The sequence below is a fragment of the Sphingomonas tagetis genome (assembly GCF_024211275.1).
GTDB lineage: Bacteria > Pseudomonadota > Alphaproteobacteria > Sphingomonadales > Sphingomonadaceae > Sphingomonas > Sphingomonas tagetis.
In genome coordinates this window covers 171,059-228,729 of record NZ_JAMLDX010000003.1, presented here as the reverse complement: position 1 = coordinate 228,729, position 57,671 = coordinate 171,059, and the positions used below count along the sequence as shown (strand labels likewise).

Sequence of the window (57,671 nt, the reverse complement as noted above, 5' to 3'; positions counted from 1 at the left end):
CCACGCGCTTCGGCCGCTCGCGCATTCCGGCGTTCGACGACTGGTTCCTGCGCCGTCAGAAGCAGGCGCGACGGATAGAGGTGGTCGCGCCGACCTTCCTCTCGCTGCCGGGGCTGCTGATCGGCACGCACCGTGTGGCGACGATGCACCGCAAGCTGGCGGAGCGCGTGCTCGAACGCTTTCCGCTGGCGGCGCAGGAAGTGCCGTTCGACATCCCGCCGATCCGCGAAGGCATCCAGTGGCACCTCACCAGCCGCAACGATTTCGCGATTCAGTGGATGATCGGCCAGCTGCGCACCGTGGCGCTGGAATTGTTCGGCAAGGGTCCGGGCGAGTCGCAGGATCACGGCCGGATCGGGGTCGAGTTCCAGGCGGATACGTTCAACCGGCGCGGTTGATCACATCTCCCGCGCGTCGAAGCGGCAGCGTGCGGCGACCACATCGGCACTGTGGTCCTCGATCCAGCCGAGCACCCCGCGGATCTCGCCGACCAGCCCCTGACCGTTTGACGTCAGGCGATAGCTGACTCGCGGCGGCGTGTCGGTCGTGGTGTCACGATGCACCAGCCCATCGCGTTCAAGCGACCGCAATTTGAGCGTCAGCACACGTTGCGAAATCGCGCCCTCGTGCGAGATCTCGCCCAGCACCCGCCGCAGCGCGGCGTGCCGCCAGGTCCCGGTGTCGAGCACCAGCAGGATGAGCGTCGACCAGCGGTCGCCGACATAGGCCGAGAGCGAACGCACCGGGCCGTCGCGCGACTTGCCATGCACCGCCATGTGGCGGGTCAGCGCGGCGATCGCGGCATGGGCCGACGCATCGATGTCGTCCGGTTCGTTCAGTCCGCCCCTCCTGCCGTGAGGGCACAAAAAAGTGCCGTCTTCCGTCCATCGTCACGACGAGCTTAGGCTGCCCCGCGACAAGGTAAAGACGGGAGAGCGGCAGGATGGGCGATGCGATCCGCCTCGACGGCAAGGTGGCGATCGTGACCGGCGGCGCGGGCGGGATCGGTTTCGCCACAGCGCAACTGATGTCGGCGCGCGGCGCGCAGGTGGTGATCGCCGATATCGCCGCCGACCGCGCCTGCGAACTCGCGTTGGAACTGCCCGGCGCGGTCGGCCTCGCACTCGATCTGGCGGACGAAGCCTCGGTCGAGGCGATGATCGCACAGACCGTCAGGACGTTCGGCCGGCTCGACATCCTGTGCAACAACGCCGCGCTGCTCGGACCCGAGATCGCGCAGGCCGACCGCGACGTCGAGACGATGGACACCGCGCTGTGGGACCGCACCTATGCCGTCAATGTGCGCGGGACGATGGTCGCCAGCCGCGCGGCGCTACCGCACCTGCGCGCGACGCGGGGCAATATCGTCAATACGGTGAGCAACCTCGCCTTGCAGGGCCATTTGATCCAGGCCGCGTACAGCTCGTCCAAGGCGGCGATCATCCAGCTGACCCGCGCTATCGCCGCCAGCCATGGCAAGGCCGGCGTGCGATGCAACGCGGTCGCGCCGGGCATGACGATGACGCCCGCCCTGCAGGCCGCCTTCCCGCCCCAGCTGCGCGCAGCGGTCGAGGCCGAGACGCTGCGGGACCGGCTCGGCGAACCCGACGACATCGCCGAGGCCATCGCCTTTCTCGCCAGCGACGCCGCGCGCAACATCACCGGTCAGCTGCTGGTGTGTGACGGCGGTTGCGCCAGCCACGTGCCGGGCATCGACCAGTTTCGCCAGTTCTTCGGAGAGCATGTATGAGCCGCTATGACGTCGTCGTGATGGGCGCGGGCCATAACGGCCTGACCGCCGCCGCCTATCTGGCCAAGGCGGGCAAGAAGGTGCTGGTGCTCGAACGGAAGCCGCATTTCGGCGGCGGCGTGTCGACGCGCGAATTGATCCAGCCCGGCTTTTGGCATGACGAGCACAGCAATGTGCACATCATGATCCAGGGCAATCCGATGCTGCGCAATGACGAGCTGGGCCTGCTCGGCAAGTTCGGCCTCGACTACATCTATCCCGAGCTGCCGCATGCCAGCGTGTGGGAGGACGGCACCAGGGTGCTGAGCTGGAAGGATCTCGACCGCACCTGCGAGGGTATCGCGCAATTCTCGGAAAAGGACGCCGAGGCCTATCGCAAGTTCGCCGGCGCGAGCATGGCGGCGATTCCGATGTTCATGTCGGGACTCTATGCTCCGCCCTTCCCCATGGGCGCGTTCGTCGCGATGATGGATCAGTCGAGCGAGGGGCGCTTCCTGCTCGACGTCATGCAGCGCAGCGCACTCGACGTGGTCAACCAGTATTTCGAGAGCGACCTGCTCAAGATCCACATCGTGCGGATGGTGACCGAGAATCTTCAGCTGCCGGAGGAATTGGGCACCGGCATGGGCGCGTTCCTGATGCCGGGGATCATCCACACCTATGGCTGTTCGATGCCGCGCGGCGGATCGGGTGAGCTGTCCAAGTCGCTGGTGCGCGCGATCGAGCATTGGGGCGGCGAAGTACGCTGCAATGCCGAGGTGCGCCGCGTGATCGTCTCGTCGGGCAAGGCGGTCGGGCTGGAGCTGACCGATGGCGAGCAGTTCATGGCGAAGGACGGGGTGATCGGCGCGATCCATCCGCATGTGCTGCGCAAGTTCGTCGCCGAAACGCCGGAACCGGTGCTCGAGCGTGCCGAACGCGTCACGCCATCGACCTTCTCGATCAATCTCACGCATCTGACGCTCAGGGAGCAGCTCAAGCTCAAGGCGGGCAACGAAACCAATGCGATGATGACCGAGCTGATGGACTTCTACACCGTGCGCGACATGCTGCTGGAATATGACAAGCTGCAACGCGGCGAGGTCAGCGAGCGGCTGATCGCGGGCGGCGACAACACGATCTTCGATCCCAGCCGCGCCCCGGCCGGGGCCGGCGTCTTCTATGGCGTCAACTTCGCGCCCTATGACCTACACGACGGCGGCAGTGCCGCGTGGGACGAGAAGAAGGAAGAATATTCGGACAAGGCGCTCGCCCAGTACCGCAAATTCTATTCCAACCTGACCGACGACAACATCACCGGGCGGCTGGTCCGCTCGCCGGTCGATCATGAACGCGACAGCCCGGCGAGCTTCGTCAAGGGCGACATTCATGGCTGCGCGCCGTTCTTCTACCAGACGGTGGGGCATCGCCCGACGCCCGACCTGGGGTCGCTGCGCGTGCCGGAGATCGAGGGGCTGTATCTGGTCGGCCCATTCATGCACCCGGGCGGCGGCGTGTTCGGCGCGGGCCGCGCGACCGCGATCCAGATGATGGACGATCTGGATATCGATTACGACAAGGTCTGCGGAGGGTCGGTCTGATGGCAAAGACAAAGACGGGCGCGACCGTCATCGACGCGCAGAACAACGAACTGATGACGATCCGCCGGATCGAACGCGACGGCAGCGATCTGGTCATTCGCGGCAAGATCTTCGGCGCGATGCCGATGGTCGCCAAGCTCACCCCGGCTCAGGCGCGCCAAGCGTTGAAGCTGCTCGACGCGCGGACGATCTGGTTCCTGCTGACGATGCTGTTCCGCAAATAGAGTCCGGCAACTATCGCCGTTGCCGATAGGCGCGGACCCATCGAATATGTTTTTGCCGGCGCGGTGCGCACGGCATTTTCGGCCCCGAACAGGATATCGGGGACTTTGCATGAGCATCATCGGCGTCGAATCGGCCGTTTTCGGGGTCGGCGATCTGGCCGAACACCAGCGCTTCTGGACCGATTTCGGCCTGACGCTGGAAAGCGCGGATGATCGCGAAGCGGTGTTCCGCCTGCCATCGGGCAGTCGCGTGATCCTGTATCGGCATGGCGACGCGCGCCTGCCCTCGCCCGACCCCTTCCCCGGCGACGGCCTCAAGGAAACCATTTGGGGTGTCGCCGATCAGGCCGCGCTCGACCGCTATGCCGCGAGCCTCGCGACCGAGGTCGCCGTGGCGCGCGACGCCGACGGCACGGTGCGCTGCGTCTGTCCTGACGGCCAGCCGATCGCATTGCGGCTGTGGACCAAACGGCCGTTCGTCAGCGCCGCCAGCCCGGTCAACACGCCGACCCACCATCCGCGCTTCAACCAGCACCGCATCTGGCGGCATAAGGCGATCCCCAAGACGATCAACCATGTCGTCTTCTTCAGCCGCGATTATATCGGCAGCTTCGAATTCTATGATCGGCATCTCGGCTTTCGCTACACCGATCACAGCAAGGGCACGGGGCTGTTCGCGCGCGCCGATGGCACCAACGAGCACCATTCGATCTTCTGGGTGAATTGCGACCTGCCGATTGCGCCGGATCACTTCAAGTTCATGCACATCGCCTTTGGCTGCGACGATATCGACGAGGTGATGCTCGGCGCCAATCGGATGGAAGAAAAGGGCTGGGTGAACAGCAGCATGAACAGCTCGGGCGGCATCTCGCGCCACCGCGCGACCAGCGCGATCTATTATTATTGCGACATTCCGGGCCATGCCGGCGAGGCCGAATATCACGCCGACACCGACTATCTCGACGACAATTGGGTCCCGCGCGCATGGGATTTCCGCTTCGGCAGTCTGCTCTGGTCGAACAACGCGCCAAAGATCTTCCGCGGCAACGACATCCCTTGGGACATGGCGTTCGACCTCGACCGCAAGAGCTTCGACGCCTACCGCAAGGACAAGCCCGGCAAGCGGCCGATCGGCGGCAAGCTCGCCGAACTCACGCAGGACGACGAGCACGCGATCTGACGCCGCGTGCGGGAAGGTCAGCGACGCCGGCAGTGCGGGTTGTTGGCGGCGACCGAGGCGAAGACGACCGAGCGTGCCGGCACGGCAATCTCGTCCACGAAGCGCGCTGCGCCCAGACCGGTGATCGACCCGTCAGGCGATAGCGCGGGCGGCACGCCATTGACGCTGACCTGACCGGTATCGAGATTCGCTGCCGTCATGATCCAGCGCTCCCCCGCCGCACCGGCGCGGAACACCTGCTCGCTCTCACCGGCATTGATTAGCAAGAGCCCCACCCCGCCATTCATCGCCGGGGCGCAATGCGCGAACGAGCGTAGCTTGCCCTGAACGCCGGCGGGCGATGCCAGCACCACCGGACCCATGATGCGCCGCCACAGCACCGCGCCCCAGTAATTCGGGCGCGGCTCGAGCGTCGCGGGATCGGCCAGCCCATATTCAGAAGCCGCGAGCGTATTGTGGATGACCACCTTGACCCCGCGCTGCGCCAGCGCGCCGAGCTGGTTCAGATAGCGGAACGTGTCGCGAAACCCCGCCGCCCATGGGCTTCCGCCGCACGCGGCCTGCGCGGTCTCGGTCAGCCAGAGCGGCTTGCCCGGCGCCAGCCGGTCGCGCAGCACGGTCATCGCATCGGCCTCGATCAGCGTGCGGTCGAGCCATTCCGGTGTCAGGGCGGCGTCGCGCGACGACAGGCCGTTGCCGCCCCCACAGCGGGGCGAAACGGCCCCGTAGAAATGCCACGAGACCGCGTCGAGCCGCGGACCGGTCGCCGCCAGCAGCAATTCCGATTTCATCGCCCCGCCGGGCGCCATCAACTTTGCCGCGATGCCGGGATCGACCGTCTCCTCGCCCAGATTTCCGGGGCCGAGCAGCAGCATGTCCGGCGCGCGCTTGTTCGCCCATTTCGCAAAGACGGCGAAATCGCGTGCATAGGCGGCGCTGCCATAATCACGCGGCAAGCCGCCGGGGACCACCAGCGACGGCTCGTTGATGAACTCGGCCGCATGCAGCCGGCCACCGACTGCTTGGGTCAGCCGCAACAGGCGGTCGGCCTGCGTTGATGTCCACTGGCCGTTGCGGTCGCGCGCTCCGGCGCTGGCGGTGAAACTGGTGACGATCGGCGCATCGGCTGCCTTGGCGAAATCGATCACGCCGCGCCATTGGCTGCCCGTCAGCACTTGTCCGAAGCCCGGCGGCGGCGTGGCGACGACCTCGCCTTCGAGCGCGACATAGGTGGAGTTCGCCCAGGTGCCGCTGACGCGCAGATAGGCAGGCGCGAGATGCGAGGCGAGCGCGCGCAGCCGCGGCGAGGCCAGATCGACGGGCGGAAGATAGCGGTGCGTCTCGCCGGCCGGTCCGCCATAGGGCGCCCAGAAACGGCCACCGGTGACCTGCACCATCTCTATATTGTAGGACTGATAACGGCGATCGACTTCCGCGATTTTAGTCAAGCCGGACAGCACCGAAGGCTGGCGCAATTGCCCGGATCCCCCCGGAGTCGTAGCGCAGGCCGCCAGCACGAGACTCGCGCAACCCGTCAGCATCAGCCGGGACCGCACCGTCATGACGAGGCCGTCATAGCTTCGCGCTCCCCGCGCTCCATTTGACCGCCAGCTCCACGCCCGAACCCACCGGGAGCAGCACCTGCTGCATGTCGCCCTTGGCGCGAACCGCCTCGCGATAGGCGCGGACGTCAGGCCGCGCCTGAGGCGGGAAGATCATGTTGTCGGCGGCGACGATCGCCTCTTCGGACAGCCTGGGATAGAAAGCCTCGAAGCACGGCAGATACAGCTCCTTCCAGATGTCGAGCAGTACCACGTCGAACGGCCCGTCGTCGGCCGCGATCATCGCGACCGCGTCGCCCAGCCGGAAATCGACATGATCCGACAGGCCCGCCGCCGCGATCTGGCGCCGCGACTCGGCCTGTTTGTAGTCGGCATTCTCCATCGTGATGACGGTCCCGCCGACCGCGCGCGCGGCGTCGGCCAGGAACAGCGTCGAATAGCCATAGCTGGTGCCGAGCTCGAGGATGCGCCGCGGCTTGCGCGCGAGGATCAGCGCGTGGAGCAACTGCCCCACTTCGGTGCCGACCGGCAACAGCAGCTCGTCGCGGATGTCGACCCCCGACACGCCGCCGGTGCGGACGCGCTCGGCCTCGGCCGCGTTGCGCACCTCATAGGCGAGATGCACCGCCTGCACCTTCGGGTCATCGAACATCATGCCGCAGGCTCCTCCACGAACTCGATCAGATTGCCCGCGCAATCGCGAATGAAGCAGCCCGCGCCATAGGCCTGGCGCACCACGAAGGCGATGTCCGCATCCTTGGCACGCATCTCGTCGAGAAAGGCGTCGAGATCGGCGATACGGAACGCGACATGCTTGTTGCCGTGGGTCCTGATATCGCTGGGCGGATGGCGCCGTTCGTCGGGCAAGGGCGCCGCATCCTCCACCTCGAACAGCTCGAAGCGCAGCTGCCCCTTGCGTACCATCGCGGTCTTGCTGCGCGCTTCGGTGATATAGAAGCTGCGTTCGAGCTCGAAACCGAGCACGCGCCCATACCAGTCGATCGCATCGTCAAGGCTGGGGACCGAGACGCCGCCATGGTGGAAGGTGAAGTCGGCCATTCGCCTATTCCTCGAAGATCGCGACCGCGCGCGTCCAGCCGGCGCTGGCGCCCTCGATCTTGTGCGGGAAACAGCTGATCATGAAGCCAGTCGCCGGGATCGCCTCGAGATTGTGCATCTTCTCGATGTGGCAGTAGCCGATATCGACGCCGGCGCGGTGCCCTTCCCAGATCAGCTTGGGATCGTTGGTCGCCTTGACCTTTTCGGCGGTGTAGCTGAACGGCGCGTCCCAGCTCCACGCGTCGGTGCCGGTCACGCGAACGCCGCGTTCGAGCAGGTACATCGTCGCCTCGTAACCGACCCCCGCGCCGCGGCTGACATAGGCGGGGTCGCGGTTGGCGAGCGCCATCCCGGCCGCGGTGTTGACGACGACGATGTCGAGCGGCTGGAGTTCATGGCCGATGCGCTCGAGTTCCGCCTCGACCTCGGCCGCGCTCACGACATGCCCATCGGGACGATCACGAAAGTCGAGCTTGACGCCGGGGTTGAAGAACCATTCGAGCGGCATCTGGTCGATCGTCTGCGCCGGACGCGAACCGCCTTCGAGCGCGGCATCCTGAGTCGGATGATAGTGCCACGGCGCATCGACATGCGTGCCGCTGTGCGTCGTCAGCTTGACCCATTCGGCGGCGCAGAACGGATCGCCGCCATGCATGCCGTCGATGTCGCAGCCGGGGAAGAAATCGACCAGTTCCTGGCGCGTGTCGGCGTGCGTTTCGTAGGTGATATGCGGTTTCAGGAACGGCGGGTCGCTGACCACGTCGTTCGAAAGAGTCATCGAAAGATCGACGTAACGGCGCGGCATGCAGCTTTCCCCGGTTCGCACGCAGGGCCAGATCGGCCAGCGCGCCGAAGCATTACCACCGCAAGCACCCCCGGGTCATATTCATGTGCGCGAACCCGATCATCCGCTGGAATGAATTTCTCCCCGCCCGCGGCGCGCCCTAGCAGTTGCGCTTCCCGACATTCTCGAACTGGACTGCCGCATGCCTCGCGAACCCAAAGTCATCGTTACCGGCCATGATGAAACCGGCAAGGCGATCATCATCTCGGATGCCGCCCCACGTACCTATCCCAACCCGAAGTTCCTGACGACGTTCTACGAGATCTGGAACGAGAAGCAGGTGCCCGTCACGGTGTCGCGGCACATGCAGGACAATGAGGATTTCCTGAACCATCCGCCGCCGCGCGGCGGCGTGCGCATCCGCATGCACGATTTCGACCCCGCCGGGGACAAGGCCAGCAAGCTGAGCTACGAAGAGATCGTCGAGCACTTCAAGTCGGTCGGCTCGGAAGACGCGGTGCCGTCGCGGGACAACTGGAAGCACGCCTTCATGCACCGCACCGAATCGATCGACTTCGGCATCATGATCGAAGGCGAACTCGTGCTGATCATGGAAGAAGGCGAGCGCGTGCTGGGTCCCGGGGATGTGGTCGTGCAGGTCGGCACCAACCACGGCTGGGAAAACCGTAGCGAAACCAATGCGCGCATCTGCTTCGTGCTGCTGGACGGTGACTATGACCCCGAACTGCGCAGCCTGCTGGGCACACCGCCCAAGCCGCCGGTCGGATGACCGAACGTTTCAGCTGGGCCGCTAGTCGGCGGTCCAGCCGCCATCGACGACCAGGCTGGTGCCCGTCATCAGCGCTGACGCATCGGAAGCGAGAAAGACGACCGCGCCCATCAGGTCCTCGACCCGGCCAAGCCGGCCGAGCTTGATCCTGGCGAGCACGTTGTCGCGGAACGCGGGATCCTCGAAGAACGGTCTGGTCATCGGCGTCTCGATGAAGGTCGGCGCGATCGTGTTCGAGCGGACGCCATGCGCGGCGAGATCGAGCGCGAAGGCCTTGTTCATCCCCTCCAGCGCCCATTTCGATGCGCAATAGAGGCTGCGGTTCGGGCCGCCGACATGGCCCATCTGTGATCCCATGTGGATCAGGCTGCCCCCGCTTCCCGCGACAATGAGCCGCCGCGCGCACGCCTGCGCCACGAAGAAGGCGGATTTGACGTTGAGGTCCATGACCGCATCGTAATCCGCTTCGCTGGCGTCCCACATCGGCTTGGGCCGGTTGGTCCCGGCATTGTTGACGAGGATGTCGAACGGGTCGCGCTCGGCGAAAAACGCGGCGACCGCGTTCAGATCGGATACGTCGAGCACGGCCGCGCGAGCGGTGTCGCCGATCGCCTGCGCCGCCGCTTCGATTTCGTCGGCCGAGCGCGCCACCAGCGTCACCTCTGCGCCGGCCTCGGCCAGCGCTGCGGCAGCGGCGAGGCCGATCCCCCGCCCCGCCCCGGTGACGAGCGCGCGCTTGCCGTCGAGCCGGAACGAAGGCGTGCGTGGCAGCGCCTCGGCCATTACGCCGCCGTGGCCGCCGTCGGCTCCGCCTGACCGGCATAGGGCACGTTGCGCCCGCCGAAGCGCCGCACGCGGATATTGGCCTGCTCGCCATGTCCGGCAAAGCCTTCGAGCGCGCACAGCCGGCTGCAATATTCGCCGATCAGCGCGCTCGCCTCGTCGGTCAGCACGCGCTGATACGTGCAGGTCTTGAGGAACTTGCCGACCCACAGCCCACCGGTATAGCGCGCCGCCTTCCTGGTCGGCAGCGTGTGGTTGGTGCCGATCACCTTGTCGCCGAAGCTGACATTGGTCCGCTGCCCCAGGAACAGCGCGCCGTAATTGGTCATGTTCTCAAGGAAATAATCGGGGTCGGCGGTCATCACCTGGACATGTTCGCTGGCGATGTCGTCGGCGATCGCGACCATTTCGTCATAGCTGTCGGCGACGATCACCTCGCCATAGCTTTCCCACGCCTTGCGCGCGTGGTCGGCGGTGGGCAGGATTTCCAGCAGCCGTTCGATCTCACGCATCGTCTCGCGCGCGAATTTCTCGCTGTTGGTCAGCAGCACGCCGGGGCTGTCGGGGCCGTGCTCGACTTGGCCGAGGATATCGGTCGCCGCCATTTCCGGATCGCAGCCTTGTTCGTCGGCGATGATCAGCGTTTCGGTGGGGCCGGCGAACAGGTCGATGCCGACGCGGCCATAGAGCTGGCGCTTGGCCTCCGCGACATAGGCGTTGCCGGGGCCGACCAGGATATCGACCGGATCGATGCTCTGCGTGCCGATCGCCATCGCACCGACCGCCTGGATGCCGCCGAGCGCATAGATCGCGTCGGCGCCGGCCATCGCCTGCGCCGCGACGATCGCCCGCGCGACCTTGCCCTGGAAAGGCGGCGCGCAAGTGATCACGCGCGGGACGCCCGCGACCTTCGCCGTGATGACCGACATATGCGCGCTCGCGAGCAGCGGATATTTGCCCCCGGGCACATAGCAGCCCGCCGAATTGAGCGGGATGTTCCTGTGACCCAGCACCACGCCGGGCAGCGTCTCGACCTCGACATCCGTCATGCTGTCGCGCTGGATCTGCGCGAAGTTGCGCACCTGCGCCTGCGCGAATTCGATGTCCTTGCGCTCCTGCGCCGACAGGCTGTCGACGCAGGCGTCGATCTCCGCCTGGCTCAGCCGATAGTCGTCGCGGTCCCAGCCGTCGAACCTGATCGACATCTCGCGCACCGCGGCATCGCCGCGCGCCTCGATATCCGCGAGCGACGCTTCGACGATGTCGCGCACCTTGCGGTCCGCATCCGCCTTCGCCTCGGCAGTCGCGCCGCGCTTGAGCCACACCGCCATCGTTGATTCCCTCCAGTGCATCATATGTTGCGGCGGCCCTGCCACCCGGTGCCGGGCGGGGACCATCGCAATTCATCAATGCCAAGCTATCGATCCAAATCCGTTGCCGGTGATCGCGCGCGAGAACAGAAGGCGGGCAATTGATAACGGAGGGATAGATGCGCCTTGCCACGCTGAAGACCGGCGCGCCCGACGGCCGGCTGATCGTCGTGTCGCCTGACGCCACGCATTATGCCGAGGCACCGGTTCCGACCTTGCAGGCGGCGCTGGAGCGCTGGACCGACGTGGCGGACACCCTCGCCGCCACATCCGAATTTCCGCACCCGCTGGACGTGCGGGCGCTGGCCGCTCCGCTCCCCCGCGCCTGGCAGTGGCTCGATGGCTCGGTCTATCCGAGCCACGGCGCGCTGATGGACAAGGCGCTGGGGATCGAACCGTTCAAGCCCGACTGGCCGCCAATGTATCAGGGCGTATCCGACACTTTCTACGCGCCGCATGCCGACGTGCCGATGGCCGACCCGGAGCTCGGCATCGATTTCGAGGGCGAGTTCGGCATCATCACCGATGCGGTGCCGATGGGCACCGGCATCGCCGACGCGCGCAAGCACATAAAGCTGATCGTGCAGATCAACGACTGGTCGCTGCGCAAGCTCGCCGGCCCGGAAATGAAGAGCGGCTTTGGCTGGATTCAAGCGAAACCGCCGTGCGGCATGGCGCCGTTCGCGGTGACGCCGGACGAGCTGGGCGAACAGTGGCAGGATTGCCAGGTCGCAGCGCATCTGCGCGTCCACTGGAATGGCGCGCAGTTCGGCAATGCCTGGGGCGCTGCGATGGCCTATGGCTTCGACGCGCTGGTCGCGCACGCCGCGCGCACCCGCAATCTGGTCGCCGGCACGGTGATCGGGTCGGGTACCGTGTCGAACGAGAATTACCGCGAGGTCGGTTCCTCGTGCATCGCCGAGCGACGCGGGATCGAGGTGGTCGATACCGGCGCGGCGAAGACCGGCTTCATGCAATATGGCGACACCGTGCGGATGGAGGCGCATCTGGCCGACGGGCGAACGCCGTTCGGCGCGCTCGAGCAGACGGTGGTGAAGCCATGAGCGCAAGCCTGCCCCCGATCCAGCGCGTGGTTACCGGCCATGATGCGGACGGCCGTGCCGTGTTCAAGTCGGAGGATGTGCGCGAGCCGCAGCCCGTTCCGACCGGCGACGCCAACTTCCTGCTGCTGTGGACGACGCCGACCGTTCCCGCCGACAATAATGACGAGACCGACGGCCGCGACCGCGACGTCGGCACCACGCTTATGGGCGGCAGCGCCTTCCGTATCGTTGATATGCTGCCGGGCGGCGAGAGCCCGATGCATCGCACCAACTCGATCGACTATGGCATCGTGCTCGAAGGCGAGATCGAGCTGGAGCTGGAGGACGGCCGCAAGAAGACCGTCGGCAGGCATGGCGTGATCGTTCAGCGCGGCACCAACCACCGCTGGCGCAACACCACCGATCAGATCTGCCGCATCGCCTTCATCCTGATCGAGGCGCCGGCCTATCTCCACGACGGCCAGCCGCTTGACGAGTACAAGCCCGAGCAGATGGACGATCGCTACGACGGCGCGCGTATTCCGTGACCTCTCCCTTCTCGCTCGCGGGAAAGGTGGCGCTGGTCACCGGATCGACGCGCGGCATCGGGCTGGCGATCGCCAAGGCGTTCGTCGCCGCGGGCGCGCGGGTGGTGATCTCCAGCGAGGATAGCCGCGATACCGCGCGGGTGGCGGCTGAACTCGGCCAGCCGGGCATCGCCTGTGACGTGACCGACGACGTGGCGCTGGCGGCGCTGGTCGATAACGCGCTGGCAGCGCTGGGCGGACTCGACATCCTCGTGTGCAACGCCGGGGTCACCGGCCGGGCGGGGCCGTTTGCCAGCATTAACATGGCCGATTTCGACCGGGTGATGGGCCTCAACCTGCGCAGCCAAGTGGTGCTGGCGAACCTCGCGCTGCCGCACATCGCCGCGCGCGGTGGTGGCGCGGCGATCCTGATGGCGAGCATTTCGGCGCTGCGCGGCAATGGCGCGATCAACGCCTATGCGCTGTCGAAGGCGGGCGTCGCGCAGCTGGCGCGCAATCTCGCGGTCGAATGGGGACCGCGAAACGTGCGGGTCAATGCGATCGCGCCCGGCTTCATCGCCACCGAATTGTCGCGGACGCTGCTCGAGGATGAAGCGTTCATGGCGCACCGCATGGCGATGACGCCGCTGCGCCGCCCCGGCACGCCCGAGGAGATCGCCGGCGCCGCGCAGTTCCTCGCCTCGGACGCCGGCGCGTTCGTCACCGGTCAGACGCTGGTGGTGGACGGCGGGACCGTGATCACCGACGGCAGCTAGCCGCTCACCACGCCGTCGCCCCCGCATCGACCGCGATGTCCGCCCCGGTGACATAGCGCGCCTCGTCGCTCGCCAGCCAGGTCGCGCACCACGCGATGTCCGCCGGCTCCCCCAATCGGTCGAGCATGTTCTTGGCGCGCACCTGCACTTCGAGCGCGGGATCGCTCGCCAGATGCCGTTCCGTTGCCGCAGTGCGGATGAAGCCGGGCGAGATGGTGTTGGCGCGGATGCCGTGCGGCGCGCCCTCCATCGCCAGCTGACGCGTCATCGCGAGCACGCCGCCCTTGCCCGCGCAATGCGCCAATGCGGGCGAGCCGGGCAGCGCATGCGCGGCGTTGGCGCTCGCGAAGTTGATCACACTCGCCGCCCCGCTCGCCTTGAGATAGGGCCAGGCGGCGCGGGTGGCGAGGAACACGATATCGAGTTCTCCGGCCAGCGTCTCGCGCCACTGTGCGTAGTTCATCGCCCCGATCCAGGCGAAATGCGCGAACGCGGCGGCGTTGACCAGAATATCGACGCGGCCATATTCGCGTCCGAGCCAGGCAAAGTGCACACGCACTTCCTCTTCCTCGAGCAGGTCGCACACGACGTCGGCGTCTTCGCGGTCGATACCGATCACCGTGGCGCCTTCAGCCGCGAACATCTCGGCGCAACCGCGGCCAATGCCGTTCGCGGCGCCGGTGACGATCGCGACCTTGCCGGCCAGCCGGTCAGCCATGCGCTGGCACCGCGCCGTCGGCGAGATGCTCGCCGCGCTGGAATTTCCCAAGCAGCGCAACTGCGACGCCGAGCAGTGCGCCCACCGCCAGCGCCGCGAACGCCGGAAGCAGACCGCCAAACTGCTTGCCCAGCAGCGTCACCGCGATCGGCGAGATGAACTGGCCGATCGAGAAGGCGCCGGTCCACATCCCCGCCCCGCGGCTGCGGATCGCGAACGGCAGCAGGCTCATCGCCCACACCAGCAAGGTCGGCAACAGCATGCCCGCGCCAAGCTGGTTGATGAAGCAGCCGATCAGGAATTGCGTGGGCGCGGCCGCGGTGCCCATCACGGTGAAGCCGACCGCGAGCATGGCGAACTCGACCAGCAACAACCGCCTGACCGGCCAGCGGCTGATCCGCGAATAGACCCAGGTCCCGAGCGGCACGCCGATGCTCGCGATCGAAGTCCAGAAGCCGGTCCGCGCGGGATCGCTCCAGCCAAGCTCGGTCAGGCCGAGCGGGGCCTGGATCTGCACCGTGTAGAAGAACACCGAGCCATAGATGGTGATCGCGACGATCGTCAGCATGCGCGCCCAGGGAAAACCGTCCCAGCGCGCGTTGCGCGGCAGCCCGTCGGGCTCGGCGCTGGCCTGCGCAACCTTGGGCTCCCAAGTGAAGGCCAGCACCAGCGCAAGCATCAGCAGCGCCGAGCCATAGACCCAGAAGGGCGTGCGCCAGCCGAACTGGCCGAGCTGCCCGCCCAGATTGAAGAACAGCAGCGCCGACAGCGACGCGAAGGCAGTCTGCGCGGCGAGCCATTTGTCGCGGGCGCTTCCCCGGAAATAATCGCCGATCATGGTCGTCGACAGCACCATGATGAGCGCTTCGGCGATCCCCACGCCGATCCGGCTGATCAGAATCGCGGTCAGATCGCTCAGCAACACCGGCAACATGCCGACCACGGCATAGCCCACGAACGACCACAGCAGCAGCTTGCGCCGCCCGAAATAGTCCCCCAGCATCCCCGCCACCGGCGACAGCAGCGCCACGCACAGCGCCGGCACGGTCAGGATCATCGGCACCAGATAGTCATGCCCGGCGACCCCGCGAAACTCGTCCAGCAGCAACGGCAGGATCGGTGCGAGCAGGACGATCGCCATCGTCGACAGCGTGATCGGCAGCAGCAGCGAGATGCCCGTCATGAACCCCGGGTCGTGGCGTGCGCTCATCCTGTCCTCTCCCGTCCGCTTCCGGCGGCGCTTGCTGGACGATCCTATGGATCACGGGCGCGCGGGACGAATGAATGAAGTCGATAGGTCCCGATCAATTCAGTCGCATTTCGGCTGGCGCCGGCACCGGCTAGGCCGCCAGCAGAAAAAGAGGAATTCAATGAGCCGTGTCACCGATGTCCGCTATGTCGGCTATGCCGTCCCCGATCTGGAGGCGGAGCGCAGCTTCTATCGCGACGTGTGGAAGCTGCGCGAGGTCAAAGAAGCGGACGGGCTCGTCTATTTCGCGACCGAAGGGCATGACGAGCTGTTCGTCGTCCGGCTGCGGCAGGGCGAACCGCGCCGCATCGACGTCGTCGGTCTCGCTGCGGCCAGCCGTGCCGATGTCGATGCGCTTCACGATCGAGTCCTCGCATCCGGCTGCGAGATAGTCTTCGCCCCGCGCGAGCTCGACCAGTTCGGCGGCGGCTATGGCTTTCGCTTCTTCAACCCGGACGGCATGCCGATGGAAATCTCGTCGGACGTCGAGCGCGGCCCGATGCGGGCGCTGGAACCGCGCGAAGCGGTGCCCGAGAAGATCAGCCATGTGGTGTTCCACTCGCCGCAACACAAGGAAATCACCCAGTGGTTCATCGACACGCTGGGTTTCCGCCTGTCGGACTGGATCGGCGATTTCATGAGCCTGATCCGCTGCAACAGCGCGCACCATCGCATCGCCTTCCTGCCCGGCCCGGCCTGTCTCAACCACGTCGCCTATGACATGCCGAACGTCGATGAGATGATGCGCGGGCTCAAGCGGCTGCGCCGTGCCGGATCCGACACGGTGTGGGGGCCGGGACGCCATACGGCGGGTAACAACACCTTCAGCTATTTCGTGACCCCCAACGGATTCGCGGTCGAATACACCTCCGACCTCGAAACGGTGGACGACGACCATTGGGAGCCGCGCACCTTCGCTCCGGCGCCCGACATCATGGACCAATGGGGTACCGGCTTCGGCGGTCCGCAGACCATGCCGCGTCCCGAGCCCGATGCCGGGCTGTTCCAATCCGCAGGAGTTTAAGTCGTGGCCCTGTTCGAACCCTTTCCCAATTATGTCTGGAACCTCTCGGTTTCGATCGCGCTCGAAAATGGAGGGCGGATCGGCGAGATCATCGACATCATCGAGCCGTTGAAGGCCAAGGCGCAGGCCGGCGAGGACGCCAACACCCAGGATTTCATGATCGAATGGGTCAAGATGGCCGACAAGCTGGTCGAGCTCGGCGAGGAAGACCTGGCGCAGGGCCGCGAATTCTCGGCTGGCAACAAGTTCAAGCGCAGCGCGATCTACTATCAGACCGGCGAGCGCATGCAGGGACTCGGCCATCCGGGGCGCGAGGAAACCTATGCCAAGGCGATTTCGAATTTCCTGCGCGGCGTCCAGCTCGCCGGCGATCCAGTCACGCGGGTCGAAATCCCCTATGAGGGCAAGACCATCTCGGGCCTCTTCCACAAGGCGCCGGGTGACGGCCCGATGCCGTGCGTGGTCTATTGCAACGGGCTCGATTCGATGAAGGAGATGCTGTGGATGGGGGGCATCCCCTATGCGCTGGCCAAGCGCGGCATCCACACGCTCTGCGTCGATCAGCCGGGCACCGGCGAGGCGCTGCGGCTCGAAGGGCTGCCCGCGACCCCCTATGCCGAGCGCTGGGCGTCGAAATGGGTCGACTATCTCGAGACCCGCGACGATGTGGCGAACGACAAAATCGGCATGACCGGCATCTCGCTCGGCGGTCATTACGCGCCGCGCGCGGTCGCCTATGAGCCGCGCTTCGCCAGCGGCGCGGCGTGGGGCGCCAACCATAACTGGCACGAGGTGCAGTTCGGGCGGATGAAGCGCGAGGGCGAGAACCCGGTCCCGCATTACTGGAATCACGTCTTCTGGGTGTTCGGCGCCAGCGACATGGATGATTTCCTCGAAAAGACGAAGGACATGAACCTCAACGGCCATCTCGACCGGATCAAGGTGCCGTTCCTCGTCACGCACGGCGTCCAGGATCGGCAAATCTCGAAGGACTATGCCGACCAGAGCTACGACCAGCTGATCAACTCGCCGCGGCGCGAGCTCAAATGGTTCACGCCGCGCGAAGGCGGGGTCGAGCATGTCGGCGCGGACAATCACGCCTTCGCGATCGACTATATCGCCGACTGGTTCGCCGAAACGCTGGGCGGACGGACCGCGGCCTGATGGCGCCGCCCAACCGCCCGCCGCCGCGCCGCCTGACCGTGCTCGCCAAACGCAGCATCACGCCGAACATGCTGCGCGTGACGCTGGGCGGCGCAGGGCTGGCTGGCTTTCCGCCGGAAGCGGAGGGCGGCTATGTCAAACTGCGGCTGTTCCCCGATGGCGGCGACCGGCTCGTGGTGCGCACCTACACCATCCGCCATCAGCGCGATGGGGAGATCGATCTCGATTTCGTGCTGCACGCGGACGATCACGGGCGGCATGGCCCGGCGACGGACTGGGCGCTCGCGGCGCGCGAAGGCGACGCGATCGAGGTCGGCGGACCTGGGCCGGCCAAGCCGCTGCCCGCAGGACACGCGCGCTATCTGATCGCTGGCGACATGACCGCGCTCCCGGCGATCTCGGTCAATCTCGAACGCCTGCCCGCCGACGCACGCGGGGTCGCGGTGATCGAAGTGCAGAGCGACGCGGATCGTCAGCCGCTGGCCAAGCCCGATGGCGTCGAGATCGACTGGATCGTCAACCCGCATCCCGGCACCGGCGGCGCCGCGATCGCCGAACGGCTGCGCGCCGCGGATTCCGGTGACGCCGATATCTATGCGTGGGTGGCAAGCGAGTTCGCCGCGATGCGCGCGCTGCGCAGCTATCTGCGTGACGAACGCGGCCTCGGCCCCGATCGCCTGTATATTTCGAGCTACTGGAAGGCCGGTCTGTCCGAAGACGAGCACAAGATCGCCAAGCGCGACGATCTCGAACGCGCCGGACGTTCCTGACGAACACGACCGGCGCGATGGCGCGGCGGCGAGATATGGAGGGGATCAGGTGGCACCAGCAGGCGAGCCGCTAACGGCGCTGCCCACCCGCGGCCAGGCATGGCTGTCGACGGCGGTCATCTTCGTGCTGACCTCGATCGCGCTGGCCGACCGCATGGCGATCTCGATGCTGATCGGGCCGATCAAGGCGGAGTTCGGGCTCGGCGATTTCAAGGCGAGCTTGTTGATCGGGCTCGCCTTCACGCTGTTCTACGTCCTGTTCCTGCTCCCGATCGGCATGGCCGCCGACCGCTTCTCGCGGCGGCGCGTGCTCGCCATCTGCCTGGCTGTCTGGTCGGCGGCGACGATCGCCTGCGGCTTTGCGGCCGGTTTCGTCAGCCTGTTTCTTGCGCGGATGATCGTCGGCGCCGGCGAGGCGGCGATCGGCCCCTGTTCGCACGGCATCATCGGCGACAGCTTTCCACGCCATGCGCTCGCCAAGCCGCTCGCCGTGCAGGGCATCGGCTTCCAGGTCGGACCGGCGATCGGCGTCGCGGCAGCCGGGGCCATCCTTGCCGGAGGGGCAAGCGGGGCGTTCGCCGGCTGGCCGCTACTTGGCGAGCTGGCGCCGTGGCGAGTCGCGTTCGTGCTGATCGGCTTGCCCGGGCTGCTCGCGCTCATGCTCATCCCGCTTCTGCACGAGCCGCATCGCGTGCGCGCCGCGCCCGACGTCGGCACATCGGGCGAGTTCTGGCCGTTCCTGCGCGGCAACGCGCTGTTGATGACGCTGATCTTCGTCTCAGCCGGGGTTTCGGCGATCTCGCTCGGCGTGGTGACGGGTTGGGTGCCCGCCTATCTTCAACGCACGCTCGGCGTATCGCCAATGGCGGCGGGCGCGGCGATGGGCAGCATCCTGCTCGCGGCCGCGATCCTCGGCCAGGGGCTGTACAGCATCATCGTCGACTGGTTCGCGGGCCGCGGCGCGCTCGACGCGCCGATCCGCGTCGGACTGCTGCCGATCGCGCTGTCGATCCCGCTCGGCTGGCTGGCCTTCGGCGCGCGCGACACCGCGAGCTTCTATCCGCTGCTGTTCGTGTTCCTGCTCTGCATCACGCCATTCAACGCGCTCAACAACACGCTGGCGCAGCAAGTCGCGCCACCGGCGCTGCGCTCGCGCATCTCCGCAGTGATGATCTTCGCGATCAGCATCATCGGCTTTGCGGGCGGGCCGGCGCTGGTCGGCTGGCTCAGCGAATATGTCGTGGGCGAGGGCCGGCTTGGGCTGGCCATGCAGATCGTCGCGACAAGCGCGCTGGCGCTCAACCTGGTGCTGGTGATCGCGACGCGCGGACCGTTGCTGCGCTTCATGAGCGCGCAGCAGGCAGCGGATCAGCGGAAGTCGTAGCTTTCCTCGGACACCGGCTGGATGAAATCCCATTTGCGGGCGATCCGGCCGTCAGGGGCGAACTGGAAGATCTCGACCACCGCGTCGCCGATCTTGGTGCCGCCGGGCGTGCCGAAAATGGTGGTGATCGGCTGGCCGATGCCGACGCCCTTGACGAAAGCGAGCACGACCACCCGGTCCCGCTCCTCCACCACCTGTTTCATCGTATAATGCGGCGTGCCGATATTGCGCGGCAGATCGGCGGGCGCGGTGCCCTTGGCCGGTTCGGGGAAAGAGCCGGGCACCCAATAGATCTGGCGGGCATAGGCGACGCGCCCATCGTTCCACGCCGTGTAGAGATAGGCGAGCGCGGTGCGCTTGTTCGGCGTGTCGGCGAGCGAATAGTCGTGTTTGGCTAGGGTCTCCCCCGCGACGAGCGGGACCGCTCGCGGACCCGCCCCCATGCATCCACCGAGCGCCAGCACACTTGCCGCCGCGAGCGCCGTGCGCATCATTGCAGGGCCAGCCACGCCAGATACTGGTCGATCCAGAGGTCGCTGGTGGTCCCCTGCGGCCGCATCCCGAAGCCGTGGCTACCCGCCGAATAGAGATGGAATTCGACCGCGCGGCTCTGCTTCAGCCATCCGTCCGCCAGCTTGAGACCGCCCTGCACGAACAGCGGGTCATCGGCAGCGATGGCGAGGAACAGGTCGGGCCGCGGACCGCCGGTGATCGTCTGAGTCATCGGTGGATAGATCAGCGCGACATGGTCGAGCGACGCCGCCTGCGGGCGCTGCTCGATCAGCCGGATGGCCGTGCGCGACCCGGCGGAAAAACCGATCACCCCGATTTCCCGCGGATCGATGCCATAGTCGCGTGCATCGGCGCGAACACGGTCGATCGCGGCGGCGAGATCATCCACCGCTGGCGGATGGTCCGGCAATTCGCCCTTGCCCAGCCCGCTGAACGCCTTCGCCATTTCGGCCATGAACGCACCCGGCGCCGGCGGGGTCGGCTTGGGGCGGTATTTGAGCACAAAGGCGGTGTGACCCTGCGCCGCGATCCGTTCGGCGACGTCGAAGCCCTCGCTGCCGATCGACACGAACTGATAGCCGCCGCCGGGGACGACGATCACCGCCTTGCCGGTGTTGCGCCCGTTTTTTGGCCGCACCGGATATAATGTCGGCCGTTCGACATTGCGCACCCAGGTCTGGCCGAACACCCGCGTCCAGGTCTCGGCGCCGACTGGCCGATCCGACAGTGCGATCTCCGGCTGGCGGACGGGCGGCACGGTTTCGGGATTGGCCTGTGACAGGGCGGGTTGCGCCCAGGCTGGTCCAAGCGGGAGGAGGGCAAGCAGGAAGGTCAGGATTATCCGCATGGCGCGACTCCTAGACCGCGTTGGCACGAGCGATCGCGCCATAGAGCCTGGCGCTCGGCTTGGGTGTTCGCACGAATGTCTTGCGGTCGAGGCTGTGCAGCCCGAATTTCGGTCCATAGCCGAAGATCCATTCGAAATTGTCGATCAGCGACCAATGGCAATAGCCCTTCACCGGCACCCCATCGGCCATCGCCTTGTGCAGATGGCCGAGCGCTTCGGGGATCATCCACTGGCGCGTCGCGTCGTCATCGGTGCCGACGCCATGCTCGGTGACCAGCACCGGCTTGCCCGTTGCGCCATGGGCATAGCGCACCGCGCCGGCGAGTGAGGCGGGATAGACCTCCGCCCCCAAATGCCCGCGCCGCGCCCCGTCCGGCGGGGGCAGGCGGCCCTGCGCACCCCATATGGCGCGCTCGTAATTCTGCACGCCGATATAGTCGTCAGCCTTGGCCGCTTCGAGCCAGGCACCATAGAGGTGACGGCGCACCGCGTCGCGTTTCGCGGTGCCGCCGCCCGCCGCCTGATCGTCGAAAATCGCCAGCGAGAAGCCGACCGGCAGGTTGCCGCGGATCGCCTTGATCGCCTGCCGTGCGCGGGCATGGCCGACGAGCATCGCAGCTTCCATCGGCTGCAGATTTTGCGGCAGCACGACGTTGGTCGGGACGAACCGCTCGCTCCGCGTCAGCTCAGCCGCCCGCTCGAGCGTCTTGCGGTCCATCTCGGCGATCTGCGGCGGCAGGTTCAGGCTGCCGATCAGCTTGGGCAGGTTCGGCTCGTTGAAGGTGACGGCATGGTCGATGCCATCGCCGAACGCGCGAGTCACTCGCTCGCAATAGGCGGCGAACCAGGCCGCTGCGTCGGGATTGAGCCAGCCGCCCGCCGCTGCGAACCAGCGCGGCGAGGTGAAATGATTATAGGTGACGATCGGCCGCAGCCCGCGCTTGTGGCAGCCCGCGACGATCCGCTTGTAATGATCGAGCGCGGCCTGCGAGACGCGGCCTTTCTCCGGCTCGACGCGCGACCATTCGACGCTGAAGCGATAGGCGTTGAGGCCCATCGCCTTGCACAGATCGAGATCGGTTTCCCATAGTTCGAAGCTGTTGGCGGCATCGCCGGCCGGTTCCTTGAACACGGTCGGCGCGATATTCTCCATGAACCAGGTGTCGGACGCGGTGTCGTTGCCCTCCACCTGATGCCCGGCAGTCGACGCACCCCAGATGAAGCCCTTGGGAAAAGCCAGCTTGCCCCGGCTCTGCGCACCGGCTGGCAGGACGGCGGCGGTGGCGAGCGTGGCGCCGAGCGAAACGAAATTACGACGGTCGAGCTTCACATGCTGCTCCTCAAGAAAAGGGGGCGGTCGCCCGCGGCCACCGCCCCCCGAATTGCCCCGGTCCCGCCTGCTTCAGAAGTCGAAGCCGACCCGCACGCCGACGACGCGCGCGGTAAGCCCCGCGACCGGCCAGGCGCGGATGCCGCCATCGGCTTGCCCCGCAAAGGTGCTGGCGAGATAGGCGGTCGGCTCGCGCTCCTTGGTCAGATTGCGCACGAACAGCGATGCGGTCCAGCCACCGTCGGGCGCGCGAACGCCGATCCCGCCATTGATGATCTCGTGCGCCGGATAGCGATAGCGCGGGTCCGCGCGCGTCGCGAGCAGCACCGAGCTCTTGTAGACCATGTTGGCGTTGACGAAGAGTTCGAGCCCCTCGCTCAGCGCGAAGCCATAGTCGCCCGACAGGGTGAACTTGTGCTTCGGCGCATTGAGGAACTGCGTGCCGCCCAGTTGACCGCCGTCATCGCCGAGATAGCCGGCCGGGAACTTGATGTCGTTATATTGATAGCCGGCGTTGATGTTGAAGCCCGGCGCGATCTGGCCGAACGCGTTCAGTTCGAACCCCTTGGAGGTGATCTTGGGGATGTTGAGCGGGCGTGAGATCAGCGCGGTGCCGACGAACACGCTGGTCTGGCTCTGGAAATTGAGCAGCTCGCTATAGAACGCGTTGGCCGACAGCTGGAGCCGACCGACGCCGAACTTGGCGCCGAGTTCGAAGGCGTTGGCGGATTCGGGCTTCAGCTCGAACAGCACGCCGGACGGATCGGTGCCGACCGCCGGCGGCTTGTAACCGCGCGAGTAGGAAGCGAACAGGTTCGTATCGGCATTGGGCTTGAAGCTGACGCCGATGCGGCCCGACACGTTGCTGTCGGTGGTCACGAAAGTCGATGCCGCGCCGGTCGTCGCACCGAGCGTCTGCGTCCGCGTCGTGTTCTTGTAATCGTCGAGCCGCAGGCCGCCGAACAGCTCGACCTGAGCGCCCAGCTTGACCGTCGCGTCGGCAAACGCCGCCAGCACGCGGTTGCTGGTATTCTCATCGGTCAGGCTCGGCGGCACAGGGCAGAAGCTGCCGTCATAGGCGCAGACCGAAAAGCCGATCCGCTGGCCCGGCAGCCGGCTGCCATAAGTGTAGGGCGCGGCACCCATGGGTTGCCGGTCGAACGTATATTTGTTGTAGAAAACGCCGGTGACGAGGTCGAAGCCGCTCGCGGTATAGTTGAGGCGCAGTTCCTGGCTGAACTGATCGGAATCCTCGCGCGTCCGCTCCTGGCGCGCGGCGGGCTGCGGCAGAATGCGCGAGAAGTCGCGGCTCGACTGGTCGAAGCGGCGATCACGATAGCCGGTGACCGACGTCAGGCTGAGCGAGTCACTGAGCTCGAGATCGATCAGCGCCGAGGCGGTCATGAACTCGATGTCCATCTGCGTCGGCGCGGCCTCGCAATACCATTCCGCGCGCGCGCTGATCACCGGCATCTTGCAGCCGGTGGCGCTGGTATAGGCACCCGTCGACGTGCCACCCAGCGTACCGCCCGGCGCGCCGAACGGTGTCGTGGAATTGGGCGCGATGGCGATGGCGAAGAAGGTCTGACCGTCGGTCTTTTCCTTCCCATATTCGCCGGTCAGCGTGATCGACAGCGCGTCCGAGGGTTCGAACAGCAACTTGCCGCGCAGGCCGAAATCGGTGATCTCGTTGTCCTTGCCGGTCGTCGCGCTGCGTTGAAGCCCGGTTTCCTTCTTGTACTGCGAGGAGAAGCGCAGCGCGACATTCTGTCCGAGCGGCACGTTGAACCCGGCATTGAGCACCAGCTCGCCGACCTCGGACCCCGCCGTGCCCTTGTCGGCAAAGTCGACGCTGCCGTTCACCGCGATCTTGTCGAACGACGGCTTGCGCGTGGTGATGTTGAGCACACCGGCCGACGCACCCTGCCCGAACAGCGTGCCCTGCGGCCCGCGCAGCACCTCGACCTGAGCCAGATCGTAAAGCAGCGGGAAGTTGAGGTTGCCGACCGGCACCTGGTCGATCACCAGCGCCACCGACGAAGCGACCGACGGGTTGAACACGCCGGTGCCAAGGCCGCGAAGGCGTCCGCCGCCATTGGTCTCGCCGCCGGAGGTCTGGCTGATTTCCAGCGCCGGCGCGACGCGTTGCAGGTCGTTGACGTTATAGACCTGATCGCGCGCCAGCTGCTCCTGCGTGGCGACGGTGACCGCAAGCGGTACGTCGATCAGATTCTCCGCACGCTTGCGCGCGGTGACGATGATCGCGCCCTCGTCGCTCTGCGCGGCAGCGCTTTCGTCCTGCGCCTGCGCCGGCGCCGTGGCGGCAAGCACCGCGAGCGCGACACCTGCATACAGGCTGCGTCCGATATTATAGGCCATCATTCCCCTCCCGCTTTCGATGCCGGATCAGGTCCGGCATTCGCTTGATTTCACCCGACGATCATTTCGGTTCGGACGAGGCATGTAAAATTGCCTCATTGCATTCAGTGATATCGATGCAGTCGATAGCTCGCTTCACCGCGCCGCGAGAATGCGGACGGGGCCGATCAATCCGGACGGGCGCAGCGGTGCGTCGGCGCGATAGGTCGGCGCCGCGACGAACGCCACCTTGTCCGCCCCCGCCTGCTTGTCGCCGATCAGGCGGTTGATCCATTTGTTCGCCACGCGCACCTCGAGTTCGTTGGCGCCGGCAACGACCAGCCCCGAAATCTCGACCCGATCGGGCGCGAACCAGGTGATCCCGGCGAGCTTGCCGTTGAGCCGGACCTCCGCGACATCCGCGACGTCGCCGAGATCGAGCCAGAGCTTGCCCCGCGCACCCTGCGCCTTGGGCAAGGTGAAGGTCGTGCGGTAAGTCGCGATCCCCGAATAGTAGCGCACGCCGGGCTGATCGTGCTGCGACAGCGAGATCAGGCGATCCAGCCGGATCGCATCGGGCGCGCCGCGTCCGGCTTGGAACGCGACGCTCCATGCGCCATCGACGCGGGCGAGCGGAGTCAGCTCCAGCGTCGCGGTGGCCTTTGAGTCCGCCACTGCCGCGGTGCGGAACACAACGAACTTGGCATCCTCCGGCGCGAGCTCGATCGGCACCACGGTCACGCCATTTTCGATGCGATAGGGCAGCGGCCGCACCTCACCGGTAATGGCATCCCACAATTCGGGCACCTTGCCCGTGACGCGGAAGCGCGCCTCGCCGCGTTCGGCCCGGTCGCGGCGGTTGTTGACGAAATACAGCTCGCCATCGTCGAGGGTACGATGGACGAACCGCACATCGGCATCGGCATTCGCGCCGCCGAATGCGAAATCCGGCGCCAAGCCCGCCGCCGCCATCGCGCGCTCGATCGCGACCGGCCCGACGACATTGGGCAGCGACCACACGCGCCGGACGAGCGCGGCGAACTCGGCGGGATCGTCGATCAGCGACGGACTGGCGACGGGCTGGCGGCCGACGATCATCACGCCCGCGTCGGCAAACGCGGCGATCCGCTTGAGCGTCGCCAAGGTCATCCGCTCGCTGGAACCCGCGAGCTGCAATGCGCGGTAGCGCGCCCCGCCGCTGCTGACGATCATGCCGTTTTCCACGCGCAGCGCGTCGGCCAGCATCGCGGCATTGACGAAGTCATAGGCATAGCCCTGCGGCAGCCCCTGCGGCACGCCCGCGGCGAACAGCGCGGTCAACGGGGCTTCCTCGCCATGGAACACCGCGACATCGGCATGATCGCGCCCCTGCTGGAGCAGGTAGGAACTGCGCGCGATATAGCTGATCCACGGCCCGGCCATCTCGGCCCAGGTCTCGTTGCGGTTGAAATGCTGGCCGAAGATCATCAGCGACAGGCCCGGCTTCTTGTCCTCCACCGGCACATGCGCCGAGGTGTGGATGACCGGCAGGTTGATGCCGTGCAGGAATTCGAAATCGATGATGCGCTTGAGGTCGCGCGGCGCAAACGCCCAAGGCGCGTTGGCCGAGGTCATCGATTCCGCCGCGACCTGCTTGCGGCCATAGACATGCGCGACCGACGCGGCGCCCTTCATGTCGCCCACCAGCGACCAGCGCGGCCCCTCGTCACGTCCGAAAGTCCACAGCGCCGCCATCGGCACATCGGCATGGCTGCGCATGTCGAGATCGTCGCCGAGCGAGGGGCGGCCATTCTCCAGCGCCTCACCATAGACCTTCAGCCTATACCGCCGCGCCACCCTGGCGACCGTGCCGTAATGGTGTTCGGCGACCATCTCGGCCTGGGTTCGACGGTAATCGTACAGGAATTTCTCGGTCCGTGCGGCCGATCCGATCACAGCGCCGGCCAGTGCGGGAAGCCATGGCCGCAGGGCATAGCCGCGACGGGCCTGAAATTCGCGCTCCATCGCTGGCGTCCAGTTCGCCGCGCCGACTTCGATCGAGTCCGTCAGCAGCGCATCGAGCGCCTTCGCGTCCGCGCCCAGCGCATCGCGGTACATCGCCAGATAGGTTTCAAGATAGCGTTCCACCGCCGCGGGATCGAGCTTGTCGACTTCCAATCCGGTGGCCTCCGGCGGTGCCGGGTGGTTGGTCTTGCCGGTCAGCGACCAGCCGAAGCGCAGGATTCGCCAGCCGCTTCCTGCCGGCGGCGTCCAGTCGAGCGCGCCGTCGCTGCCGACGCGTCCGGTAAGATCGATCACGCGCGCCGGGTCGATGCCCGCCAGATCGGCAGCCGATGCGGCGGCGTGATAGTCGAGCAGGGTGGCGAACCCCGCTTTCTCCTCGGCATGACCCAGGCGCGGTTCGGGAGACAGCGTCAATTCCGCGATATCGACCTTCTCCAGCTTGCCGAACGCAAAGATATCGAACGATTCGGCGCCCTCCGCGGGGCGCTCCATGCTGGGTCCCTTGCCGTCCGTGTTCGCGGCCAGTCGCACGCGGAAGTTGCGCGCGCTGACGGGCGCGAAGCCGACGCTGCTCGGCACCTCGGTCAACTCGAACTGCGCGACCCGCCGCCAGCCTTGCGGCGTCTCGGCTTCGAGCAGCGGGATCAGCGGCGCGGCGCGAAACGGGTTCTTCAATCCCGGGATAAACAATTGCGCCGAACGAACAGTCACCTCGCGCGGATAGCTGATCCGCAGGTCGCCCTCCATTCGCTCGTCCAGCCGCAGCGCGCCTGACGTCCCGAAATCGCCGTCGAGCGTGGCCGTGCCGGAGAGCGCGGTGCCCGTCGCCGTCGCGAGCCGCGGCGCCGGAAGCGGTGGCGCGGAAAGCGGCACCGCGATCACCGCAATGCTTCCCTGCGCTCTTGGTGGAGCGGCGGTCTCGCCCGAGAGCGACAGCGGGTCGTGAAACGCAGCGCCCTGATAAGGGCCGGTGACGCCCGGGGTCGCGGGCAGCACGCCGCGATACCGCGTGCCGCCGGGGATGGTCGTTTCCGACCATACCAGCTTCTTCATCCCGTCCTCGGGCTTGACCCATGGGCCACCCGTCTCGCTCCAGCCGGGCGATGCGGCGATGGCGAATTCGAGGTTCCGGCGATCCGCCTCGGCCACCGCGAACCGAAACGCATCCTTCCATTCCGGCGTCATATAGACCAGCCGCTTGTCGACGACCTGCGGGGTGCCGAGGCTGGCGTCGAAATTCTGCACGCCGCCCAGCCCGATCCGCTCCATCCATTCGAGATCGCGGGCAATGCCTTCCTTGGTGACGTTGCCGTTCAGCCAATGCCACCAGATGCGCGGACGCGCCGAGCGCGGCGGACTGCTGAAACCGGCGGCAAGCGGATCGGCCGCACTCGTCCGAACCGCGGGCGGCGGCGTCGAAGCGCAACCGCCCAGCATCGACGTCGCCATCAGCACACCGAGCGTGCCGCACCAAATCCGGTTCATGCTCTCTCCTGCAATCGCGGCCGGGTCATCGCGAGCCAGCCGGCGTCAAAAAGCCCTGCATGGTCAGCCAGGCGGTGAACTGGTCGAGCAGGCCGGTCGTCGTCGTGCCACTGAGGCCGAGGCCGAAGCCGTGGCTGCCCCGCTGATAGGCGTGCAGCTCGACCGGACGCCCGGCCTTGCGCCATGCTGCGGCGACCGGAAACCCCTTGGTCGGGAACAGGGGATCGTCAAAGGCGATCGCGTCGAACAGCGGCGGCGCATCCGTCGGCACCGCCGGCGCGTCCTGTGGCCCATAGATATAACCGATAAATGCCGGACCCTCGGACGAATTGCCGTCGGCGCCGGCAGCGAGCGCCGTATTGAGCGCGGTCATCGCCCCGGCGGAGAAACCGATCATGCCGACCCGCTTTGGATCCACGCCCCATTCGGCGGCGCGAGCGCGGACCATGGCCAGCGCCGCGAGGCCGTCCTGCGTCGTCTGCGGATTGCCGATCCGGGGCGGGCCGTCGGCATTGCCGCCATCGGCGGCGGCGAGGCGCTGCGCGATGAACCGGCCGGCCTCCGCCTCGTCCCCGGGCGTCGGCAGCAGCCGGTATTTGAGCACGAAGGCGGCGATCCCGCGATCGGCGAGCGCCTGCGCGACGCGCCACCCTTCATGGCTGATCGCCAGCCCCATGAACGCGCCGCCCGGCGCCACCACCACGGCAGCCCCCGTCGCCTTGGCCGGATCGGGAAGAACAGGGGTCAGCGTCGGACGGGTGACGTTGCGGACGAAATAGCTGGCGCCCCCGATCCGCCCCCAATTCTCGGTCGCGGCGTTCCCCGGCGTCGCATCGCCGTAGAGCGGGATCGCCTTGGGCTCGGTCGGCGCCTCGGCCGCCACCACCGGCGGCGGTCCATCCTGCGCGGCGGCCGGCATGCCCAATGCCAGCACCGCGGCCGCCGCCATCGTCCTTGCGATCCGCATCACCCTCTCCCCGCCTGCTCCGGGTCATGCCCGTCCAGCCGATCCAGCGGCATGGCGGGACTGGCCTGCCCCGGCGAGGCGTATGCCGCCAGTCGATTTCTCCGATGCGTCGCTAGCGAACCCGTGAATGTCTCCCGCCGCGAAGCGTGACGTTCGTTCCGCGACGCCCGGATTCTGCCGGGCAAAACCCGGTTATCGACAGGCTGGCTTGGGTAACCCTGTTTTTTCTCGCGCGAGCCGCAGCACATCTGCTACATCCCGCGCACAGCCGGGGGGTTGTTCTAATTGCGTTTTTCTCGCGGGAGGGAGATGCAAGGAGTGATTGGTGCACGCGCAGACCGCCCCCGATACGCTTGATCGCCGCCAACTCGTTTCCGCCCTACGCAGCCTCCGCCGAGGCGACTTCACCGTCCGCATGCCCGACGACCTGCCCGGCATCGACGGCGAGATCGCAACCTTGTTCAACGAGGTCGTCACGCTCGAAGCGCAGATGACCGACGAGTTCGAGCGACTTTCGCGTGTCGTCGGCAAGGAAGGCAAGATCAACCAGCGCGGCCAGGTGCGCGGCGCGACCGGCGGCTGGGAGACCAAGCTCCGCTCACTCAACGAGCTGATCGAGGACATGGTGCAGCCGACCGCCGAGGTCAGCCGCGTGATCGGCGCGGTGGCCAAGGGCGACCTGTCGCAATCGATGACGGTCGAGATCGACGGCCGCCCGCTGCGCGGCGAGTTCCTGCGCATCGGCAAGGTCGTGAACACGATGGTCGAGCAGCTCGCCTCGTTCGCGTCGGAAGTGACGCGCGTGGCGCGCGAGGTCGGCACCGAGGGCAAGCTAGGCGGCCAGGCCAAGGTGAAGGGCGTCGCCGGCACCTGGAAGGACCTGACCGACAACGTCAACGCGATGGCCACCAACCTGACCGGGCAGGTGCGCAACATCGCCGAGGTGACCACCGCGGTGGCCTCGGGCGATCTGTCCAAGAAGATCACCGTCGAGGTGAAGGGCGAGATCCTCGAGCTCAAGAACACGATCAACACGATGGTCGACCAGCTCAATTCCTTCGCATCCGAAGTGACGCGCGTGGCGCGCGAGGTCGGCACCGAAGGCAAACTCGGCGGGCAGGCGCGCGTGGAAGGCGTCGGCGGCACCTGGGCCGATTTGACCGACAATGTGAATTTGATGGCGGCCAACCTGACGGGACAGGTACGCAACATCGCCGAGGTGACCACCGCGGTGGCCTCGGGCGATCTTTCCAAGAAGATCACGGTCGATGTGAAGGGCGAGATCCTCGAGCTCAAGAACACCATCAACGTGATGGTGGACCAGCTCAACGGCTTCGCTTCCGAAGTGACACGCGTGGCGCGCGAGGTCGGCACCGAGGGCAAGCTCGGCGGACAGGCGCAGGTGCCGGGTGTCGCGGGAACGTGGAAGGACCTGACCGACAACGTCAACCTGATGGCCGACAATCTGACGGGTCAGGTGCGCAACATCGCCGAGGTGACGACGGCGGTGGCGTCGGGCGACTTGTCCAAGAAGATCACGGTCGACGTGAAGGGCGAGATTCTCGAGCTCAAGAACACCATCAACGTGATGGTCGACCAGCTCAACGGCTTCGCGTCGGAAGTGACGCGCGTGGCGCGCGAGGTCGGCACCGAGGGCAAGCTCGGCGGACAGGCGCAGGTGCCGGGCGTCGCGGGCACCTGGGCCGATCTCACCGACAATGTGAATTTGATGGCGGCAAACCTGACGGGTCAGGTGCGCAATATCGCCGATGTGACCACCGCCGTGGCGAAGGGCGACCTGTCGAAGAAGATCACCGTCGAAGTGCGCGGCGAGATTCTCGAACTCAAGAACACCATCAACGTCATGGTCGATCAGCTCAACGGCTTCGCGTCGGAAGTGACGCGCGTGGCGCGCGAAGTGGGCTCGGAAGGCAAGCTCGGCGGGCAGGCGCAAGTCGAGGGCGTCGCCGGCACGTGGAAGGATCTGACCGACAACGTCAACCTCATGGCCGGCAATCTGACCGGTCAGGTGCGCAACATCGCCGAGGTGACGACGGCGGTGGCGAAGGGCGATCTGTCGAAAAAGATCACCGTCGATGTGAAGGGCGAAATCCTCGAGCTCAAGGACACCATCAACACGATGGTGGACCAGCTCAATGGCTTCGCGGCCGAGGTGACGCGCGTGGCGCGTGAGGTCGGCACCGAGGGCAAGCTCGGCGGACAGGCACAGGTGCCGGGCGTCGGCGGCACGTGGAAGGATCTGACCGACAATGTGAACGCGATGGCGGCGAACCTGACGGGTCAGGTGCGCAACATCGCCGAGGTGACCACCGCGGTGGCGCTGGGCGATCTGTCCAAGAAGATCACGGTGGACGTGAAGGGCGAAATCCTCGAGCTCAAGAACACCATCAACACGATGGTCGACCAGCTCAATTCGTTCGCGTCGGAAGTGACGCGCGTGGCGCGCGAGGTCGGCACCGAGGGCAAGCTCGGCGGGCAGGCGCAGGTGCGCGGCGTCGCAGGCACCTGGGCCGATTTGACCGACAATGTGAACTTCATGGCCGGCAATCTCACCGGGCAGGTGCGCAACATCGCCGAGGTGACCACCGCGGTGGCACGCGGCGACTTGTCCAAGAAGATCACCGTCGACGTGAAGGGCGAGATCCTCGAGCTCAAGGACACCATCAACACGATGGTCGATCAGCTCAACGGCTTCGCATCGGAAGTGACGCGCGTGGCGCGCGAGGTCGGCACCGAAGGCAAGCTCGGCGGACAGGCGCAGGTGCCGGGCGTCGGCGGGACGTGGAAGGATCTGACCGACAACGTCAACCTGATGGCGACCAACCTCACCAACCAGGTCCGCGGCATCGCCGACGTGGTGACCGCGGTGGCGCAGGGCAACCTCAAGCGCAAGCTGACCGTGGACGCCAAGGGCGAAATCGCCGCGCTGGCCGAGACGATCAACTTCATGATCGATACGCTCTCGGCATTCGGCGACCAGGTGACCAACATGGCGCGCGAGGTCGGCATCGAGGGCAAGCTCGGCGGACAGGCACGTGTGCCGGGCGCCGCGGGCCTGTGGCGCGACCTCACCGACAACGTCAACGAGCTGGCGGCGAACCTCACCAATCAGGTGCGCTCGATCGCCGAGGTGGCGACCGCGGTGACCAAGGGCGACTTGACGCGATCGATCGCGGTGGAAGCGTCGGGCGAGATGGCCGCGCTCAAGGACAATATCAACGAGATGATCCGCAACCTCAAGGAACAGACCTTGAAGAATGCGGAGCAGGACTGGCTCAAGACCAACCTCGCGCGCTTTTCCCGCATGCTGCAGGGCGAGCGCGACCTGACCACCGTGTCGAACCTGATCATGTCCGAACTCGCGCCGCTGGTGAACGCGCAATATGGCGTGTTCTACGTCACCGCGCGCGACGGCGACGACACCGCGCTCGAACTGGCGGCAAGCTATGGCGCCGAAAGCCCCGACGAACTGAAGGCGCGGTTCGCGCTTCGCGAGGGACTGATCGGCCAGGCCGCAGCGGACAAGCGCCCGATCGTGCTGGAGAATGTCCCCGCCGACTTCCTGCGCATCGGTTCGGGCCTCGGCCAGTCCGCGCCGGCGAATGTGGCGATCCTGCCGGCTTTGTTCGAGGACGAAGTCAAGGCGGTGATCGAGCTCGCCTCGTTCGGCGAGTTCAACGAAACGCACCAGAACTTCCTCGACCAGTTGATGGAATCGGTTGGCATCGTGCTCAACACGATCGCCGCGACGATGCGCACCGAGGGTCTGCTCGAACAGTCGCAGTTGCTGACTCAGGAGCTTCAGGCGCGCCAGACCGAGCTGACGACCAAGCAGGAAGAACTGCACAACACCAACGAGGAGCTGCAGGAAAAGGCGCAGCTGCTCGAGAACGAGAAGAAGCAGGTCGAGGCCAAGAATATCGAGATCGACATGGCCCGCCGCGCGATCGAGGAGAAGGCCGAGCAGCTTGCGCTCACCTCCAAATACAAGTCCGAGTTTCTCGCCAACATGTCGCACGAGCTGCGCACGCCGCTCAATTCGCTGCTGATCCTGTCCAAGCTGCTGTCGGACAATCAGCAGGGCAATCTGAACGACAAGCAGGTGGAATTCGCGCGCACGATAAACGGCGCGGGGTCGGACCTGCTCAACCTGATCAACGACATTCTCGATCTGTCCAAGATCGAATCCGGCACGGTGTCGATCGAGATCGGCGAGATGCCGATGGCGGGCCTCAAGCAGCATATGGAGCGGACCTTCCGCCAGCTCGCGGCGGACAAACGGCTCGACTTCGTGGTCGAGTTCGATGCCGCGCTGCCGGGCTCGATCCGCACCGACGAGAAAAGGCTCCAGCAGGTCGTGCTCAACCTGCTCTCCAACGCCTTCAAATTCACCTCGCACGGCAGCGTCACGCTGGCGGTGCGGCCGGCGGTGGGCGGCTGGAGCCTCAACCACCCCGTGCTGCGCGGCGCCGAGACCGCGATCGAGATCGCGGTGACCGACACCGGCATCGGCATCCCGCAGGACAAGCAGAAGCTGATCTTCGAGGCGTTCCAGCAGGCCGACGGCACCACCAGCCGCAAGTATGGCGGCACCGGCCTTGGTCTGTCGATCAGCCGCGAGATCGCGCGGCTGCTCGGCGGCGAACTGCAAGTGCGCTCGACTCCGGGCGAGGGCTCGACCTTCACGCTGTTCGTCCCGCTCCAGGCCGCCGCCCCCGCGCTGCCCGCGCTCGAAGGCACGCCTGCGCGCTACGACAATAGCGGCGCAGTGGTGCCGAGCGCGCTGGCGGCCGCGATCGATCTGGGCGACGACCGCGACGCGCTCGACGGCGATCCGTTCGCACTGATCGTCGAGGACGATCCGACCTTCGCCTCGATCCTGCTCGACATCGCGCGCGGGGCGGGGTTGAAGGGCGTGGTGTCGGTCGCAGGATCGGGCACGCTGGCGATGGCGCGCAAGCTCCAGCCACACGCGATCACGCTCGACCTCGGCCTGTCCGACATCGACGGCTTCGTGCTGCTCGATCTGCTCAAGCACGATCCGCAGACGCGGCACATTCCGGTCCATGTCATCTCGGGCGCCGACCGCGTGGCGCAGGCGCTCGACCTCGGTGCGGTGGCGGTGACCGAGAAACCGGCCGACGCGGCGGCGCTGCGTGGAGTGTTCGCCGATCTTGCCGCAAGGATCGAGGCCAGTACCGATCGCGTGCGGCCAGCTGACGCCGCCGAGGATTTGCCGCGGATCGGACCAGTGGTGCCCGAGCTGGCCGGCACGAAAATCCTCATCGTCGACGACGACATCCGCAACATCTATTCGCTGACCAGCGTGCTCGAGAGCCACGGGGTCGAGGTGATGCATGCCGAGCGCGGCAAGGACGGCATCCTGATCCTCGAACAGACGCCCGGCATCGATATCGCGCTGATCGACATCATGATGCCCGAGATGGACGGCTATGAGACGATGCAGCAGATCCGCCAGCGCACCGAGCTGAGCGAGCTGCCGCTGATCGCGGTGACCGCCAAGGCGATGAAGGGCGACCGGCAGAAATGCCTCGATGCGGGCGCCTCCGATTATATCGCGAAACCCGTGGACATCGACTTGCTGTTGGCGCTGCTGCGCGTGTGGATCGCGCGGTCGCGTGAAATCCAGCGCACCGGCGTGCCGGTCGTGGCGGAGCGCGGTTGACGCTTATGGCGCGAAAATCTCGTCTGGCCGAGCCCGCCGAAGCGGCCGTGCCGCCACTCGCCGCCGAAGCCACCGAACGTCCGCGTGTGCTGGTGGTCGACGATGACGAGCGCAATTTGCTCGCGATCACCAATGTCCTCGAAGACATCGCCGAGGTGGTCGTCGCGGACTCGGGCGAAGCGGCGCTGCGCCAGCTGCTGCGCCACGAATTCGCGGTAATCCTGCTCGACGTTTATATGCCGGGCATCGACGGCTATGAGACCGCCGGGCTGATCCGCGCGCGCGAGCAGACCAAGCGTGTGCCGATTGTCTTCCTCTCCGCGGTCAACAAGGAGATGGAGCATCTGCTGCGCGGCTATGCGATGGGCGCGGTGGACTATGTGTTCAAGCCGGTCGAGCCGTCGGTGCTGCGCTCCAAGGTCAGCGTGTTCGTCGACCTGTTCGAGATGACCAAGGAGGTCGAGCGCAAGGCGCGGCACGAGCAGCAATTGCTCGACGCCAATCTGCGCGCAAACGCCGAACTGCTCGAAGTCGAGAAGCGCCTGCGCCTCGCCGAGCAGCGTCAGGCGGCGATCATCCAGTCGCTGCCGATCATCCTCTATCTCGAAGAAATCGACGCACAGCCGCGCCTGCCCAAATTCGTCAGCGGCAATTTCGCGGCGGTGACCGGGTTCGAGTTCGACGAGATCCGCAAGCGGCCCGAAACCTGGGTCGAACGGCTCCATCCCGACGATCGCGAGCGCGTGGTGGCGACGCTCGCCGAACGCCCGCTCGGCCGCGGGCTGTCGATCGAATATCGCTGGCAATGCCGCGACGGCGGCTACCGCCACTTCCTCGACCAGGCAGTGCTGCTGCGCGATCCGGCCGGCGATCCGCTCGAATTCGCCGGGACCCTGCTCGACGTCACCGATCGCCATGAGCTCGAGCTCCAGCTCAACCAGGCGCGCAAGATGGACGCGATCGGTCAGCTCACCGGCGGCATCGCGCACGACTTCAACAACCTGCTCGCGGCGGTGCTAGGCGGCATCGGCATGATCGAACGGCGCGTGCCGCTCGACGAGGCGCAGCAGAAGGTGGTCGGCATGACGCGCCACGCCGCCGAGCAGGGCGCCGAGCTGATCAAGCATCTGCTCGCCTTCTCGCGGCGGCAGAAGCTCGAGCCGGCGGCGGTCGACGTGAACAGTCTAGCCGGCAATCTCAACGAGCTGATGACGCACACGTTGGGCGGCATCACCGAGCTGAAATGGCAGTTCGAGGACGCGCTTCATCCCGTCTTCGCCGATGCCGCGCAGCTCGAACTGGCGCTGATGAACCTGATCATCAACGCGCGCGACGCCATGCCCGAGGGCGGGACGATCAGCGTGCAGGCGGCCAATCGCGAGATCGACGAAGCGAGCGCCTCGCCCGATCTCGGCGCGGGCAGCTATGTCGTCATCGCGATCACCGACACCGGCTGCGGGATCGAGCCCGCGCTGCTCGATCAGGTGCTCGAACCCTTCTTCACGACCAAGGCAGTGGGCAAGGGCACGGGCTTGGGCCTCTCGATGGTCTATGGCTTCGCCAAGCAATCGGGCGGCGCGATCCGCATCGAAAGCGAGGTCGGCGCCGGAACCCGGGTCGAGATCTGGCTGCCCGCCGCAGAAGGTGCGAGCGCGCCGCGCAAGCGGGTTGCGGCGGCAGCGCCCGCGCCATGCGAGCGCCAGCTCCGCATCCTGCTGGTCGACGATCATGACGGGGTGCGCGCGACGACAGCGGCGCTGCTGCAGGATCTGGGGCATGGCGTGGTCGATGTCAGCGACGGTCAGAGCGCGATCGAGCTGCTCACGGCGGCGCCGGATGCGTTCGACCTCGTGCTGACCGACTATGCGATGCCGAAACTGTCTGGGACCGAACTCGTCCGGCGGCTGCGCAAGCTGCGCCACGGCCTGCCCGCCGCGATCATCACCGGCAACGCCAATCCCGGATCGGCGATCGCGCCGTCCGCCGACACCCCCGTCCTCACCAAGCCGTTCAGCGATGTCGAGCTGCGCTCGTGCCTGAACAGCGCGCTGGGGGGCACCGCCTAGCCGGCGTCGATCGGCACGGCGGTGCGGTTGACGACCGGCCGCAGGCCGAAGCTCGTGGTAAGTTGCGAGATGCCTTCGATCCTGGTCAGCCGCTGGCGCAGGAAATCCTCGAACGCATCGAGCGACGGCACCAGCACGCGAAGCTGATAGTCGCAATCGCCGGTCATCAGATAGCAGTCCATCACTTCGGGGAACGACGCGACGGTACGCTCGAACTGCTCCAGCCGCCGGTCGTCCTGGCGCTCCAGCCGGACGCGCACGAATGCCGTCACGCTGAGGCCGAGCTTTGCGGGATCGAGCAGCGCGGTATAGCCCGCAATCACCCCGCTTTCTTCCAGTGCGCGCAGCCGCCGCAGGCACGGCGAGGGCGAAAGCCCCACCCGCTCGGACAGGTCCTGGTTGGTGATTCGCCCGTTCTCCTGAAGCGCGGCGAGCATTTTACGATCAGTCGCAGAAAGCTGGATTTCGGTCATAAAATTGCCTTCTGTGCCGATCAGCAAGCAGATAGTTCCGAAATGCTATGATTTTTCGCTACACATCGCAAGGACCTGCCGGACCGAACTGCCTATAGTTGAGGTCAATAACGGGACGGGATGATGGCACTCACTATCGCACGCGACCGCGCCGAGACGATCGGCGCCCTGGAGCAACTGGACACGCGGTTGCTGTGGCTGTCGTCGTGGATGATCCACAACGCCAACCACATCCGCGAGAAGACCGACGGGATGAAGATCGGCGGGCATCAGGCGAGCTGCGCGTCGATGACCGCGATCATGTCGGCTTTGTATTTCCACGCGCTCGGGCCGAACGACAAGGTCGCGGTCAAGCCGCATGCCGGCCCGGTGCTGCACGCGATCCACTATCTGCTGGATAACCAGTCGCTCGACCGGATGCAGCGCTTCCGCGGGCTCGGCGGCGTGCAGAGCTATCCGAGCCGGACCAAGGACACGATCCCGGTCGACTTCTCGACCGGCTCGGTCGGACTCGGCGTGGCGGTCACCGCCTTCACCAGCCTCGTGCAGGATTATCTGATCGCGCACGGCCAGGTGAAGGCCGAGGATGCGGGGCGGATGATCGCGCTGATGGGCGATGCCGAACTCGACGAGGGCAATATCTATGAGTGCCTGATCGAGGGCTACAAGCACGACCTGCGCAACTGCTGGTGGATCGTCGACTATAACCGCCAGAGCCTCGACGCGACCACCGCCGACCGCATGTTCCGCCGCTTCGACGATATCTTCGAGACGTGCGGCTGGCGCGTCGTCACGCTCAAATATGGCAAGCTGCAGCAGGCGGCGTTCAAGAAGCCCGGCGGCAAGTCGCTCGAAGAGTGGATCGACGGCTGCCCCAATGCCGAGTTCGCGGCGCTCACCTATCAGGGCGGCGCGGCATGGCGCGCGCGGCTCATCGCCGATATCGGCGGCAAGCCGAACGTCCAGAAGCTGCTCGACAGCTATGACGACGACGCGCTGGCCAGGCTTATGACCAATCTCGGCGGGCATTGCATCGAGAGCCTGATCGAAGCGTTCGACGGCGCGCAGGACGACAAGCCGACCTTGTTCATCGCCTATACGGTGAAGGGCAATGGCCTGCCGCTGGCGGGGCACAAGGACAATCACTCGGGGATGATGAACCCGGCGCAGATGGCGGGCTTCCGCGCGAGCCTGGGCATCGCTGAGGGGCAGGAATGGGAGAAATGGGGCGGGCTCGGCGACAATCTCGCCGCGCAGCTTCAGGCATTCGTGACCGACAGCCCGATCGCGCGCGCCAAGGCCGAGCCTGCCGCGCCCGCGGTGCCGGTGCCTGCGCGGCTGCCGGTGCCCGAGGGGGCAGAGCAGTCCACGCAGGCCGCGTTCGGGCGTGTGCTGCTCGATCTCGCCAAGTCGGGCGAGCCGCTCGCCGACCGGATCGTCACCACCGCGCCCGACGTCACCCAGACCACCAATCTTGGTGCGTTCGTCAACCAGCGCGGGTTGTTCCGGCGGCAGGAGCTTGCCGATGTGTTCCACAAGGCCAAGATCCCGTCGGCGCAGAAATGGGCGCAGCACGCGGCAGGGCAGCATATCGAGCTGGGCATCGCCGAGCATAATTTCTTCCTGATGCTGACCTCGCTCGGACTCGCAGCGCCGCATTTCGGCACGCGGTTGCTGCCCGTGGGCACGGTCTATGATCCGTTCATCGCGCGCGGGCTCGATGCGCTCAACTATGGCTGTTACCAGGACAGCCGCTTCCTGCTGGTCGGCACGCCTTCGGGGCTGACGCTGGCGGCGGAGGGCGGCGCGCACCAGTCGATCAACACGCCGCTGATCGGCATGGGCCAGCCCAACCTCACCACCTTCGAGCCGGCCTTTGCCGACGAGGTCGCGCTGATGATGCGCTGGGCGTTCGATCATATGCAGGCGGACGACGGGAGCTCGGTCTATCTGCGGCTGACCACACGCTCGATCACGCAAGCGGCGCGCGAGGACGATGCGTGGGAAGCGGACGCGCTGGCAGGCGGTTACTGGCTGCGCAAGCCGGCGCCGGGTGCCGACGCCGCGATCGCGTTCAGCGGCGCAGTCGCACCCGAGGCGCTGGCGGCGTGGGAACAGCTCGCCGACGACCTGCCCGGCCTGGGGCTGCTCAACGTGACTTCGCCCGACCTGCTGCATCGCGGCTGGTCGGCGCGGCGCGCGGCGCGCTGGAACGGCGCGGCGGCGGCGCCCTGCCATGCCGAGACGCTGCTCTCCGCGCTGGCGCCCGGCGCGGGGCTGGTGACCGTGCTCGACGGCTCGCCCGGCGCGCTGTCGTGGCTCGGCGGGGTCAAGGGCATGCGCGTCAGTCCACTCGGCACCGACCGGTTCGGCCAGACCGGCAATTTGCCCGATCTCTACCGCACCTACCGGCTCGACGCCGAGGCGATCGCCGACGCCGCCGCCGAACTCTTCCTCGACAATTAAGGCCCCGAACATGGCAATCGAACTGACGATGCCGGCGCTCTCGCCGACAATGGAGAAGGGCACGCTGGCGAAATGGCTGGTGGCCGAGGGCGATGCGGTCAAGCCCGGCGACCTGCTCGCCGAGATCGAGACCGACAAGGCGACGATGGAATATGAGGCGATCGACGAGGGCATCGTCGCCAGCCTGCTGATCGCCGAAGGGACTGACGAGGTCGCGGTCGGCACGGTGATCGCACTGCTCGCCGCGCCCGGCGAAGCTGCACCTGCGCGCGTGCTGGAGACGGTGGCTGCGGCGCCCGCCCAAGCCACGCCAGTGCCAGCGCCTGCCGCGCCACGGCCTGTCCCCGCCCCTGCCGCACCGACACCGGTGGCGGAAGCCCCGCTCCCGCCGCGCCGGACCACGCCGGCCGACCGCATCAAGGTCAGCCCGCTCGCACAGCGCATCGCCGACATGAAGGGCATCGATCTTGTCGCGATCGCCGGCTCGGGTCCCAATGGCCGCATCGTGCGCGCCGATCTGGGGCTGACGCCGCTCGCCGCGTTCGCGCCGACCGCTGCGCCCGCGGCATCACCCGCCGCCGCCGTGATCGCGCCACCGCCCGCAGGCGTGCCGGTCGAAACGGTCAAGCTCTCGACGATGCGCAAGACGATCGCGCGCCGCCTGACCGAGAGCAAGACGAGCGTCCCGCATTTCTACCTCACCGCGCGCTGCAACCTCGATCCGTTGCTCGCGCTGCGCACGCAGCTCAACGCCGCGCTCGATGCGCGCGGGGTCAAGCTCAGCGTCAACGACCTGCTGATCAAGGCGCTCGCGCTTGCGCTGACCGAAGTGCCCGACGCCAATGTCCAGTTCGGCGGCGATGTGATCCACCGATTCGCACGTGCCGACATCTCGATGGCGGTCGCGATCGATGGCGGGCTGGTGACGCCGGTGATCCGCGACGCGGGCGCGCTGTCGCTCGCCGCCATCGCTCAGGCCAGCAAGGCGCTCGCGCAGAAGGCGCGCGACGGCAAGCTGACGCCGGAGGATTATGAAGGCGGCACCGCCTCGATCTCCAACCTTGGCATGTTCGGCATTGACGAGATGTTCCCGGTGATCAACCCGCCACAGGCGCTGATCCTGGGCGCCGCCGCCGGGATCGAGCAGCCGTGGAAGGTCGATGGCCAGCTCGGCCTGGCCACCGTCATGGCCGCCACCGCCAGCTTCGACCACCGCGCCATCGACGGCGCGGTCGCGGCGCAGTTCATGCAGGCGTTTCGCGAAATCGTCGAGAACCCGGCACTGCTCTGCACCTGATCACCGTCGTGGTTAACGGCTGAGCAACCATCAAAATGCGGCGGACGGGTGGATCGCCCGCCATATATCGTTAGTTACGTTTCCGGACCTGTTCATTTGTCCGGGGCAAGGCGTGGCACAACGAACGATTCTAGTCTGCGATGACGACGAATTGCTCGTCGAGCTGCTGACGTTCCGGCTCGAAAGCAAGGGGTTCGGCGTGATCGCCGCGAGCAATGGCGCCGACGCGGTATCGCTGGCGCTCGAGCACCGGCCCGATGCGGTGGTCCTCGACATGATGATGCCGGTGCTCGACGGCCAGCAGGTGCTGCGTCGGCTGCGCGACGCGCCGGAGACCGCGGCAACCCCGATCGTGATGCTCACCGCGCGGCGGCAGGAGCAGGACATTGTCGGGGCCTTTGCGCTCGGAGCGAGCGACTATCTGGTCAAGCCGTTCATGCCGGAGGAGCTGATGACCCGCCTCACCCGCTTGTTGTCGGCGCCGCGATGAGGGTGACGTTCGCCGTCGCCCTGTCGCTCGTGCTGGCCGCGCCCGCTCATGGTCAGGATGATCCCTACCAGGCCGCAGTACAGGCGCGCATTGCCGGCGATCCGGCACGCGCCGTGCGGCTGCTCCAGCCGATCGTCGCGGCCGATCCGCGCAATGCCGACGCACAGGTGCAGCTCGGGCTTGCGCAGCTCGCGCTCAATCGTCTTGCCCCCGCGCAAGCCGCGTTCGAGGCGGCGTTGGCGGTCGCGCCCGGCTATGCCGACGCGCGGATCGGCCTCGCCCGGGTCGCGCAGCGCCGCGGCGACCGCACTGCCGCGTTGCGCGCGCTCGAACCGGTCGATCCCGGCAACACCGACGCCGCCGCGCTGCGAGCGCAATTGAACGCGCCGGAGGAGCCCAAATGGCAGCTCGATCTGGAGGGCAGCTACAGCCACCTATCCGGTCCGCAGCGCGACTGGCAGGAGGCGGCGGCGCAGCTGCGTTACCATCCCGATGAAAGGATCGCGGTCGGCGGCCGCGTCGAATATGCCAGGCGCTTCGGGCTCGACGATGTCTATGGTGAGCTTTCGCTCGACGGCCAGATCGCGTCCGGCGTGCGGGGTTATGTAAGCTTCGGCGCGACAGCCAAGCCCGACTTCCGGCCGGAATGGCAGATCGGCGCCGGCGTGTCGGCGCGTCTGCACGGCGGCCGCTATGCCACCGTCCTTACGCTCGACGCGCGCCAGGCGCGTTTCGCGATCGGCGACGTGCAGAGCGTCACCCCGGGCATCGAGCAATATCTCGGCGAGCGCGTGTGGCTGACCGCCCGCTGGATCAACCTGTTCGACGAGCGCGGCACGCACCGCATGGGCTGGTCGCTGCGCGGCGACGCGCAGGTCACCGGCAAGCTGCGGCTGTTCGCCGGTTACGGCGACGCGCCCGACACCGATGAAGGCGTCGTAGTCGAGGTGCGCAGCATGTTCGGCGGGGTCAGCTACGACATCGGCCCGCGCACCACGCTGCGCCTGTCGCTCGCGCATGAGGACCGCGCGACCGGCGCCGACCGCACCCAGTTCGGACTGGGCCTCGGCCTGCGCTTTTGACCGCGCTGCGGCTCATCTGGACCGCGTCGCTGGTACTCGCCGCTGCGGCCCTCGCGGTCATGCTGCTGCTCGTCCTGCTGCGCTTCTGGACCAACCGGCAACGCGCGCGCCATGCGGCGGCGCGGCGGCGGCTTGCGCCGCTGTTGCTCGGCGGCGGGGAGGTCACGCCGGCGGCGGCGCACGGCATCTCCGATGCGGTCATCGCCGATCTTTCGCTCGAACTGATTCAGCTCGTTCGCGGCGCCGAGCGGCAGGCGTTCATCGCCAATGCCGCGCGGCTCGGCGTGCCGCGGCGGCTCGCCCGGCAGATGCGCTCGATCTCGCAGCGCAAGCGCACCGTCGCATTGCGCGGGCTGGTCGAGTTCGACGACCCGGTGAGCCGCCGCGCGCTCGATCGCGCGCTCGACGACCCCGCGGCCGACATCCGCCTCGCCGCGGCGCAGGCGCTGGCCGAGCGCGGCGAGCCGCTCGACGCGCGCGATCTGGTGCGCCGGTTGGGGCTCGGCTCCGAACACTCGCCGCGGACCATGGTGCGCCTGTTCCGCTCGATCGCGCAGGCAAGGCCCGACCAGGTCAAGGCGCTGGTGCTCGAGCCCGACCAGAATCTCGACGTCCGCCTCGCCGCGATCGAGGCGATGGCCGATACCGGCGACTATTCGCTGGTCCCGGTGCTCGCCGCGCTCGCGCTGGAGGCCGATGACGGCAGCGAGGAACTTCCGCGCTATCTCCACGCGCTCGGCAAGCTCGGCCATCCCAGCGGCAAGACCGCGATCCTCGCCGGGCTGTCGAGCGGATCGATGGCGGCGCGTGCGGCGGCGGCGCGCGCGGTCGGCCGTATCGCGCTGACCGACAGCGTCGACCGGCTCGGCCAGCTGCTCAACGACCGCGAATGGTGGGTGCGCTTTCGCGCCGCCGAAGCGCTGCTCGGCCTCGGCGACGCCGGACTCGCCCGGCTGCGCGCCGCTGCGGCGCATGGCTATGGCCCGGCGCGCGAGGCTGCGAGCACGATGCTCGCCGAACGCGGACTTCAGCCGTGATCGATTTTCCCGACTGGTCCTATCAGGCGGCGCATCTCGTCACCTGGTTCGTCGTCGCCACCGGACTCGTCCAGATCCTGCTCTACCTCGTGCAGTTGAGCTATGCCGGCTACGCGCTGCACTGCCGCCCGCCGACCACCTCGACGGCGGTGCTGTGGGAGCGTTACGCGGACGTCGCCCCGCCGATCGCAGTCATCGCGCCCGCCTATAACGAGGAGCTGTCGATCATCGAGAGCGTCGAGGCGCTGCTCGCGCTTCACTATACCGAGTTCGAAGTGCTGGTCGTCAATGACGGGTCGAAGGATGGGACGCTCGCCCGCCTGATCGCGCATTACCGGCTGGAACCGGTGCAGCGTTATTACGAGCTCGCGGTCGAGAACCGGCCGGTCCGCGGCCTTTACGCCAACCCCGCCTATCCGCGGCTGCTGGTGATCGACAAGGAGAATGGCGGCAAGGCCGATGCGATGAACGCAGGGATCAACGTCGCGCGCACGCCGCTCGTCTGCGTGATCGACGCCGATACGCTGCTTGAGTCCGACGCGTTGATCCGTGTCGTGCGGCCCTTCGTTGAGGACCCGGTGCGCACCGTCGCGGTCGGCGGGACGATCCGCATCGCCAATGGCTGCCACGTCGAGAATGGGCGGGTGACCGAAGCGCGGCTGCCGCGCAACCTGCTCGCCTTGTTCCAGGTCGTCGAATATCTGCGCGCCTTCCTGATGGCGCGGCTCGGCCTCAGCCAGATGCAGGCGCTGATGATCATCTCCGGCGCGTTCGGCCTGTTCAAGCGCAGCAGCGCGATCGAGGTCGGCGGGTTCAGCCAGAATACGGTCGGTGAGGACATGGAACTGGTCGTCAAGCTCCACCGCCACCTGCGCGACCGCAAGCGTGACTATCGCATCAGCTATATCCCCGAACCGGTGAGCTGGACCGAGGCGCCGGAGAGCTTCGCCAGCCTCGCCAACCAGCGCGCGCGGTGGCAGCGCGGCAGCCTCGAAACCTATCGCAAGCATCGCGACATGTTCCTCAACCCCAGATATGGCCGGATCGGCTTTCTGGGGTTCGGCCAGGTGTGGATCGTCGATGTGATCGGGCCGATCGTCGAGATCGCGGGCTATGCGCTGGTGCCGCCGTTGTGGATGCTGGGGCTGGTCTCGCTCGACCATCTGCTCGCCTTTGTCGCGGTGATCTTCACCTTCGGCGTGTTCATCAGCGTGGCGACCTTGGTGCTCGAGGAAGTGCAACTGCGGCGGCTCGAAAACGCGCACGACCTCGCCTTGCTCACCGCTGCCGCGGTGTTCGAGAATTTCGGCTATCGCCAGCTCAACAATCTGTGGCGCGTGCGCGGCTGGTGGCAGTTCGCGCGCAAGAAGCAGGGCTGGGGTACGATGGTGCGCAAGGGCTTTCAGCGGCCGTGATTTGAGCGGTTCAGCAAGCTGAACCGGGTGCGGTGCCGGCCCGCTCCCCCACCCGGCCACCCATTCCAGAATATTCTGCCGATGGGTGGCCGGGTGGGGGAGCGGGCCGGCACCGCGATCAGCGCAGCTGATGCAAACGTCAGAAACTCAGCTTCTTCTCGCTCACCGTCGCCGCGTCGATCTCCGCCTTGGTCACCGGCCGGTTCTTGCAGCCGAAGCTGGTATAGATGTCCTGCTGGTCGCGGTAATACGGGCTGGGCTTGCCGTCGGGCGCGACGAAGCCGCTCTGGCCCGGGGGCACCGCGTCGCACATCGTGACCTTGCCGTCGCGGAACACGTAGAAGGCGCTCATCGTGCCGCGTTGCTGATCGACCGGATATTCGATCCGCTCCTCCGGGCTGCTCCACGGCACGCCCGCCGGGCTCAAATTGCTCCAGTCCTTGACCCGCGTCTTCGCCAGCCACTTGGCCGGCTCGGCGCCATAAGTCTCGGTCAGCGCCTTGTCCGCCTCGGCCAGCGTCTTGCGGATGAACGCACCGGGATCGCCGCCGCGCAGGAAGTCATGCGGCGGCGTCACGTTGCCCGGCTGGCCCTTGGCCAGCGCGAAATACATGACTTGCGCGCCGAGCGGCTGGCCGCGCTCGCAGTTGAGCGCGGATTCGCCGGTCTCGCAGCCTTGCAGATAGCGTTTGGGCACGTCGCGCTCGAAGAAGCGCGTCAGCGCGATCTCCATCCATTGATAATAGGCAGCGACGCCGGGCGAGGAATAGCGGCCCGACTTTGTGCTGTCCTCCTGCTGCCCGTCCCAGCCGGTGATCGCGTCGGCGACCTTGCGGATGCGGCTGTTCGCCGGCTCGTTCGCGACAGCGGCGGCGATCAGCGGCACGAAATAGGCGTGCTGCTTGCTGGCGTGCGAGGCATCGCGGTTGATGTCCCACACCTCCGACACCGTCATCTTGTCCCTGGCGTCGAACTGGCGCGTGATCGCATCGACATGGTTGAGCCGCGACCACAGCAACGTGTCGGTGTTGAGCACGTCGATCGACGGACGGTTGTTCCAATTGGCGATATAGCCGCGCTTGGGGTTGAGCACGCGGGCATTGTCGGCGGCGGGCTGGAAGCCCACCCATTCGCGCTCGCCCGTGCCCGGCGTCGGCAGCTGGATCTCGTGCCCCGGCGCGCGGATCGGATAGCGGCCCGCCTGGATATAGCCGATATTGCCCTCCCGGTCGGCATAATATTGGCTCTGATTGTTCGACTTGCGCGCGATGGCCGCCGACCATTGCGTGAAGTTCTTCGCCTTCATCTCATCATAATAGGCGAACATCGTCTCCATCTCGCGGCCCGCCCAGGACCGGCGCTTGGAATAGGCAGTGCGGTTCTTGTCGTCGAAGGTGACGACCGGGCCATGCACGGTCGACCACAGATCGATCGTCTCGCTCCTGCCGCCCTTCACGTCGATGCGAACGGTGCGCTTCGTCATCGGCACCCACCGCCCCTTGAAGCGGTATTCGCGCGGATTGGCGGGGTTGAGCTGTTCCTGAAACAGATCGAGGATACTGCCCGCCAGCGCGGTACGGCCCCAGGCGATGTAGCCGTTGGTGCCGAAGTGAAAGTACGGCAGGCCGGGATAGGTCGATCCGGTGACATCGATCCCCGCGCCGTGAAGCGACGCCGCCCAGATCATGCTCGGCACCTGATCACCGACCTGCGGCCCACTGTACAGCACGGCATCGGCGTCGATCAGCTTGGTCCGGTTGGCGAGCCAGCTGTTGCTCGAATGCGGCGTCTTGTCCGGCCCGGTGCCGCCCCATAGCGACACCGACTGGCGCGCTTCCTCGGCGCCGGCGGCGGGCGAGATCGGCTTGAGCCCCGACAGCTCGGGCGGGCGGAAGGCGCGGCCCGGCACCCCGGCGCGGCCCGCCTGCTGGTCTTCGACATGCACGGTCAGCGGCGCGCTGGGATCGTCGCGCCAGCGCAAGGTCGAGAAGATACGCTTCGCTTCGGTAGCACCGTGCTTCGCGGTGAGTTCCGAAAGCAGGGTCACGTTCGACACCTGCGAACTATAGTCGGAGAAGCGGAACAGCAATTGCCCGAGCCAGGACATGGCGATGTCGAGGTCGGTCCACGGTTCGGGCCGGAAGCCGTAATCGTTGAACTGCTTGGGCATCAGCGTCTGCGGGCTGGCCAGCACCTCGGCGATGCGCGCGTTGATCCCGGCGACCATGCCGTCGATCGCAAGTCGATGCTCGCCCTTCAGCGCAGCGAGCTGCGGACGCAACTGCTCGGGATCGTAATTGGTGAGGACGTCGCGGTCCTTTTCCAGATAGTCCGGCCCGAACACCGCCGCCGCACGCCCCTGCGACGAGCGCTTGGTCGATTCCATCTGGAACAGCCGGTCCTCGGCCAAAGCGTAACCATAGCCGTAGAACAGGCTGTACGTGTCGTCGGCATAGATGCTGGGCACGCCATATTTGTCGCGCTTGATCACCGCGCTGCCCTTGCGCGGTTCGACCTTTTTGCTCTCGGATCTGGCCGACTGGGCAACCGCCGGAGCGCTCAACAGCCCGATTGCCGACACCACGCACAACATCATCCCGGTACGCATTACGCTCACCCCGCCTCTCCGGTTTTCTTCGTCGCAGGAGGCGCCCGCGCCGCGAGCGCCTCCGCTCATATCACAGGCTGAACCGCACGCCGACGCGGTAGAAACGACCCAGCAGGTCGTACATGCTGTTGTTCACCGAGCGCACCAGATAGGGGTTGATGCCGTAATAGGGCACGAGCGGCGGATCGATGTTGAAGAGGTTGTCGACCTTGCCATAGATCTCGATCTTCGGCGTGATCTTGAAGGTCGCGCCGATATCGACATAGGTCGCGCCGGCGATCTGGTTGTTGTTGATCGTCGGATTGGTCGCGGTCGGCAACGGGCACGCGCTGGCGCATTCGATGAAGTTGTTGGCGATCACGCCGGGGCTGACATAGCGCTCGATCACCGTGAAGCTGAACCGGTCGGTGCTGTACGACTGCGTGGCATAGAGCCGCCAGTTGGGGATCGAGACGTTGACCGCGTTCGAATTCACCCCAGCCTGTTCCTGCGGCACCGTGCCGGGCAGGCCCGGGGTGTTGGTATAGTTGAACACATGCGTGGCCAGTGCGCGGATCGTGAGGCTGCCGTTCGATCCGATCAACGCCGGTACCTCGGTACGGTATGATGCCTCGATATCGAGGCCCTTGGTGACGAGGGAGGAGATGTTGATCGGCACCAGGCGGATCTCGGTCGCCTTGCCCGCGGGGTTGCGTGTGATCGCCGCGCAGGCATCGGCATTGCCGCCCTGACACAGCGTCGCGACCTGCTGGATACCGCTCAGCGTGCTGATCGCATCCGTCACCTTGATGCGGTAGAAGTCGACCGACGCGCTGAAGCCCGGTAGCCATTCCGGCCGATAGATCGCGCCGATCTCGAACGTGTTCGACTTTTCCGGCCGCAGGTCGAGGTTGGAGACGGTCGCCTGATTGACGTCATAGGTCTGCGGCTGGCCGGGCGCCTGCGGGACGAAATCGGTGAAGCTGGCAAACAGATTGGCCGGCGCGCGGAACAGCTCGGCGAGGTTGGGGGCGCGAATGTCGCGCGAAACGACGCCGCGCAGGCGCAATCCGGTCAGCGGCGTGTCCCACGTGCCGCCCGCCTTCCACGTCGTGACGTAACCCGACTGGCTGTATTGCGTCGCACGCACCGCGCCGCTCAGCTCCGCCTTGCCCATGCCATCGCCATCGAACAGCGGCAGCACCGTTTCGAGATAGCCTTCCCACACATGGAACGCACCCTGCGACGAGCGGAAATTGCCGGTGAAATAGTTGTTGCCGCCGGCATTGAGCAGCGTGTTGCCGCCATTGCCGACCGAAAAGGGATCGGATTCCTGACGGAAGGATTCACGGCGATATTCGACACCGAACGCGATCGAGACCGGGCCGGCCCAATTGCTGAACGGCTCGCCCGAGAGGTTGAGCGCGGCGACGTCCTGTTGCAGCCAGGTCTTGATCCACGGCTCGCCCTTGATCCAGTTGAGCGCCGCCTGCGAAGCAACGCCGGTGCCGATCACGTTGAGCGGCACGCAGCCCGCGGCACGCGCGGCGGCGGAGCGGCAGATTACCGTGCCATTGGGTCCGGGGATCGCGTCGATCGCCGCGAACACCAGGTTGGTCAGCGTGTTGTTCTGAATCAGCGACTTCGTATAGGTCTTGCCGATCGCGCCATAGGCGTTGAACTTCCAGTCGCTGCCCAGTGCCTCGAAGCTGCCGTCGAGGCCGACGGCGAAGCGATGCATGTTGCGCTCGTTGACCGCGATCGTGTCAGGCAGGTCGGCGATATAGCTGCCCATGGCGAAGCTGGTGATGTTGTTGTTGATGCACGCCTGCTGGATCGACGCGGGGACGAACGGGTTGGCGCCCGACCCCGGTAGCGAGCCGGCACCGTTGAGCGCGTTGCCGCACTGGATGGTGAGCGTACCGGTGCGATACTGGCCGGGGAAAGAGTGCGCGGTGGTCAGCACGCCGCCATAGTTGAAGCTGCCCCACAGCGTGACATCGTCGGTGATATCGAAACCAAGCCGTGCATAGATCGTCTCGCGCCGCATCGCCGCTTCGAGGTTGGAGTTGTCGGCGATGTCGCCGATCTGCGTGCCGCCGCTCATGTCGACACCGACAATCGTGCCATATTGGAAGGCGAACGGTGCCCCGCCGGGACCGAAGGCAGTGCCGCGCAGCGGGCCGGCGGTGATGACGCCGCCCGGCGCCAGCCGCGTATCGACCACGCGCGGCGCGACGATATATTGCGGCTCGCCCGCCGGGGTGGTGGCGATGGTGCGCATCAGCACCTTGGTGCCGTCATACCAGTCGCGCTTGCCGCTGCCTCGCGGGACGCCGTCATTGTCCTGATATTCGCCGCTGATCACGAAATGCGCGCGGTCGTTGGCGAAGCGGAAGCCGCCGGTCAGCGAGACCGAATATTGCTTGTTGTCGCCATAGGTGGTGACGCCGCCATTGATGTTGCCCTTGAGGCCGACAAACTGGTCGTCGAGGATGTAGTTGACCACGCCCGCGACCGCGTCCGAGCCCCAGCTTGCCGAGGCGCCGCCGGTCACGATATCGACTCGCTTGACCAGCCCCTGCGGAAACGAGCCGGCATCGGTCACGCCGATGTTGAGCGCGCCGACCACGCGCTGGCCGTTGAGCAGGGTCAGCGTGCGGTTGGTGCCGAGGCCGCGCAGGTTGAGCGTGCTGAGGCCGCCAGTGCCGGTGCTCTGCGTGGTGCCGAAGGTCTGGGTCGAGTTGCTGCCCGCGAGCGAGGGGAGCTGGTTGACCGCCTGAAAGACGTTGCTCTGACCGGCGCGGGCGAGGTCCTCCTCGCCGAACACCGTTACCGGCGTCGGCGCGGCATAGCCGTCGCGGACGACGCGGGTGGCGGTGACCACGATCTCGCGGTTCGAACCGCTCTCGGCCTGCTCCTCCTGCGGTTCGGCGGCTTGCGGCGGCGCGGTCTGCGCCAGCGCCGGCGTGGCGGCGAGCGCGACGGCGGCGACGCCTGTGAGAGCCTGGAATTTCGAAAAACGGCGCGCGATTGACCCGTGAACCATCGACATCTCTCCCCGTTCGGCCGCCGGATCATGTCCGTGCGGCTCACCCTGTCCCAGCGCGGCGGCGCACCGGACAGCAAGAGAGTGGCCTTAGCGCGCTACCCGCGCCATGACATTTGAGTCATAGCTCAATACCTTGAGTCATATGACGATTATGCCGCGCGCCCGAGCGCGCGGGCTTCCTTCTCGACCTCGCGCATGAAATCATGCGCCGGACTCATCAGCGACCGGCCGGGCGAGGTGACCAGGCCGATCAGCCGGAACGCGTCGGGTCCGTCGAGCTCTCGCCAAGCGAGATCGGGGCTGCGGATCTGCTCGACGCCCAGCCGGGTGAGGATGCTGATCCCCTGCGATTCGATGACCAAAGCGCCCGCGGTCGTCGGATATTTGCAGTTGAACAGCGGTTCGACCACGACATTGGCCGCGGCCAGCGCCCGGTCGATCATGCCGCGCAGGTCAGTGTCGGTCGACATCGCGATGAACGGACGCTCGCCGAACACCGACCAGCCATGCGCCGCGCGCGCCAGCTCGTCATCGGCGCGGCAAACCAGCACGAGCCGGTCCTGATAGATCGGCTTGAAATCGAGCGCCATCGACGCCGCGGGCCGCGGCGCGATCCCGATATCGGCTTCGCCCTCCGCCACCATCCGATGCACGGGCGGCCCGACATCCTCCCAGATATCGACCTTGACGCCGGGATGCGTTTCGCAGAACCGCCGGATCGCGCCGGGCAGCAGCGTCGCGGCGATCGACGGCAGCGTCGCGACGCGCACGCGCCCTTCGCGGCCCTCGACATGCGATTCGAACTCGCGGAACAGCCGGTCGTAATCCTTGAGCAGCCGCTCGGCGATCGGGCGGAGCTGCTGGCCCGCCGGGGTCAGCCGGACATGGCGCGAATCGCGGTCGAACAGCCGCACGCCCAGCCGTACCTCGATCTGGTGGATGGTGCGGCTGAAGGCCGGTTGCGACACGCCCAGCGCTGCCGCCGCCGCGCTGAAATTGGCGGTTGCCTCCAGCGTCAGGAACGCCTCGAGCTGGGGCAGAGTGAGCCGCTGATGCATGGCGGGATGTTGGGTGTTTTGGCCGGTTGCGGCAACCGCTATCGCGCCCGGGCCGGTATGAGACGATAGCCTGTTTGTCATTGCGAGCCGCGCGCAGCAACCCCACGCAAGGCTCATCGGCGGACAGGAAGGCAAGCGATGGCGGGGGTTGGGCGAACTTCGATTTTGGCGATCGCGCTGGCCTGCGCGCCAGCGGCTGCGCTGGCGCAAGCGCGGACGGCGGACGTCATCCTGACCAACGCGCGGGTCTATACGGTCGAGAAGAGCCAGCCTTGGGCGCAGGCGGTGGCGATCAGGGGCGGCAAGATCCTCGCGGTTGGCCCGGCCAAGACGGTCGCGCGAACCCGCGGCAAGCGCACCCGCGTCGTCGATCTCGGCGGGCGGATGCTGCTGCCGGCGTTCGGGGATTCACACGCGCATCCGCTGTTCGGCGGACTCACCTATGCGCGCTGCCCGATCGTCGATGGCAAGACCGTCGAGCAGTATAAGAGGCTGATCGCCGCTTGCGTGGCGAAGACGCCAGGAACCGGGGTGGTCTATGGCGTCGGCTGGGCGCAGACTAACTTCCCCGGCATCTCGCCGCGCAAGGAGACGCTCGACGCGATCAGCCGCGACCGGCCGATCATCTTCGGCTCGTTCGACGGGCATGGCATGTGGGCGAACTCCAAGGCGCTTGAGCTGGCCGGTATCACCCGGGACACGCGCGATCCGCCCAACGGCAAGATCGATCGCGATCCGAAGACCGGCGAACCGAGCGGCGCGCTTTGGGAATTCAGCGCGATGGCGCTACTCGACCGATTGATCCCGCCGCCCGGTCCCGCCGAACTGCAAGCGTCGATCCGCTATGTCGTCAGGCATTTCAACAGCCTCGGCATCACCAACTGGCATGATGCCGGAGTCGAGTTTGCCGATGACGGCAGCAGCGACATGGTCGAGGCGTATCGCGCGGTGCGCGACGCGGGCGATCTTTCCACACATGTCGTGATCGGCCTCAAATGGAAGAACGAGCGTGGGCTCGACCAGATTCCGGGCATATTGAAAACTGCGGCGCGGGCGAGCGGCTATGGCCTCAACGCGCGCAGCGTCAAATATTATCTCGACGGCGTGATACCACAGCACACCGCGGCGATGATCGAGCCCTATGAGGGCACCGCCGAGCGCGGCAAGACGTCGATCCCGACCGGCACGCTGCGCGCCGCGATCACCGATCTCGACGCCAGGGGCTTTCAGGCGCACATCCATGCAATCGGCGACCGCGCGGTGCGCGAGGGGCTTGACGCCTTCGCCGCCGCGCGCACGCGCAACGGCGCGAAGGACAACCGCCACTTCATCTCGCACATGAACATGATCGATCCGGCGGACCAGCCGCGCTTCGGCCAGCTCGGCGTCTATGCCGGGCTCCAGCCCTATTGGGCGAGCAATTACGACGACATGGACTTGCAGAAGAAGGCGATCGGACCGAAGCGCACCGCGTCGATCTATCCCGCCGCCAACATCGTCAAGGCGGGCGGCAAGCTCGCTTATGGCGCCGACTGGCCGGTCGATTCGGCCAATCCGCTCGACGGCATCCAGGTCGCGCTGACCCGCACCAATCCGCAAAAGCCCGGCAGCGGCGCGCTCGGCCCCGATCAGGCGGTCACGCTGGCCGAGGCGATCGCGTCCTACACGCTGCACGTCGCGCAGGTGAACCATATCGACCAGCGCACCGGATCGATCGCGGTCGGCAAGGATGCCGACCTGGTTGTGCTCGACCGCAACCTCTTCGAACTGCTTCCCGCCGAAATCTCCAAGGCCAAGGTGCTGCTGACCCTGTTCGCGGGCAAGCCAGTGTTCGGACACGTCGGATCGTTCGGCAGGGCCTCCAGCACGCGCTGACGGGCCATTTTCGCGCCGCTTGGTATGAGAAGATAGCCTGTTTGTCATTGCCGCGCGGCGGTCATGATCGCAGCTTTGCAAGACCAGAAATCGACAAGGGGCGAGCGCCCCGAAACTGGAACGATGCGGCGGGAGATCGGCTTCATCGATCGCCGTCGTGCGCAATCAAGGGGTTGGGAAATGAAAATCGGAGCTTCAGCATTTGAGGGCCGCGCGCTGCGCCGCCTGCTCACCGGCGCGGCGGGGGCCGCACTGATCGCCATGCCCGGGGTGGCGCAGGCGCAGAGCGAGGAACCGGAAACCGACGAAGAGACGATCGTCGTCACCGGCGTGACCGCGCCGACCACGACCTCGACCGGCCTTGCGCTGACCTTCATGGAAACGCCGCAGTCGGTGACCGTCATCGATCAGAAGCGCATCCAGGACTATGCGCTCACCGGCATGAAGGACCTGCTCGACCAGGTCGTCGGCATCAACGTCGAGGATCTCGAGACCGACCGCACCAGCTACAATGCGCGCGGCTTCGACGTCACCAATTTCCAGATCGACGGGATCGGCCTGCCGCTGATCGGCAACCTCACCTATGGCGAGACCGACAGCTTCGTGTTCGACCGCATCGACATCGTGCGCGGAGCCAACGGCCTGACCACCGGCATCGGCAACCCGTCGGCGACGGTCAACCAGATCCGCAAGCGCCCGCTCGCCGATGTCCATGTCAACATCGCCGGCTATCTCGGCTCATGGAACCGCAAGCGCATCGAGGCCGATGTCTCGACCCCGATCGGCGACAATTGGGGCGTGCGCGCCTATATGGCGCACGATCAGAGCAACAGCTATCTCGAGAAATACAGCTACAACCGCGACGTCATCGGGCTGGTGGTGTCGGGCAAGGTCACGCCCGAGCTGACCTTCACCGCCGGCTATAACCGCCAGCATCACGATCCGCGCGCGGCCTCGTGGATCGGCCTGTGGCTCTATTATACCGACGGTACGCCGATCAATTTCCGCCGCTCCGAAAACTCGTCGCCGGCCTGGGCGAAGTGGCCGACGAGCGAGGACCAGGTCTATGGCGAGCTGGCCTATGCGGTCGGCGACTGGACGATCAAGGGCATCCTGACCTACCGCAACTACCAGGACGCGCCGCGCATCCTCAATCCGTCGGGCTATCCGGTCCGGGCCACCGGCTTCTATCTGGGCGACACCTCGGAGTTCGAGACCAACAACAACCGCATCATGGCCGATCTCTATGCCAGCGGCACGTTCGACGCCTTCGGTCAGGAGCACAAGCTGACGGCGGGCGTGAGCTACGCCCATAGCGACCAGAAACAATATCAGGGCCGCGCGGTGGACACCGGCTATGGCCTGGGCGCGGTGCTGTTGCCGAACTTCAACGGCCCCAACCGGTTCAATCCGGCGCTGCCGACCTATAATCCCAAGATGCTGGCGCAGGACCAGATCGACGAGTTGATCCGCGGCTATGTCGCCTCGCAGATCAACTTCACCGACGATCTTCACCTCGTCGCCGGTGCCAGCTGGGCCAAGGTCAAGAGCATGGGCACGAGCTATGGCCAGGTGATCGCGACCGACGAAAGCCAGTTCAACCCCTATGGCGGCCTGTTGTTCGACATCACCGACAATCTGACGGCCTATGCCAGCTACACGACGATCTTCATGCCCCAGACCGAGAACGACGTGAATCGTCAGCCGCTGAAGCCGATCAAGGGCACCAACATGGAGGCGGGCCTCAAGGCCAACCTGTTCAACAAGCGTTTCTATGCGACGGCGACGGTGTTCCGCACCGAGCAGAAGGGCCTGGCGCGGTTCGTCGGCCAGGTGTTCGATCCGGTGTTCGGCAACTTCTTCTATTATGAAGCGGTCAACAAGACGAAGGCCGAAGGCTTCGAGTTCGAGGTGGCCGGGCGCGTGACGCCGAACTGGGAGGTCAGCGGCGGCTTCACAACGATGCGGCTGCGCGACCAGGACGATGTCGATGCGCGCAAGTTCATCCCGCGTCAGACGTTCAAATTCGCCACCACCTACAACGTGCCGGAGCTGAACAAGCTGTCGTTCGGCGCGCAGGTGCGCTGGCAGAGCGATATCGACACCTCGCTGACCGATCAGCCCGCCTATGCGATCGTCGATCTGCAGGCCGGGATCGATATCGTCGAGAATGTCCGGGCGACGGTCGTGGTCCGCAACCTGACCGACAAGCTGTATTTCACCAGCCTCGTCTATGGCGATTACGGCATCGGCCAGTACGCTGCGCCGCGCAGCTTCCAGGCGTCGGTGTCGTACCGCTTCTGATCCGCAGCGCGGGGCAAGGAAAGGGCGGGGGCATGTCGCTCCCGCCCCTTTTCGTTTGCGCGGACGTGTTGGCGTTTATGCGCGGCGCACGCCGAGGAAGCGGTAGTTGCGGTGCCAGTCGCCGTCGAGCCAGAGCAGGTCCAGCGTGCGGCGATCGCCGTCATACCACAAAGTCGGCGCGCTGGCCTTGCCGTCGATGTCCGCGACCGAGCCAAGCCCGACCACCGGGTGCCGGACCTGTACTTGCGGGAAGGCTTCGCCGAACGCCAGGATGTCGCCGATCGCGGCGGGTTCCCAGCCGGCCTCGCGGATGCGCAGCGCGGCGTCGTCGGACGAGAGGCTGCAATTGAAGTGGAACAGCTTCTGCGCCTGCGCGCCATGCTGGTCCGCGGTGACCGGAAACGCCGCTTCGGTCAGTTCCTCATGCCGCCAGCCATAATTGCCGAGCGTAACGCGTTGCTCGAAGGTCAGATCGGCGGGGACCGTCACGCTCGTCTGTTCGACCCGCGCGCCCAATTCGGCGGCAGTCAGTTGGTCGGTCATCTGCATTCCTTTTTCAGAGTTGGATCGTCTGTCCGATCGAGCGTTCGACCGCGCGGCGATAGACGAGGTCGGCGGTCACCAGATCCTCGATCGCATGGCCCATCGCCTTGTAGACGGTGATCTCGTCGGGGGACTCGCGGCCGGGCTTGCGCCCGAGCAGCACCTCGCCCAGCTCGGCGCCATCGGCCGGGTCGATCCCCGTCAGCTCGGCGCAACCCGCCGGCGCCGGCGCGAACGCGATCTTCGCTTCGACATAAAGCTTGTGGTTCGCCGCGATCGCCGGATCGAGCTCGCCGCCCGGCGGCGCGAAGCCGACCGAGCTGACATGCTGTCCCGGCCGCAGCCAGCCGTTGCGGATCAGCGGCTGCGAAGCGCTCGAACACAGGCAGATCATGTCCGACTGGCGCACCGCGGCTTCATAATCGTCGACAACGCGCGCCCGGAAATCCCGGCCTGCCAGCCGAGCGGCGCCGATATGATCGTCCGATCCGATGAAGATCGTCTCAAGGTCGAAATGGCGTGTCATCAGCTCCAGATGCGCCTGCGCCTGCACCCCGGAACCAAGGATCGTCAGCACGCGCGAATCCGGCCGCGCGAGCAGCTTTGCAGCGAGCAGCGAAGCCCCCGCGGTCCGCATCGCGGTAATGTGGTTGCCATCGACCAGCGCGAGCGGCGTGCCCGTCGCTGCATCCATCAGGACGATCAACCCGAAATGCGAGGGGATTCCGGCATGATGATTGCCCGGAAAGACGGTCACCAGCTTGGTACCGATCGGCAGGCCCGGCGCATGGGCCGGCATCAGCAGCAGCTGTCCCGCGCCCTCGACGTGCAATTGTCCACGCGGCGGCGCGGCTACCTCGTCCGCGCTGATTGCCCTGAACCCCGCCGCCAGCGCCTCCAGCAGCTCGTCGATATCGAGCAGCCCGGTGACATCGGCCTCGTTGAGCAGCAATGCTCCCGGCATCAGTCGAAGATCTG

General features: G+C 66.5%; 45 protein-coding genes (2 of these 45 running past the window's edge). 23 read left to right on the top strand and 22 right to left on the bottom strand.

Annotated features, from left to right (window positions below; translation table 11 throughout):
• On the top strand, nucleotides 1-398 hold the 3' end of the coding sequence (locus tag M9978_RS05690) for a LysR family transcriptional regulator (protein ID WP_254292016.1). 589 nt of this gene lie to the left of the window's left edge; the window shows 398 of its 987 coding nt (coding positions 590-987); its start codon lies off the left edge, out of view; it ends in the stop codon at nucleotides 396-398.
• Here the strand turns inward: M9978_RS05690 and M9978_RS05685 are convergent, their stop codons facing one another.
• A complete protein-coding gene (locus tag M9978_RS05685; protein ID WP_254292014.1) occupies nucleotides 399-866 on the bottom strand; it encodes a winged helix-turn-helix transcriptional regulator in 468 nt (155 codons plus the stop codon).
• A gap of 77 nt (nucleotides 867-943) precedes the next feature.
• Here M9978_RS05685 and M9978_RS05680 point away from each other — a divergent pair, with 77 nt between their 5' ends.
• The 4 genes from M9978_RS05680 to M9978_RS05665 all read left to right on the top strand — a co-directional run bounded on the left by M9978_RS05680 (nucleotide 944) and on the right by M9978_RS05665 (nucleotide 4,734).
• On the top strand, nucleotides 944-1,750 hold the full coding sequence (locus tag M9978_RS05680) for an SDR family NAD(P)-dependent oxidoreductase (RefSeq protein ID WP_254292013.1): 807 nt from the start codon (nucleotides 944-946) through the stop codon (nucleotides 1,748-1,750).
• Nucleotides 1,747-3,330: a phytoene desaturase family protein gene (locus tag M9978_RS05675; protein ID WP_254292011.1), complete on the top strand. Its 1,584-nt coding sequence runs from the start codon at nucleotides 1,747-1,749 to the stop codon at nucleotides 3,328-3,330. Before M9978_RS05680 ends, M9978_RS05675 begins: the two co-directional genes overlap by 4 nt.
• A complete protein-coding gene (locus M9978_RS05670; protein WP_254292009.1) occupies nucleotides 3,330-3,554 on the top strand; it encodes a hypothetical protein in 225 nt (74 codons plus the stop codon). Before M9978_RS05675 ends, M9978_RS05670 begins: the two co-directional genes overlap by 1 nt.
• A gap of 109 nt (nucleotides 3,555-3,663) precedes the next feature.
• Nucleotides 3,664-4,734, top strand: coding sequence for a VOC family protein (locus M9978_RS05665; RefSeq protein ID WP_254292008.1), 1,071 nt, complete (start codon nucleotides 3,664-3,666; stop codon nucleotides 4,732-4,734).
• Between the two features lie 17 nt (nucleotides 4,735-4,751).
• On the opposite strand, the gene M9978_RS05660 is transcribed toward M9978_RS05665, so the two are convergent.
• From M9978_RS05660 to M9978_RS05645, 4 genes are all read right to left on the bottom strand, one after another.
• A complete protein-coding gene (locus M9978_RS05660) occupies nucleotides 4,752-6,182 on the bottom strand; it encodes a hypothetical protein (RefSeq protein WP_254292007.1) in 1,431 nt (476 codons plus the stop codon).
• A 124-nt stretch (nucleotides 6,183-6,306) separates the two neighbouring features.
• Nucleotides 6,307-6,951, bottom strand: coding sequence for an O-methyltransferase (locus tag M9978_RS05655; RefSeq protein WP_254292006.1), 645 nt, complete (start codon nucleotides 6,949-6,951; stop codon nucleotides 6,307-6,309).
• Nucleotides 6,948-7,355, bottom strand: coding sequence for a VOC family protein (locus M9978_RS05650; RefSeq protein ID WP_254292005.1), 408 nt, complete (start codon nucleotides 7,353-7,355; stop codon nucleotides 6,948-6,950). Before M9978_RS05650 ends, M9978_RS05655 begins: the two co-directional genes overlap by 4 nt.
• 4 nt (nucleotides 7,356-7,359) lie before the next feature.
• Entirely contained in the window at nucleotides 7,360-8,160 is an 801-nt protein-coding gene (locus tag M9978_RS05645) for a cyclase family protein (protein ID WP_254292004.1), read from the bottom strand.
• 181 nt (nucleotides 8,161-8,341) lie between these two features.
• Between M9978_RS05645 and M9978_RS05640 the strand changes: the two genes are divergently transcribed.
• Nucleotides 8,342-8,929: a cupin domain-containing protein gene (locus tag M9978_RS05640; RefSeq protein ID WP_254292003.1), complete on the top strand. Its 588-nt coding sequence runs from the start codon at nucleotides 8,342-8,344 to the stop codon at nucleotides 8,927-8,929.
• Nucleotides 8,930-8,950: 21 nt separating this feature from the next.
• Here the strand turns inward: M9978_RS05640 and M9978_RS05635 are convergent, their stop codons facing one another.
• On the bottom strand, nucleotides 8,951-9,712 hold the full coding sequence (locus M9978_RS05635) for an SDR family NAD(P)-dependent oxidoreductase (RefSeq protein ID WP_254292002.1): 762 nt from the start codon (nucleotides 9,710-9,712) through the stop codon (nucleotides 8,951-8,953).
• Nucleotides 9,712-11,043 (bottom strand): histidinol dehydrogenase, encoded by a 1,332-nt coding sequence (gene hisD / locus M9978_RS05630; RefSeq protein ID WP_254292001.1) that lies wholly within the window; start codon nucleotides 11,041-11,043, stop codon nucleotides 9,712-9,714. Before hisD ends, M9978_RS05635 begins: the two co-directional genes overlap by 1 nt.
• 158 nt (nucleotides 11,044-11,201) lie before the next feature.
• On the opposite strand from hisD, the gene M9978_RS05625 reads away from it, so the two are divergent.
• From M9978_RS05625 to M9978_RS05615, 3 genes are read left to right on the top strand one after another with little or no spacing between them, the layout of a single operon-like run.
• Nucleotides 11,202-12,146 carry a fumarylacetoacetate hydrolase family protein gene (locus M9978_RS05625; protein ID WP_254292000.1) on the top strand — a complete coding sequence of 315 codons (945 nt, stop codon included), beginning with the start codon at nucleotides 11,202-11,204 and terminating at the stop codon, nucleotides 12,144-12,146.
• Nucleotides 12,143-12,673 carry a cupin domain-containing protein gene (locus M9978_RS05620; protein WP_254291999.1) on the top strand — a complete coding sequence of 177 codons (531 nt, stop codon included), beginning with the start codon at nucleotides 12,143-12,145 and terminating at the stop codon, nucleotides 12,671-12,673. Before M9978_RS05625 ends, M9978_RS05620 begins: the two co-directional genes overlap by 4 nt.
• Entirely contained in the window at nucleotides 12,670-13,428 is a 759-nt protein-coding gene (locus tag M9978_RS05615) for an SDR family NAD(P)-dependent oxidoreductase (protein WP_254291998.1), read from the top strand. Before M9978_RS05620 ends, M9978_RS05615 begins: the two co-directional genes overlap by 4 nt.
• Nucleotides 13,429-13,432: 4 nt before the next feature.
• Here M9978_RS05615 and M9978_RS05610 read toward each other — a convergent pair whose 3' ends face one another.
• Together M9978_RS05610 and M9978_RS05605 are read right to left on the bottom strand one after the other, a co-directional pair.
• Nucleotides 13,433-14,146, bottom strand: coding sequence for an SDR family NAD(P)-dependent oxidoreductase (locus M9978_RS05610; protein WP_254291997.1), 714 nt, complete (start codon nucleotides 14,144-14,146; stop codon nucleotides 13,433-13,435).
• Complete coding sequence (locus M9978_RS05605) at nucleotides 14,139-15,356, bottom strand: MFS transporter (protein WP_254291996.1); 1,218 nt, start codon at nucleotides 15,354-15,356, stop codon at nucleotides 14,139-14,141. Before M9978_RS05605 ends, M9978_RS05610 begins: the two co-directional genes overlap by 8 nt.
• A 160-nt stretch (nucleotides 15,357-15,516) precedes the next feature.
• On the opposite strand from M9978_RS05605, the gene M9978_RS05600 reads away from it, so the two are divergent.
• The 4 genes from M9978_RS05600 to M9978_RS05585 are packed head-to-tail and all read left to right on the top strand — an operon-like array spanning nucleotide 15,517 to nucleotide 19,737.
• The gene (locus tag M9978_RS05600; protein ID WP_254291995.1) at nucleotides 15,517-16,419 is read left to right on the top strand and encodes a VOC family protein; all 903 of its coding nucleotides are present in this window, start codon (nucleotides 15,517-15,519) and stop codon (nucleotides 16,417-16,419) included.
• 3 nt (nucleotides 16,420-16,422) lie between these two features.
• Nucleotides 16,423-17,583, top strand: coding sequence for an alpha/beta hydrolase family protein (locus M9978_RS05595; protein WP_254291994.1), 1,161 nt, complete (start codon nucleotides 16,423-16,425; stop codon nucleotides 17,581-17,583).
• Entirely contained in the window at nucleotides 17,583-18,353 is a 771-nt protein-coding gene (locus M9978_RS05590; protein ID WP_254291993.1) for a siderophore-interacting protein, read from the top strand. Before M9978_RS05595 ends, M9978_RS05590 begins: the two co-directional genes overlap by 1 nt.
• A gap of 49 nt (nucleotides 18,354-18,402) precedes the next feature.
• Nucleotides 18,403-19,737 (top strand): MFS transporter, encoded by a 1,335-nt coding sequence (locus M9978_RS05585; RefSeq protein ID WP_254291992.1) that lies wholly within the window; start codon nucleotides 18,403-18,405, stop codon nucleotides 19,735-19,737.
• On the opposite strand, the gene M9978_RS05580 is transcribed toward M9978_RS05585, so the two are convergent.
• The 6 genes from M9978_RS05580 to M9978_RS05555 form a co-directional block, all read right to left on the bottom strand.
• On the bottom strand, nucleotides 19,722-20,180 hold the full coding sequence (locus tag M9978_RS05580; RefSeq protein WP_254291991.1) for a hypothetical protein: 459 nt from the start codon (nucleotides 20,178-20,180) through the stop codon (nucleotides 19,722-19,724). The genes M9978_RS05585 and M9978_RS05580 overlap by 16 nt on opposite strands.
• Before the next feature lie 47 nt (nucleotides 20,181-20,227).
• Nucleotides 20,228-21,097, bottom strand: a complete 870-nt coding sequence (locus tag M9978_RS05575) for an alpha/beta hydrolase (RefSeq protein ID WP_254291990.1) — start codon at nucleotides 21,095-21,097, stop codon at nucleotides 20,228-20,230.
• Nucleotides 21,098-21,107: 10 nt separating this feature from the next.
• Nucleotides 21,108-22,427, bottom strand: a complete 1,320-nt coding sequence (locus M9978_RS05570; RefSeq protein WP_436977165.1) for a glycoside hydrolase family 1 protein — start codon at nucleotides 22,425-22,427, stop codon at nucleotides 21,108-21,110.
• A 72-nt stretch (nucleotides 22,428-22,499) separates the two neighbouring features.
• Complete coding sequence (locus tag M9978_RS05565) at nucleotides 22,500-24,806, bottom strand: TonB-dependent receptor (RefSeq protein WP_254291989.1); 2,307 nt, start codon at nucleotides 24,804-24,806, stop codon at nucleotides 22,500-22,502.
• Between the two features lie 135 nt (nucleotides 24,807-24,941).
• Nucleotides 24,942-28,274 (bottom strand): glycosyl hydrolase, encoded by a 3,333-nt coding sequence (locus M9978_RS05560; protein WP_254291988.1) that lies wholly within the window; start codon nucleotides 28,272-28,274, stop codon nucleotides 24,942-24,944.
• A 25-nt stretch (nucleotides 28,275-28,299) separates the two neighbouring features.
• On the bottom strand, nucleotides 28,300-29,241 hold the full coding sequence (locus M9978_RS05555; RefSeq protein ID WP_254291987.1) for an alpha/beta hydrolase: 942 nt from the start codon (nucleotides 29,239-29,241) through the stop codon (nucleotides 28,300-28,302).
• A 325-nt stretch (nucleotides 29,242-29,566) separates the two neighbouring features.
• Between M9978_RS05555 and M9978_RS05550 the strand changes: the two genes are divergently transcribed.
• Together M9978_RS05550 and M9978_RS05545 are read left to right on the top strand one after the other, a co-directional pair.
• Nucleotides 29,567-34,948 (top strand): HAMP domain-containing protein, encoded by a 5,382-nt coding sequence (locus tag M9978_RS05550; protein WP_254291986.1) that lies wholly within the window; start codon nucleotides 29,567-29,569, stop codon nucleotides 34,946-34,948.
• Between the two features lie 5 nt (nucleotides 34,949-34,953).
• The gene (locus M9978_RS05545; RefSeq protein ID WP_254291985.1) at nucleotides 34,954-37,014 is read left to right on the top strand and encodes a response regulator; all 2,061 of its coding nucleotides are present in this window, start codon (nucleotides 34,954-34,956) and stop codon (nucleotides 37,012-37,014) included.
• Here the strand turns inward: M9978_RS05545 and M9978_RS05540 are convergent.
• On the bottom strand, nucleotides 37,011-37,487 hold the full coding sequence (locus M9978_RS05540; protein WP_254291984.1) for an Lrp/AsnC family transcriptional regulator: 477 nt from the start codon (nucleotides 37,485-37,487) through the stop codon (nucleotides 37,011-37,013). The two genes, M9978_RS05545 and M9978_RS05540, sit on opposite strands and share 4 nt — an antisense overlap.
• A 123-nt stretch (nucleotides 37,488-37,610) precedes the next feature.
• Here M9978_RS05540 and M9978_RS05535 point away from each other — a divergent pair, with 123 nt between their 5' ends.
• The 6 genes from M9978_RS05535 (at nucleotide 37,611) to M9978_RS05510 (ending at nucleotide 45,274) form a co-directional block, all read left to right on the top strand.
• Complete coding sequence (locus M9978_RS05535; RefSeq protein WP_254291983.1) at nucleotides 37,611-39,953, top strand: thiamine pyrophosphate-binding protein; 2,343 nt, start codon at nucleotides 37,611-37,613, stop codon at nucleotides 39,951-39,953.
• Between the two features lie 10 nt (nucleotides 39,954-39,963).
• A complete protein-coding gene (locus tag M9978_RS05530) occupies nucleotides 39,964-41,250 on the top strand; it encodes a pyruvate dehydrogenase complex dihydrolipoamide acetyltransferase (RefSeq protein ID WP_254291982.1) in 1,287 nt (428 codons plus the stop codon).
• 112 nt (nucleotides 41,251-41,362) lie between these two features.
• Nucleotides 41,363-41,740 carry a response regulator transcription factor gene (locus M9978_RS05525; protein ID WP_254291981.1) on the top strand — a complete coding sequence of 126 codons (378 nt, stop codon included), beginning with the start codon at nucleotides 41,363-41,365 and terminating at the stop codon, nucleotides 41,738-41,740.
• Entirely contained in the window at nucleotides 41,737-42,822 is a 1,086-nt protein-coding gene (locus M9978_RS05520; RefSeq protein ID WP_254291980.1) for a YaiO family outer membrane beta-barrel protein, read from the top strand. The genes M9978_RS05525 and M9978_RS05520 overlap by 4 nt, the downstream gene beginning before the upstream one ends.
• 59 nt (nucleotides 42,823-42,881) lie before the next feature.
• Nucleotides 42,882-43,859 (top strand): HEAT repeat domain-containing protein, encoded by a 978-nt coding sequence (locus M9978_RS05515; RefSeq protein ID WP_254291979.1) that lies wholly within the window; start codon nucleotides 42,882-42,884, stop codon nucleotides 43,857-43,859.
• A complete protein-coding gene (locus M9978_RS05510; RefSeq protein ID WP_254291978.1) occupies nucleotides 43,856-45,274 on the top strand; it encodes a glycosyltransferase family 2 protein in 1,419 nt (472 codons plus the stop codon). Before M9978_RS05515 ends, M9978_RS05510 begins: the two co-directional genes overlap by 4 nt.
• Nucleotides 45,275-45,413: 139 nt before the next feature.
• Here M9978_RS05510 and M9978_RS05505 read toward each other — a convergent pair whose 3' ends face one another.
• From M9978_RS05505 to M9978_RS05495, 3 genes are all read right to left on the bottom strand, one after another.
• Nucleotides 45,414-47,882 carry a penicillin acylase family protein gene (locus M9978_RS05505; protein WP_254292166.1) on the bottom strand — a complete coding sequence of 823 codons (2,469 nt, stop codon included), beginning with the start codon at nucleotides 47,880-47,882 and terminating at the stop codon, nucleotides 45,414-45,416.
• A 70-nt stretch (nucleotides 47,883-47,952) separates the two neighbouring features.
• Entirely contained in the window at nucleotides 47,953-50,910 is a 2,958-nt protein-coding gene (locus M9978_RS05500) for a TonB-dependent receptor plug domain-containing protein (RefSeq protein WP_254291977.1), read from the bottom strand.
• 152 nt (nucleotides 50,911-51,062) lie between these two features.
• The gene (locus tag M9978_RS05495) at nucleotides 51,063-51,971 is read right to left on the bottom strand and encodes a LysR family transcriptional regulator (RefSeq protein ID WP_254291976.1); all 909 of its coding nucleotides are present in this window, start codon (nucleotides 51,969-51,971) and stop codon (nucleotides 51,063-51,065) included.
• Nucleotides 51,972-52,109: 138 nt separating this feature from the next.
• Between M9978_RS05495 and M9978_RS05490 the strand changes: the two genes are divergently transcribed.
• Nucleotides 52,110-53,846, top strand: coding sequence for an amidohydrolase (locus M9978_RS05490; RefSeq protein ID WP_254291975.1), 1,737 nt, complete (start codon nucleotides 52,110-52,112; stop codon nucleotides 53,844-53,846).
• Between the two features lie 180 nt (nucleotides 53,847-54,026).
• Nucleotides 54,027-56,150, top strand: coding sequence for a TonB-dependent siderophore receptor (locus M9978_RS05485; protein WP_254291974.1), 2,124 nt, complete (start codon nucleotides 54,027-54,029; stop codon nucleotides 56,148-56,150).
• 75 nt (nucleotides 56,151-56,225) lie between these two features.
• Here M9978_RS05485 and M9978_RS05480 read toward each other — a convergent pair whose 3' ends face one another.
• The 3 genes in view from M9978_RS05480 to M9978_RS05470 are tightly spaced (at most 13 nt apart) and all read right to left on the bottom strand, a layout consistent with a single transcriptional unit that may run on beyond the window.
• A complete protein-coding gene (locus M9978_RS05480) occupies nucleotides 56,226-56,693 on the bottom strand; it encodes a hypothetical protein (RefSeq protein WP_254291973.1) in 468 nt (155 codons plus the stop codon).
• Between the two features lie 13 nt (nucleotides 56,694-56,706).
• Entirely contained in the window at nucleotides 56,707-57,657 is a 951-nt protein-coding gene (locus tag M9978_RS05475) for an ornithine cyclodeaminase family protein (protein WP_254291972.1), read from the bottom strand.
• Nucleotides 57,657-57,671: the 3' portion of an acetamidase/formamidase family protein gene (locus M9978_RS05470; RefSeq protein WP_254291971.1), read on the bottom strand. Its footprint extends 933 nt past the window's final position; only the last 15 of its 948 coding nucleotides appear in the window; its start codon lies beyond the right edge, outside the window; it ends in the stop codon at nucleotides 57,657-57,659. Before M9978_RS05470 ends, M9978_RS05475 begins: the two co-directional genes overlap by 1 nt.

Bases quoted from the DNA above. Each gene is read 5' to 3' on its own strand.
- M9978_RS05680 (WP_254292013.1), top strand. From the start codon at position 944: ATGGGCGATGCGATCCGCCTCGACGGCAAGGTGGCGATCGTGACCGGC.
- M9978_RS05675 (WP_254292011.1), top strand. From the start codon at position 1,747: ATGAGCCGCTATGACGTCGTCGTGATGGGCGCGGGCCATAACGGCCTG.
- M9978_RS05670 (WP_254292009.1), top strand. From the start codon at position 3,330: ATGGCAAAGACAAAGACGGGCGCGACCGTCATCGACGCGCAGAACAAC.
- M9978_RS05665 (WP_254292008.1), top strand. From the start codon at position 3,664: ATGAGCATCATCGGCGTCGAATCGGCCGTTTTCGGGGTCGGCGATCTG.
- M9978_RS05655 (WP_254292006.1), bottom strand. From the start codon at position 6,951: ATGATGTTCGATGACCCGAAGGTGCAGGCGGTGCATCTCGCCTATGAG.
- M9978_RS05650 (WP_254292005.1), bottom strand. From the start codon at position 7,355: ATGGCCGACTTCACCTTCCACCATGGCGGCGTCTCGGTCCCCAGCCTT.
- M9978_RS05645 (WP_254292004.1), bottom strand. From the start codon at position 8,160: ATGCCGCGCCGTTACGTCGATCTTTCGATGACTCTTTCGAACGACGTG.
- M9978_RS05640 (WP_254292003.1), top strand. From the start codon at position 8,342: ATGCCTCGCGAACCCAAAGTCATCGTTACCGGCCATGATGAAACCGGC.
- M9978_RS05635 (WP_254292002.1), bottom strand. From the start codon at position 9,712: ATGGCCGAGGCGCTGCCACGCACGCCTTCGTTCCGGCTCGACGGCAAG.
- hisD (WP_254292001.1), bottom strand. From the start codon at position 11,043: ATGGCGGTGTGGCTCAAGCGCGGCGCGACTGCCGAGGCGAAGGCGGAT.
- M9978_RS05625 (WP_254292000.1), top strand. From the start codon at position 11,202: ATGCGCCTTGCCACGCTGAAGACCGGCGCGCCCGACGGCCGGCTGATC.
- M9978_RS05620 (WP_254291999.1), top strand. From the start codon at position 12,143: ATGAGCGCAAGCCTGCCCCCGATCCAGCGCGTGGTTACCGGCCATGAT.
- M9978_RS05610 (WP_254291997.1), bottom strand. From the start codon at position 14,146: ATGGCTGACCGGCTGGCCGGCAAGGTCGCGATCGTCACCGGCGCCGCG.
- M9978_RS05605 (WP_254291996.1), bottom strand. From the start codon at position 15,356: ATGAGCGCACGCCACGACCCGGGGTTCATGACGGGCATCTCGCTGCTG.
- M9978_RS05600 (WP_254291995.1), top strand. From the start codon at position 15,517: ATGAGCCGTGTCACCGATGTCCGCTATGTCGGCTATGCCGTCCCCGAT.
- M9978_RS05590 (WP_254291993.1), top strand. From the start codon at position 17,583: ATGGCGCCGCCCAACCGCCCGCCGCCGCGCCGCCTGACCGTGCTCGCC.
- M9978_RS05580 (WP_254291991.1), bottom strand. From the start codon at position 20,180: ATGGGGGCGGGTCCGCGAGCGGTCCCGCTCGTCGCGGGGGAGACCCTA.
- M9978_RS05575 (WP_254291990.1), bottom strand. From the start codon at position 21,097: ATGCGGATAATCCTGACCTTCCTGCTTGCCCTCCTCCCGCTTGGACCA.
- M9978_RS05565 (WP_254291989.1), bottom strand. From the start codon at position 24,806: ATGGCCTATAATATCGGACGCAGCCTGTATGCAGGTGTCGCGCTCGCG.
- M9978_RS05560 (WP_254291988.1), bottom strand. From the start codon at position 28,274: ATGAACCGGATTTGGTGCGGCACGCTCGGTGTGCTGATGGCGACGTCG.
- M9978_RS05555 (WP_254291987.1), bottom strand. From the start codon at position 29,241: ATGCGGATCGCAAGGACGATGGCGGCGGCCGCGGTGCTGGCATTGGGC.
- M9978_RS05545 (WP_254291985.1), top strand. From the start codon at position 34,954: ATGGCGCGAAAATCTCGTCTGGCCGAGCCCGCCGAAGCGGCCGTGCCG.
- M9978_RS05540 (WP_254291984.1), bottom strand. From the start codon at position 37,487: ATGACCGAAATCCAGCTTTCTGCGACTGATCGTAAAATGCTCGCCGCG.
- M9978_RS05535 (WP_254291983.1), top strand. From the start codon at position 37,611: ATGGCACTCACTATCGCACGCGACCGCGCCGAGACGATCGGCGCCCTG.
- M9978_RS05530 (WP_254291982.1), top strand. From the start codon at position 39,964: ATGGCAATCGAACTGACGATGCCGGCGCTCTCGCCGACAATGGAGAAG.
- M9978_RS05520 (WP_254291980.1), top strand. From the start codon at position 41,737: ATGAGGGTGACGTTCGCCGTCGCCCTGTCGCTCGTGCTGGCCGCGCCC.
- M9978_RS05515 (WP_254291979.1), top strand. From the start codon at position 42,882: ATGCTGCTGCTCGTCCTGCTGCGCTTCTGGACCAACCGGCAACGCGCG.
- M9978_RS05505 (WP_254292166.1), bottom strand. From the start codon at position 47,882: ATGCGTACCGGGATGATGTTGTGCGTGGTGTCGGCAATCGGGCTGTTG.
- M9978_RS05500 (WP_254291977.1), bottom strand. From the start codon at position 50,910: ATGGTTCACGGGTCAATCGCGCGCCGTTTTTCGAAATTCCAGGCTCTC.
- M9978_RS05495 (WP_254291976.1), bottom strand. From the start codon at position 51,971: ATGCATCAGCGGCTCACTCTGCCCCAGCTCGAGGCGTTCCTGACGCTG.
- M9978_RS05490 (WP_254291975.1), top strand. From the start codon at position 52,110: ATGGCGGGGGTTGGGCGAACTTCGATTTTGGCGATCGCGCTGGCCTGC.
- M9978_RS05485 (WP_254291974.1), top strand. From the start codon at position 54,027: ATGAAAATCGGAGCTTCAGCATTTGAGGGCCGCGCGCTGCGCCGCCTG.
- M9978_RS05480 (WP_254291973.1), bottom strand. From the start codon at position 56,693: ATGACCGACCAACTGACTGCCGCCGAATTGGGCGCGCGGGTCGAACAG.
- M9978_RS05475 (WP_254291972.1), bottom strand. From the start codon at position 57,657: ATGCCGGGAGCATTGCTGCTCAACGAGGCCGATGTCACCGGGCTGCTC.